At 68.3% G+C, this 57,120-nt stretch carries 53 protein-coding genes and 1 pseudogene (2 of these 54 only partly in view); 11 read left to right on the plus strand and 43 right to left on the minus strand.

Features of this window, described 5'->3' with window-relative positions; genetic code table 11:
* On the plus strand, positions 1 to 721 hold the 3' portion of the coding sequence (locus QCD70_RS08385) for an aldo/keto reductase family protein (protein WP_301215015.1). The gene continues 284 nt to the left of window position 1, outside the view; 721 of the gene's 1,005 nt are visible here — the last part of the coding sequence; the start codon falls outside the window, past its left edge; the stop codon is at positions 719 to 721.
* Between the two features lie 24 nt (positions 722 to 745).
* Here QCD70_RS08385 and QCD70_RS08390 read toward each other — a convergent pair whose 3' ends face one another.
* The 6 genes from QCD70_RS08390 to QCD70_RS08415 form a co-directional block, all read right to left on the minus strand.
* Entirely contained in the window at positions 746 to 1,675 is a 930-nt protein-coding gene (locus QCD70_RS08390; RefSeq protein WP_301215017.1) for an oxygenase MpaB family protein, read from the minus strand.
* A gap of 62 nt (positions 1,676 to 1,737) precedes the next feature.
* On the minus strand, positions 1,738 to 2,139 hold the full coding sequence (locus QCD70_RS08395) for a VOC family protein (protein ID WP_301215019.1): 402 nt from the start codon (positions 2,137 to 2,139) through the stop codon (positions 1,738 to 1,740).
* A 10-nt stretch (positions 2,140 to 2,149) separates the two neighbouring features.
* The gene (locus QCD70_RS08400) at positions 2,150 to 2,605 is read right to left on the minus strand and encodes a helix-turn-helix transcriptional regulator (RefSeq protein WP_301215021.1); all 456 of its coding nucleotides are present in this window, start codon (positions 2,603 to 2,605) and stop codon (positions 2,150 to 2,152) included.
* Between the two features lie 46 nt (positions 2,606 to 2,651).
* Positions 2,652 to 3,698 (minus strand): NAD(P)/FAD-dependent oxidoreductase, encoded by a 1,047-nt coding sequence (locus QCD70_RS08405; RefSeq protein ID WP_301215023.1) that lies wholly within the window; start codon positions 3,696 to 3,698, stop codon positions 2,652 to 2,654.
* Positions 3,695 to 4,243, minus strand: a complete 549-nt coding sequence (locus QCD70_RS08410; protein WP_301215025.1) for an isoprenylcysteine carboxyl methyltransferase family protein — start codon at positions 4,241 to 4,243, stop codon at positions 3,695 to 3,697. The genes QCD70_RS08405 and QCD70_RS08410 overlap by 4 nt, the downstream gene beginning before the upstream one ends.
* Entirely contained in the window at positions 4,240 to 5,319 is a 1,080-nt protein-coding gene (locus QCD70_RS08415; RefSeq protein WP_301215027.1) for a type III polyketide synthase, read from the minus strand. The genes QCD70_RS08410 and QCD70_RS08415 overlap by 4 nt, the downstream gene beginning before the upstream one ends.
* 97 nt (positions 5,320 to 5,416) lie before the next feature.
* Between QCD70_RS08415 and QCD70_RS08420 the strand changes: the two genes are divergently transcribed.
* Positions 5,417 to 7,108, plus strand: a complete 1,692-nt coding sequence (locus tag QCD70_RS08420; RefSeq protein WP_301215029.1) for a long-chain-fatty-acid--CoA ligase — start codon at positions 5,417 to 5,419, stop codon at positions 7,106 to 7,108.
* A 10-nt stretch (positions 7,109 to 7,118) separates the two neighbouring features.
* Here the strand turns inward: QCD70_RS08420 and QCD70_RS08425 are convergent, their stop codons facing one another.
* Entirely contained in the window at positions 7,119 to 7,649 is a 531-nt protein-coding gene (locus QCD70_RS08425) for a GNAT family N-acetyltransferase (RefSeq protein WP_055931645.1), read from the minus strand.
* Between the two features lie 67 nt (positions 7,650 to 7,716).
* On the opposite strand from QCD70_RS08425, the gene QCD70_RS08430 reads away from it, so the two are divergent.
* Together QCD70_RS08430 and QCD70_RS08435 are read left to right on the plus strand one after the other, a co-directional pair.
* Positions 7,717 to 8,319: a TIGR03086 family metal-binding protein gene (locus QCD70_RS08430; RefSeq protein WP_301215033.1), complete on the plus strand. Its 603-nt coding sequence runs from the start codon at positions 7,717 to 7,719 to the stop codon at positions 8,317 to 8,319.
* Positions 8,320 to 8,406: 87 nt separating this feature from the next.
* Complete coding sequence (locus QCD70_RS08435) at positions 8,407 to 9,336, plus strand: SDR family oxidoreductase (RefSeq protein ID WP_301215036.1); 930 nt, start codon at positions 8,407 to 8,409, stop codon at positions 9,334 to 9,336.
* Between the two features lie 74 nt (positions 9,337 to 9,410).
* Here the strand turns inward: QCD70_RS08435 and gatB are convergent, their stop codons facing one another.
* The 8 genes from gatB to QCD70_RS08475 all read right to left on the minus strand — a co-directional run bounded on the left by gatB (position 9,411) and on the right by QCD70_RS08475 (position 18,865).
* Entirely contained in the window at positions 9,411 to 10,928 is a 1,518-nt protein-coding gene (gene gatB, locus QCD70_RS08440; RefSeq protein ID WP_301215037.1) for an Asp-tRNA(Asn)/Glu-tRNA(Gln) amidotransferase subunit GatB, read from the minus strand.
* Positions 10,928 to 12,463, minus strand: coding sequence for an Asp-tRNA(Asn)/Glu-tRNA(Gln) amidotransferase subunit GatA (gene gatA / locus QCD70_RS08445; RefSeq protein WP_301215039.1), 1,536 nt, complete (start codon positions 12,461 to 12,463; stop codon positions 10,928 to 10,930). Before gatA ends, gatB begins: the two co-directional genes overlap by 1 nt.
* The gene (gene gatC, locus QCD70_RS08450; protein ID WP_055931632.1) at positions 12,463 to 12,762 is read right to left on the minus strand and encodes an Asp-tRNA(Asn)/Glu-tRNA(Gln) amidotransferase subunit GatC; all 300 of its coding nucleotides are present in this window, start codon (positions 12,760 to 12,762) and stop codon (positions 12,463 to 12,465) included. Before gatC ends, gatA begins: the two co-directional genes overlap by 1 nt.
* A 60-nt stretch (positions 12,763 to 12,822) precedes the next feature.
* A complete protein-coding gene (gene ligA / locus QCD70_RS08455; RefSeq protein WP_301215042.1) occupies positions 12,823 to 15,114 on the minus strand; it encodes an NAD-dependent DNA ligase LigA in 2,292 nt (763 codons plus the stop codon).
* Positions 15,114 to 16,286, minus strand: a complete 1,173-nt coding sequence (gene mnmA / locus QCD70_RS08460) for a tRNA 2-thiouridine(34) synthase MnmA (RefSeq protein WP_301215044.1) — start codon at positions 16,284 to 16,286, stop codon at positions 15,114 to 15,116. The genes ligA and mnmA overlap by 1 nt, the downstream gene beginning before the upstream one ends.
* A gap of 64 nt (positions 16,287 to 16,350) precedes the next feature.
* On the minus strand, positions 16,351 to 16,743 hold the full coding sequence (gene trxA / locus QCD70_RS08465; RefSeq protein WP_301215046.1) for a thioredoxin: 393 nt from the start codon (positions 16,741 to 16,743) through the stop codon (positions 16,351 to 16,353).
* A gap of 136 nt (positions 16,744 to 16,879) precedes the next feature.
* Entirely contained in the window at positions 16,880 to 18,379 is a 1,500-nt protein-coding gene (locus QCD70_RS08470) for a catalase (RefSeq protein ID WP_301215048.1), read from the minus strand.
* Between the two features lie 42 nt (positions 18,380 to 18,421).
* The gene (locus QCD70_RS08475; protein WP_301215051.1) at positions 18,422 to 18,865 is read right to left on the minus strand and encodes a Fur family transcriptional regulator; all 444 of its coding nucleotides are present in this window, start codon (positions 18,863 to 18,865) and stop codon (positions 18,422 to 18,424) included.
* Positions 18,866 to 18,999: 134 nt separating this feature from the next.
* Here QCD70_RS08475 and QCD70_RS08480 point away from each other — a divergent pair, with 134 nt between their 5' ends.
* Complete coding sequence (locus QCD70_RS08480; RefSeq protein WP_301215053.1) at positions 19,000 to 19,977, plus strand: endonuclease/exonuclease/phosphatase family protein; 978 nt, start codon at positions 19,000 to 19,002, stop codon at positions 19,975 to 19,977.
* Positions 19,978 to 19,983: 6 nt separating this feature from the next.
* Here QCD70_RS08480 and QCD70_RS08485 read toward each other — a convergent pair whose 3' ends face one another.
* On the minus strand, positions 19,984 to 21,180 hold the full coding sequence (locus QCD70_RS08485; RefSeq protein WP_301215055.1) for a cysteine desulfurase family protein: 1,197 nt from the start codon (positions 21,178 to 21,180) through the stop codon (positions 19,984 to 19,986).
* A 53-nt stretch (positions 21,181 to 21,233) separates the two neighbouring features.
* On the opposite strand from QCD70_RS08485, the gene glgX reads away from it, so the two are divergent.
* The gene (gene glgX, locus QCD70_RS08490) at positions 21,234 to 23,282 is read left to right on the plus strand and encodes a glycogen debranching protein GlgX (protein WP_301215057.1); all 2,049 of its coding nucleotides are present in this window, start codon (positions 21,234 to 21,236) and stop codon (positions 23,280 to 23,282) included.
* A gap of 61 nt (positions 23,283 to 23,343) precedes the next feature.
* Here the strand turns inward: glgX and glgP are convergent, their stop codons facing one another.
* Positions 23,344 to 25,911: an alpha-glucan family phosphorylase gene (gene glgP / locus QCD70_RS08495; RefSeq protein WP_301215059.1), complete on the minus strand. Its 2,568-nt coding sequence runs from the start codon at positions 25,909 to 25,911 to the stop codon at positions 23,344 to 23,346.
* Between the two features lie 170 nt (positions 25,912 to 26,081).
* On the opposite strand from glgP, the gene QCD70_RS08500 reads away from it, so the two are divergent.
* Both QCD70_RS08500 and glgB read left to right on the plus strand, forming a co-directional pair.
* Positions 26,082 to 28,163, plus strand: coding sequence for a maltotransferase domain-containing protein (locus tag QCD70_RS08500; RefSeq protein WP_441004929.1), 2,082 nt, complete (start codon positions 26,082 to 26,084; stop codon positions 28,161 to 28,163).
* The gene (glgB, locus tag QCD70_RS08505; RefSeq protein ID WP_301215061.1) at positions 28,163 to 30,376 is read left to right on the plus strand and encodes a 1,4-alpha-glucan branching protein GlgB; all 2,214 of its coding nucleotides are present in this window, start codon (positions 28,163 to 28,165) and stop codon (positions 30,374 to 30,376) included. The genes QCD70_RS08500 and glgB overlap by 1 nt, the downstream gene beginning before the upstream one ends.
* A 72-nt stretch (positions 30,377 to 30,448) precedes the next feature.
* Here glgB and QCD70_RS08510 read toward each other — a convergent pair whose 3' ends face one another.
* Together QCD70_RS08510 and QCD70_RS08515 are read right to left on the minus strand one after the other, a co-directional pair.
* The gene (locus QCD70_RS08510; protein ID WP_301215063.1) at positions 30,449 to 31,411 is read right to left on the minus strand and encodes a tetratricopeptide repeat protein; all 963 of its coding nucleotides are present in this window, start codon (positions 31,409 to 31,411) and stop codon (positions 30,449 to 30,451) included.
* Positions 31,408 to 33,246: a hypothetical protein gene (locus QCD70_RS08515; protein ID WP_301215065.1), complete on the minus strand. Its 1,839-nt coding sequence runs from the start codon at positions 33,244 to 33,246 to the stop codon at positions 31,408 to 31,410. Before QCD70_RS08515 ends, QCD70_RS08510 begins: the two co-directional genes overlap by 4 nt.
* 163 nt (positions 33,247 to 33,409) lie before the next feature.
* On the opposite strand from QCD70_RS08515, the gene QCD70_RS08520 reads away from it, so the two are divergent.
* Positions 33,410 to 34,462, plus strand: coding sequence for an AI-2E family transporter (locus tag QCD70_RS08520; RefSeq protein WP_301215067.1), 1,053 nt, complete (start codon positions 33,410 to 33,412; stop codon positions 34,460 to 34,462).
* 10 nt (positions 34,463 to 34,472) lie between these two features.
* On the opposite strand, the gene QCD70_RS08525 is transcribed toward QCD70_RS08520, so the two are convergent.
* The 13 genes from QCD70_RS08525 to QCD70_RS08585 form a co-directional block, all read right to left on the minus strand.
* Complete coding sequence (locus QCD70_RS08525; RefSeq protein WP_301215295.1) at positions 34,473 to 35,183, minus strand: alpha/beta hydrolase; 711 nt, start codon at positions 35,181 to 35,183, stop codon at positions 34,473 to 34,475.
* Between the two features lie 10 nt (positions 35,184 to 35,193).
* Positions 35,194 to 35,493 carry a hypothetical protein gene (locus tag QCD70_RS08530; RefSeq protein WP_301215069.1) on the minus strand — a complete coding sequence of 100 codons (300 nt, stop codon included), beginning with the start codon at positions 35,491 to 35,493 and terminating at the stop codon, positions 35,194 to 35,196.
* A 14-nt stretch (positions 35,494 to 35,507) separates the two neighbouring features.
* Positions 35,508 to 37,109 carry a cation:proton antiporter gene (locus tag QCD70_RS08535; RefSeq protein ID WP_301215071.1) on the minus strand — a complete coding sequence of 534 codons (1,602 nt, stop codon included), beginning with the start codon at positions 37,107 to 37,109 and terminating at the stop codon, positions 35,508 to 35,510.
* 45 nt (positions 37,110 to 37,154) lie between these two features.
* The gene (locus tag QCD70_RS08540; RefSeq protein WP_301215073.1) at positions 37,155 to 37,868 is read right to left on the minus strand and encodes a lytic transglycosylase domain-containing protein; all 714 of its coding nucleotides are present in this window, start codon (positions 37,866 to 37,868) and stop codon (positions 37,155 to 37,157) included.
* Between the two features lie 107 nt (positions 37,869 to 37,975).
* Complete coding sequence (locus QCD70_RS08545; RefSeq protein ID WP_301215075.1) at positions 37,976 to 38,530, minus strand: DivIVA domain-containing protein; 555 nt, start codon at positions 38,528 to 38,530, stop codon at positions 37,976 to 37,978.
* 34 nt (positions 38,531 to 38,564) lie between these two features.
* A complete protein-coding gene (locus tag QCD70_RS08550) occupies positions 38,565 to 39,524 on the minus strand; it encodes a phosphatidate cytidylyltransferase (protein ID WP_301215077.1) in 960 nt (319 codons plus the stop codon).
* A 10-nt stretch (positions 39,525 to 39,534) separates the two neighbouring features.
* Positions 39,535 to 40,089, minus strand: coding sequence for a ribosome recycling factor (frr, locus tag QCD70_RS08555; RefSeq protein WP_301215078.1), 555 nt, complete (start codon positions 40,087 to 40,089; stop codon positions 39,535 to 39,537).
* A 49-nt stretch (positions 40,090 to 40,138) separates the two neighbouring features.
* Entirely contained in the window at positions 40,139 to 40,864 is a 726-nt protein-coding gene (gene pyrH, locus QCD70_RS08560) for a UMP kinase (protein ID WP_055931576.1), read from the minus strand.
* A 51-nt stretch (positions 40,865 to 40,915) separates the two neighbouring features.
* Positions 40,916 to 42,187, minus strand: a complete 1,272-nt coding sequence (locus QCD70_RS08565; protein WP_301215082.1) for an LCP family protein — start codon at positions 42,185 to 42,187, stop codon at positions 40,916 to 40,918.
* 117 nt (positions 42,188 to 42,304) lie between these two features.
* Entirely contained in the window at positions 42,305 to 43,132 is an 828-nt protein-coding gene (gene tsf / locus QCD70_RS08570) for a translation elongation factor Ts (RefSeq protein WP_055931570.1), read from the minus strand.
* Between the two features lie 51 nt (positions 43,133 to 43,183).
* Entirely contained in the window at positions 43,184 to 44,218 is a 1,035-nt protein-coding gene (gene rpsB, locus QCD70_RS08575; protein WP_301215085.1) for a 30S ribosomal protein S2, read from the minus strand.
* Between the two features lie 254 nt (positions 44,219 to 44,472).
* Entirely contained in the window at positions 44,473 to 45,396 is a 924-nt protein-coding gene (locus QCD70_RS08580; RefSeq protein ID WP_301215087.1) for a phosphodiesterase, read from the minus strand.
* A gap of 9 nt (positions 45,397 to 45,405) precedes the next feature.
* Positions 45,406 to 46,896 (minus strand): sugar porter family MFS transporter, encoded by a 1,491-nt coding sequence (locus QCD70_RS08585; RefSeq protein WP_301215089.1) that lies wholly within the window; start codon positions 46,894 to 46,896, stop codon positions 45,406 to 45,408.
* Between the two features lie 222 nt (positions 46,897 to 47,118).
* On the opposite strand from QCD70_RS08585, the pseudogene QCD70_RS19210 reads away from it, so the two are divergent.
* Positions 47,119 to 47,490: pseudogene (locus QCD70_RS19210) on the plus strand (M23 family metallopeptidase); the annotation flags it as partial.
* Between the two features lie 106 nt (positions 47,491 to 47,596).
* Here the strand turns inward: QCD70_RS19210 and QCD70_RS08590 are convergent.
* The 10 genes from QCD70_RS08590 to QCD70_RS08635 all read right to left on the minus strand — a co-directional run bounded on the left by QCD70_RS08590 (position 47,597) and on the right by QCD70_RS08635 (position 55,529).
* Positions 47,597 to 48,514: a tyrosine recombinase XerC gene (locus QCD70_RS08590; protein WP_301215091.1), complete on the minus strand. Its 918-nt coding sequence runs from the start codon at positions 48,512 to 48,514 to the stop codon at positions 47,597 to 47,599.
* A 22-nt stretch (positions 48,515 to 48,536) separates the two neighbouring features.
* Positions 48,537 to 49,409, minus strand: coding sequence for an SDR family oxidoreductase (locus QCD70_RS08595; protein WP_301215093.1), 873 nt, complete (start codon positions 49,407 to 49,409; stop codon positions 48,537 to 48,539).
* The gene (locus QCD70_RS08600; protein WP_301215095.1) at positions 49,406 to 50,683 is read right to left on the minus strand and encodes a DNA-processing protein DprA; all 1,278 of its coding nucleotides are present in this window, start codon (positions 50,681 to 50,683) and stop codon (positions 49,406 to 49,408) included. The genes QCD70_RS08595 and QCD70_RS08600 overlap by 4 nt, the downstream gene beginning before the upstream one ends.
* The gene (locus tag QCD70_RS08605) at positions 50,680 to 52,212 is read right to left on the minus strand and encodes a YifB family Mg chelatase-like AAA ATPase (RefSeq protein ID WP_301215097.1); all 1,533 of its coding nucleotides are present in this window, start codon (positions 52,210 to 52,212) and stop codon (positions 50,680 to 50,682) included. Before QCD70_RS08605 ends, QCD70_RS08600 begins: the two co-directional genes overlap by 4 nt.
* Positions 52,209 to 52,571 carry a YraN family protein gene (locus QCD70_RS08610; RefSeq protein ID WP_301215100.1) on the minus strand — a complete coding sequence of 121 codons (363 nt, stop codon included), beginning with the start codon at positions 52,569 to 52,571 and terminating at the stop codon, positions 52,209 to 52,211. The genes QCD70_RS08605 and QCD70_RS08610 overlap by 4 nt, the downstream gene beginning before the upstream one ends.
* A gap of 108 nt (positions 52,572 to 52,679) precedes the next feature.
* Positions 52,680 to 53,003, minus strand: coding sequence for a DUF2469 family protein (locus QCD70_RS08615; RefSeq protein WP_044442048.1), 324 nt, complete (start codon positions 53,001 to 53,003; stop codon positions 52,680 to 52,682).
* Positions 53,004 to 53,015: 12 nt separating this feature from the next.
* A complete protein-coding gene (locus QCD70_RS08620) occupies positions 53,016 to 53,738 on the minus strand; it encodes a ribonuclease HII (protein ID WP_367316707.1) in 723 nt (240 codons plus the stop codon).
* The gene (gene lepB, locus QCD70_RS08625) at positions 53,675 to 54,421 is read right to left on the minus strand and encodes a signal peptidase I (protein ID WP_301215105.1); all 747 of its coding nucleotides are present in this window, start codon (positions 54,419 to 54,421) and stop codon (positions 53,675 to 53,677) included. The genes QCD70_RS08620 and lepB overlap by 64 nt, the downstream gene beginning before the upstream one ends.
* 101 nt (positions 54,422 to 54,522) lie before the next feature.
* On the minus strand, positions 54,523 to 54,873 hold the full coding sequence (gene rplS / locus QCD70_RS08630) for a 50S ribosomal protein L19 (RefSeq protein WP_202566514.1): 351 nt from the start codon (positions 54,871 to 54,873) through the stop codon (positions 54,523 to 54,525).
* Between the two features lie 152 nt (positions 54,874 to 55,025).
* Entirely contained in the window at positions 55,026 to 55,529 is a 504-nt protein-coding gene (locus tag QCD70_RS08635) for a hypothetical protein (protein WP_301215109.1), read from the minus strand.
* An 84-nt stretch (positions 55,530 to 55,613) separates the two neighbouring features.
* Here QCD70_RS08635 and map point away from each other — a divergent pair, with 84 nt between their 5' ends.
* On the plus strand, positions 55,614 to 56,387 hold the full coding sequence (map, locus tag QCD70_RS08640) for a type I methionyl aminopeptidase (RefSeq protein WP_301215111.1): 774 nt from the start codon (positions 55,614 to 55,616) through the stop codon (positions 56,385 to 56,387).
* A gap of 12 nt (positions 56,388 to 56,399) precedes the next feature.
* On the opposite strand, the gene QCD70_RS08645 is transcribed toward map, so the two are convergent.
* Positions 56,400 to 57,120, minus strand: the 3' portion of a protein-coding gene (locus tag QCD70_RS08645; protein WP_301215113.1) for an aspartate/glutamate racemase family protein. 20 nt of this gene lie beyond the right edge of the window; 721 of the gene's 741 nt are visible here — the last part of the coding sequence; the start codon falls outside the window, past its right edge — the gene reads right to left on this strand; the stop codon is at positions 56,400 to 56,402.

A 57,120-nucleotide genomic window follows, 5' to 3' on the forward strand; every position in this document is an offset into this window, starting at 1 on the left:
GTCGCGCAAGCACATCATGGAGTCGATCGACGGCTCGCTCCGCCGGTTGAAGACCGATTACGTCGACCTCTACCAGGCACACCGCTACGACGTGGAGACACCGCTCGAGGAGACGATGCAGGCCTTCGCCGACATCGTGCGCCAGGGCAAGGCGCTCTACATCGGCGTCAGCGAGTGGAACGCGGAGCAGATCCGCGCGGGCCACGCCCTCTCGAAGGAGCTCGGCTTCCAGCTCATCTCGAACCAGCCCCAGTACTCGATGCTCTGGCGAGTCATCGAAGATAAGGTCGTGCCCGTCTCGGAGGAGCTCGGACTGTCGCAGATCGTCTGGTCGCCGGTGGCCCAGGGCGTGCTCACGGGCAAGTACAAGCCCGGCGCGGAGCTGCCCCCGGGCAGCCGGGCCACCGATGAGAAGGGCGGGGCCGACATGGTCAAGCGCTTCCTCAACGACGACGTGCTGACCCGCGTGCAGCTGCTGCAGCCCATCGCCCACGACCTCGGGCTCACCATGGCCCAGCTCGCGATCGCGTGGGTCCTGCAGAACCCGAACGTCGCATCCGCCCTGATGGGAGCGTCGCGCCCCGAGCAGGTGGAGTCGAACGTCAAGGCCGCCGGAGTGACCCTCGACGAAGGAATCCTCGCGCGCATCGACGAGGCCCTGGGCTCCGTCGTGGTGCGCGACGCGAAGCACACGGTCTCGCCCGAGACGCGCCCCGTCTGATCGATGGGCCCCGCGTGATCCGCGCTACCGGCGGGTGATCGCGGGGCCGTCGATGCCCAGCCGGGCGAGCCTGCGGCGAGCGGCGAGCTCGCTCGGCGGATCTTTCTCCAACGTGCCCGCGATCACCCGCAGCGTGAGCCGGGTCACGGCTGCGACCGGCATCCGGATGGGCCCGAGCGACGGAATGCGCAGCCGGAGCATGCCGCGATACGGCTCCGGGATGGATGCGACGGCGCCCGCGAACAGCAGGGCGTAGCCGGGCATCAGCGAGCGGCCGATCGGGGGCCGGCGGATGAACGACACGGCCTCGGCGACGCGGTCGGTGAAGACGAGGTCGCCGGCATCGAGGTAGCCCCGCAATTGGGCCGCGAGTTCGGCCTCCGAGCGCGGCGGGTCCTGCACGCCCATCAGCTCGCCCGCGATCGCCCACTCGCGCACGTACGCGTCGGGCCCACCCGGAATCGGCTTTCCGTAGAGTTTGGCCGTGGCGAGGAACGAGTCGGTGAACGCGAGGTGCACCCAGCGCAGGAGCTTCGGGTCGTTGGCCGCGTAGGGGCGGGACACGCCCCGCGCATCGAGATAGCTGCCGACGACGCGCTCGTGCATCTTCAGTACCCAGTTCGAGGTGCCGATCGCCGTTCGCGTATCGCCGTAGCTGACGGTGAAGATCCAGCGGATGGTGCCCGCCAGGCGGCCGAGGGGATCCTCCTTGTACCGGGAGTGGTCGTGCACCCCGGCCATCGCCCCGGGGTGCAGCGCCTGGATCAGCAGCGCACGGATGCCCGCGACGATCGTCGACATGCCCCCGTGCACACTCCAGGTGGCAGAGCCCGGCGCGAAGAATCCGCCGTCGTCGCCTTCGTCGAGACGCACAGACCACTCGGGCGGCTCGTCGCTGGAGCCGCTCAGGACGAGGCGGATGCGATCGCGCAGGGCGGGGGGAACGAGTTTCACTCCCCCAGTCTGCGCGCGGCCGGCTGTGGGCCGCCCGGCATTGACGACGCGCCTCGCCGCGCCTACGCCTCGGAGATGCGCACCGTGTTGCCCGAGGGGTCGCGGAACGCGCAGTCGCGCGGTCCCCACGGCTGCTCGATAGGCTCCTGCAGCACCTCGGCCCCGGATGCGCGGACCTGCTCGAAGCTCGCGTCGAGATCGTCGCTGCGGAACACGAGCGTCTGCAGCACGCCCTTGACGAGCAACTCCTGCAGCGCGTCGCCGTCTGCCTGCGAGCGGCCGGCGTGCGGCTCCGAGAGCACGATCGACAGGTCGGGCTGGCCCGGACTGCCGAGCGTCACCCAGCGGAAGCCTCCGTTGGCGACGTCGTTCTGCACCTCGAAGCCGAGCGCGTCGCGATAGAACCCGAGCGCTTCGTCGACGTCGGTGACGGTGATTCCTGCGTACTGAAGTGAGATGGTCATGGATGCCACGCTAGGCCGAGAGGGCCATCGCGGCTTCTCGAATCCTGCTCGATTCGGCGGTAGCCGAGTCGGCGGTGCGCGGCCGCGTGTACCCGCTGGCCACGCACGACGGCATCAGCTGCACGGCTTCGTGCTCCCGTCTGCGGTACTGGCTGGGCGTCTCCCCGACGAGCAGGCTGAACCGGGAGCTGAAGGAGCCCAGCGAGGTGCAGCCGACCGCCATGCAGGCGTCGGTGACCGAGACTCCCGCCCGAAGCAGGGCCATGGCACGCTCGATGCGCCGGGTCATCAGGTAGCCGTACGGGGTCTCGCCGTACGCATCCTTGAACTGGCGGGAGAAGTGCGCGGGAGACATCAGCGCGTGCCTCGCCATCGTCGGCACGTCGAGCGGCCGGGCGAATTCCCTGTCGATCAGGTCGCGCGCGCGACGCAGCTGCACCAGCGCGGCGAGTCGTTCCGGGGACATGTCTCGACCGTAGCAGCGCGTCCGCTCGAGGTCACGCCCTGTCGGCTCACCGGGCGAGGCGCTCCACCGCCGCACCGAAGAGCGCGGGCATCGCCCGCGCGGCCGGCACGATGAAAGGCCGGAGAGGAGACTGCGCCGCGGCGAGCAGGCTCGAGGTGATCACACGGAAGTCCCGACTGACGCGCGCCCACTCCCTGTCGTAGGTCGCCGCGGGCCGCGGGCTCTCTCCGACGATCGCCTCGATGGCGGCCCGCGCATGGGCCAGGCCCACCCGGATGCCCTCTCCCGTCAGAGCGTCGACGTAGCCCGAGGCGTCGCCCAGAAGCAGCACTCGCCCGGCGCTGCGGGCGGCGGTGCGCTGCCTGAGCGGTCCTGCCCCGCGGAGGCTGTCAACCGGGCGAGATCGGCTCAGCCGGTCGGAGAGCTCCGGCAGCTGCGCCAGCACCTCGTCGAAATCGGTGCGCGGACGTCCGAGAACCGCTACACCCACGAGGCCGCCGGCCAGCGGCGTGACGTAGGCCTCGGCATCCGCGACCCAGTGCACCTCGACGAGGTCCGTCCACGGCTCGACCGCGTAGTGCCGACGCAGGCCGAAGCGGCGCCGGTCGACGCGGCCCGGCGCCGGCCGTTCGAGTCCGACCAGCCGTCGCACCGTGGAGTGCAGCCCGTCGCAGGCGAGCAGCCACGACGCCCGCACGTCGCCGACCGTCACGCCCTCAGCGGTCTGCACCAGATCGGAGACCCGGGCATCCCGTCGCGTCACGCCCAGCTCGTGTGCCCGCTCGGAGAGCGCACCGTGCAGCGCCGTGCGGCGCACGCCGAGTCCGGAGTCGGCTGTGAATCTGTGCTCGACGAGGGTACGCGCGTTCGAGTAGCGGAAGCCGGCGATCGCGGCTCCCTCAGGATGCACGCCGAGTCGCGCGAGGGCGGCGACGGCCCCGGGCATCAAGCCTTCGCCGCAGGCCTTGTCGATGGGAAACGATCGCGGCTCGATGACCACGGCCGACAGCCCGCCGAGCCGCGCCTCGATCGCGGCGGCGAGGCCGATGGGACCTCCCCCCACGACGGCGACATCGACGTCGATCGCGCTCATCGGGGTGCGACGGGCTTCTCGCCGAGCGCCGCCTCGAGCGCCCGCTCCTCGACCGGAATGCGGAACCCGAACAGCAGCACCGCGTTGAGCACGGTGAACACGAGGGCGGTCACCCAGTTGCTGTGCACCAGGGGCAGGGCGATGCCCTCGGCGATGACGACGATGTAGTTGGGGTGCCGAAGCCACCGATACGGTCCGCGCAGCACGAGCGGCAGACCGGGAACCACGATGACCCGCGTGTTCCAGCGATGGCCGAGCGACGCGATGCACCACCAGCGCAGCACCTGGCTGGCGAGCGCGATCACGAGCATGGGCCAGCCCAGCCATGGGATGAAGGGGCGGTCGGCGAGGACCGTCTCGAGCAGGCAGGCGAGCAGCAGCCCCGTGTGCAGCGCCACCATCGGCCCGAAGTGGCGACGACCGAACTCGAGGCCGCCGCGCGCGAACGCCCACGCCGCGTTGCGAGTCGACACCACCAGTTCGACGATGCGTTCGCCGCCGGTCAGCAGGATCAGGATCGTGTACAGCACCACGGAGAGGGTCATTCCGTCGCTCCCGACCAGCGCAGAAGCACCAGCTCGGCGCACACGCCCGGGCCGAGGGCGAACAGCGCGCACAACTCTCCGCCCGTCGGCGGCGCGTCCCGGATGCTGTCGGCCAGCACGTGAAGCACGGATGCCGACGACAGGTTGCCGACACGGGCGAGCGAATCCCAGCTCACGGCGAGCGCGCCCGGCGGCAGGTCGAGCGCGTCGCTGAACGCGTCGAGCACCCGCGGGCCGCCCGGATGCGCGATCCAGCGCGGGATGTCGTCGATCGTCGCGTCGTGGTCGGCGAGGAACCGGGTCATGTCGTCACCGAAATGCTCGTCGATCACATCGGCGACCCCGGCTGTCAACACGATACGGAAGCCCGTCTCGCCCGGATTGAAGCCGAGCACGTGACGGGTTTCGGGGTAGAGGGCGCTTCTCGAGCCGACGACATCGAATCCGTCGTCCGAGCGCGCGATCGCACGCTCGGCGCCCACCATCACGACGGCCGCCGCACCGTCGCCGAAGAGCCCGGATGCGACGAGGTTCGCCATCGAGTCGTCGTCGCGCTGCACCGTGAGCGAGCACAGCTCGACGGAGACGAGCACGGCGACGCCGGTCGGATGGCCCGCCAGGTAGTCGTCGAGCCGGGCGATGCCGGCGGCACCGGCCACGCAGCCCAGGCCGAACATCGGCACCCGCTTCACGTCGGGTCGGAGCCCGAGTCGCGGCACGAGGAGAGCGTCGATCGACGGCGCCGAGACACCGGTCACCGAGGTGAACAGCACGAAGTCGACCTCGTCGGGGCGCACGCCCGCCTGCAGCAGCGCCGCATCGAGCGCCTCCTCCGCCAGGTCGGTGGCCGCTTCGATGAAGAGGCCGTTCGTCTCGGTGAAGGTCTGCTCCTCGAGGTAGCGCTCGAGGGGAAGCACCAGGTGGCGACGCTCCACCCGGCTTCCCTCGTGCAGCCGTCGCAGGACCGCCTGCTTCGAGGGGTCAGCGGTGATCATCGGGGCGATCGTGTCGGTGATCGCCGTCTGGGCATACGAGAGGGCGGGCAGTGCGGCGGATACCCCGACGATTCTCGACACGTTCGCACGCTAGCACGGCCGCTCACGCCTATCGATGCCCATGGAAAGCCGAAACGACTGCGCCATAATGTCTCGACGACAACGCGAAGGGCACCGTATGAGCATCGAGACCGACCGGCCATGGGTTTCCCAGTACGCAGACGGCGTGCCCGCGACGATCGCACTGCCCACCGGCTCGCTGGTCGACATGTTCGACGCCTCGGTGCGTGCGTACAAGTCCAACGTCGCCCTCGACTTCTTCGGCTCGACGACGACGTATGCCGAACTGGGCATGCTGGTGGCACGCGCCGCCGAGGGCCTGAGACGCGTCGGCGTCGGCCCCGGTGACCGGGTGGCCCTCGTGCTGCCGAACTGCCCGCAGCACGTCATCGCCTTCTACGCCGTCCTTCGTCTCGGCGCGATCGTCGTCGAGCACAACCCGCTCTACACCGACCGCGAGATGCGCCACCAATTCGAAGACCATGGCGCGAAGGTCGCGATCGTGTGGGACAAGGTGGGCGATCGCATCCATTCGATGCCCGCCGATGTGGCGTTCGACACCGTTGTCGCGGTCGACATCACCCGCGCGATGCCGTTGTCGAAGCGACTGGCGCTGCGGCTGCCCGTGCCCAAGGCCCGCGATGCCCGCAAGGCCCTCACAGCCGACTCGAAGCGCAGCATGCCGTGGGAGAAGCTCGTCAATCACCGACCCGTGCGCCGCTCGGTGCCCCGCCCCTCCGTCGACGATCTCGCCGTCATCCAGTACACGAGCGGCACGACCGGAACGCCCAAAGGTGCCAAACTCACACACTTCAACCTGCACGCCAACGCCCTGCAGGGCCGCGCGTGGGTGCCGGGAATGGTGGCGGGCAAAGAGGTCATCTACGCCGTGCTTCCGATGTTCCACGCCTACGGGCTCACGCTCTGCCTCACGTTCGCGATGAACAGCGGCGCCCGGCTCGTGCTGCTGCCCAAGTTCGACGTCGATCTCGTGCTCGACGCGGCGAAGTCGCATCCGCCCACCTTCCTGCCCGCCGTTCCGCCCATCTACGAGCGCCTCGCGCTGGGCGCACAGAAGCGCAAGGTCGACCTCACCGGAATCCGCTTCGCTATCTCCGGCGCCATGAACCTGCCCGTCTCGACCGTCGAGCTCTGGGAGAAGGCCACGGGCGGCTACCTCGTCGAGGGCTACGGACTCACGGAGACCTCGCCGGTGGCGTTGGGCAACCCCATCGGTCCGAGCCGCCGGCCCGGCACCGTCGGTGTCCCCTTCCCCAGCACGGACATCCGGGTCGTCGATCCCGAGGACACCTCGGTCGACCGGGCGCCGGGCGAGGAGGGCGAGCTTCTGATCCGGGGGCCGCAGGTGTTCCAGGGCTACTGGCAGAAGCCCGACGAGACCGACGCGGTGCTGCTCGACGGCGGATGGTTCCGCACCGGAGACATCTGCACGCAGGACGCCGACGGCTTCGTCACCATCGTCGACCGCATCAAGGAACTCATCATCACGGGCGGATTCAACGTGGCGCCGTCCGAGGTCGAAGACGCGCTGCGCCAGCATCCCGGAGTCGCCGACGTCGCCGTCGTCGGCATGCCGAGCGGTGGTGGCGGGGAAGACGTGGTCGCGGCCGTCGTGCTCGCGCCCAAGACCGACTTCGACGAGAGGGAGTTCCGCGACTGGTGCCGCGGCCAGCTCACGGCCTACAAGGTGCCGAAGCGAATCGTCGTCATCGACGAACTCCCGAAGTCGCTCATCGGCAAGGTTCTGCGCCGCGCCGTGCGGGAGCAGCTGCTGGCCGACAAGGGCTGACCCGATCCGATCAGGAGGGCTCGGGCAGCGATGAGGCGGGGAAGACGGGCGCGGAGAGAAGTGCGACCGTCACCGAGCCGCCTTTTGTGACCTGCTCGCCCAGCTGAACGAAGCCGAGGCGGTCGTGGAACGCCAGCGAGCCCGGGTTCGGCGGGTCGAGGTTGACCTCGCACGTGACCTCGGTGAGGCCGGCGAGCTCTGCCTCGGCGAAGACGCGCTCGTAGAGCAGCTGCCCCAGGCCACGACCCCTCATGCCCTCGGCGACGACGATGCGGTCGACGTAGAGGAAGTCGCCGCCCCGTTCCTCGAACCAGCGGTAGTTCTCGCTCTCATAGTCGTTGCCGGCGGCCAGGGTGACGACGAGGCCGAGCGGTTCCTCGGGAGCCTCGTCGTCGACCACGATCACGGCGGCGTGCGCCATCGACACGAGGTCGAGGAGCTCCGCCTCGTCGAGCAGGTTCACCGCGGGGATGGCCCTGTTGTTCATGGCCAGCAGCGGGGTCAGGTCGGTGGCGTCGATGTCTCTGGTCGTCAAGGTCACCCCGCGAGCCTACCCAAGAGACGATCGGCGGAATGCGCGCGAGCGTGATGGACTTACACCTAGAACCATGACGAGCATCGCCGACAGGAGCCCCATCGTGACCATCGACTGGCTGACATTGCAGAACACCGCACACGCCGAGTTCGCCACGCGCCTCGAGGCGGTGACCGACTGGAACGCCCCCACCCCCGACACCGACTGGAACACCCGCCAGCTCGTCACCCACGTGATCGAGGAGCAGCAGTGGGTCCCCCTGCTGCTCGAGGGGCGCAGCCTGCGCCAGGCGCAGGCGCTCAAACGCCCGCTGTCGAGCGACCTCGCGGCCGAGTGGGCCCTGTACTCCAAGGCCGCAACCGACGCCTGGCGATCGGCGGCACCGGATGCCCGTGTGCAGCTGTCGTACGACACCGTGACGGTCACCGAGTACCTGCGCGAGCAGGTGTCCGACGTCACGATCCACACCTGGGACCTGGCGCGCGCCACCCGCACCTCCGAGACACTCGACGACCAGCTCATCGCCGCGGTCTGGACCGTCTTCGAACCGCAGAAGGAGACGCTGGAGGCATCCGGTCTGTTCAGCTCCCCCGTCCCCGTTCCCGAGCACGCGCCGCTGCAGTCTCGGCTGCTGGCTCTGACCGGGCGGGACGACAGGCTTCCGCTCTCCGCGTAGCCCGAATTCTATGCACACTCATGAATGAGGATTAGCCTGAACGCCTAGGCGGCGAACCCGAGACTCCGCCTGAGCGCGAGGAGCTTCATGTCGGCCGCACCCCAGTTGTCCATCCCCGACCAGTACGGCAAGCGCGTCATCGTGACGGGGGCCAACAGCGGACTCGGTCTCGAGACGGCTCGACGCCTCTCGGCGGCCGGCGCCCATGTGGTCATGGCGGCCCGCACCCAGGAGAAGAACCAGGCCGCTGCCGACGCCATCCGGCAGAGCGTGCCCGACGCGTCGCTGCAGCTCGAGAGCCTCGACCTCGCCTCGCTGGAGAGCGTGCGGGCGTTCTCCGATCGCATCCTCGCCGATCAGCTCCCCGTCGATGTGCTCATCAACAACGCCGGGGTCATGGCCGTGCCCACGAAGCACACGACCGAAGACGGCTTCGAGCTGCAGTTCGGCACGAACCACCTGGGGCACTTCGCCCTCACGGCGCGTCTCCTGCCCTCGCTCATGGCTGCGGATGCGCCGAGGGTCGTCACTCTGTCGAGCGTGATGCACTGGATCGGCCGCATCCGATTCGGCGACCTCAACGCCGACAAGAAGTACAACGCCTGGCTCGCCTACGGCCAGTCGAAGCTCGCGAACCTGCTCTTCGCCCATGAACTGCAGCGCCGCAGCGACGGCGCCGGCTGGGGTCTGCTCAGCGCGGCGGCCCATCCCGGGTCGAGCCGCACGAACCTCCAGAGCGCGGGCCCGCAGCTCGGCCGCGACAAACCGGCGAGCGCGCTCGTCGAGAGGTTCATGAACATGCCCGGCCTCTCGCAGGAGGCCGAGCAGGGCGCGGAACCCGAGATCTTCGCGGCCACGTGGGCGAGCGTCTCCGGCGGAGACTACGTCGGACCGACGGGGGCGTTCGGACTCACCGGCCCTCCCGGACGGGCGAAGCAGAGCCGACGAGCCCTCGACGAGAGGGTGGCCTCGCGTCTCTGGACCGTGTCGGAGGACCTGACGGGCATCGACTTCTAGGAAGCCCCTCGACGATTACGAGGAACGGAGGCCCGTTCCCTGAGCCTGTCGAGGGGCCCCTCCGCGACCCTCGACTACTCGGGAAGCGCCGTGGCCCTCTCGAGCACGAGTTCGCGAACGCGCGCCGCGTCGGCCTGACCCTTCATCGCCTTCATCACGGCACCGATCACTGCGCCCGCGGCCTGCACCTTGCCGTCACGGATCTTGGCCAGGACGTCGGGCTGGCTCTGCAGCGCCTCGTCGATGGCGGCGATCAGCGCGCCGTCATCCGACACGACGGCCAGGCCACGTGCATCCACGACCTGCTGGGGCGTGCCCTCACCGGCGATGACGCCCTCGAGGACCTGCCGCGCGAGGCGATCGGTGAGGGTGCCGGCGTCGACGAGCGCCACGAGCTGAGCGACCTGCAGCGGCGTGACGAGTGTGGTCGCGTCGACGCCCTGCGCGTTGGCGGTGCGCGCGATCTCGCCCGTCCACCACTTGCGGGCCGCCGCGGGGGCGGCACCTGCCGCGACGGTCTCGACGACCTCGTTCACGAGGCCGGAGTTGGTGAGGTCCTGGAACTCGAGGTCGGTGAAGTTCCACTCGGCCTTCAATCGACGGCGACGGATGGCCGGGGCCTCGGGAAGGGCCGCGCGCAGTTCTTCGATGAGCTCGGGCGACGGAACGACGGGCAGCAGGTCGGGCTCCGGGAAGTAGCGGTAGTCGTCGGCGTCGGACTTGGGACGACCGGCGGAGGTCTGCCCCGTGTCCTCGTGCCAGTGGCGGGTCTCCTGCGTGATCGTTCCGCCGTCGTCGAGGATGGCTGCCTGGCGCTGGATCTCGTAACGGATGGCCCGCTCGACACTGCGCAGGGAGTTGACGTTCTTCGTCTCGGTGCGCGTTCCGAGCGGCGCGGGCGGCTCCCCCTCGGGGGTGCGTCGGCGAAGCGAGATGTTGGCATCGCAGCGCAGGTTTCCGCGCTCCATGCGCGCCTCGGAGATGCCGAGTCCCACGACGATGTCGCGGATGGTCGACACGTACGCCTTGGCGAGCTCCGGGGCATCGGCCTCGGCGCCGTAGATGATGTCGGTGACGATCTCGACCAGGGGAACACCCGCACGGTTGTAGTCGACGAGCGAGTACTCGGCACCCTGGATGCGGCCGGTCGCGCCGCCCACGTGGGTGAGCTTGCCGGCGTCCTCCTCCATGTGCGCACGCTCGATCGGCACCGTGAACAGGCGGCCGTTCGGCAGCTCGACCTCGACAGAGCCCGCGAATGCGATGGGCTCGTCGCTCTGCGAGATCTGGTAGTTCTTCGCCAGGTCGGGATAGAAGTAGTTCTTGCGCGCGAAGCGGCTCGTGGGCGCGATCGAGCAGCCGAGCGCGAGGCCCAGGCTGATGGCGTAGCGCACCGCCTGGCCGTTCACCACGGGAAGCGACCCCGGCAGGCCGAGGTCGACGGGCGTGATGTTCGTGTTGGGCTCGCCGCCGAAGTAGTTCGGCGCGTCGGAGAACATCTTGGTCTTGGTGCTGAGCTCGATGTGCACCTCGAAGCCGAGCACCGGCTCGAAGAGCTCGAGCGCGCGGTCGTAGTCCATCAGTTTCGCCATCAGACGGCTCCCTCGTCGGTCGCGTTCATTTCACTGGGAGACAGGTCGGGCGCCTGGCTCAGGAGCGTGTGCCCCCACTTCTGCTCGAGGAGCGCCTCGAGCGCCGCGGCCACCCCGTACAGGCGGGCGTCTTCGCGCGCCGGCGCCAAGAACTGGATGCCGACGGGCAGCCCGTCTTCGGCGGCCAGTCCCACGGGCACCGAGATTCCGGGGATGCCCGCGAGGTTCGCCGGGATCGTGGCGATGTCGTTGAGGTACATCGACAGCGGGTCTCCGGTCTTCTCTCCCAGCTTGAACGCCGTGGTGGGCGCCGTGGGTGACACGAGCACGTCGGCGTTCGCGAAGGCGGCCGCGAAGTCGCGCTGCACGAGCGTGCGCACCTTCTGGGCGCTGCCGTAGTAGGCGTCGTAGTAGCCGGCCGAGAGCGCGTAGGTGCCGAGAATGATGCGGCGCTTCGCCTCGGCGCCGAACCCCTGCTCGCGGGTGGCGCTCATCACGTCTTCGACGGTGCCGCCGCCCTTCGGGTTGACCCGCAGGCCGAAGCGAACAGAGTCGAACTTGGCCAGGTTGCTGGAGGCCTCGGCTGGCATGATCAGGTAGTAGGCGGCGATCGCGTGCTCGACGCTCGGCAGGCCGACCTCGGTGATGATCGCTCCGGCACCCTCGAGCAGGGCGAGGGCCTCACGGAAGCGCTCCATGACGCCGGGCTGGAACCCGTCGCCCTGGAGCTCTGTGATGACACCGATGCGCAGGCCTGCGACGTCGGCGTTGCGAACCGCCTCGGCGAACGACGGCCAGGCGTCGGTGAGCGACGTGGAGTCGCGCGGGTCGTGCCCACCGATCACGTCGTGCAGCAGTGCGGAGTCGAGCACCGTGCGCGACACCGGACCGATCTGGTCGAGGCTGGAGGCGAGGGCGATGGCGCCGTAGCGGCTGACTCCGCCGTAGGTGGGCTTGAGGCCGACCGTGCCGGTGACGTGCGCGGGCTGGCGGATGGACCCGCCGGTGTCGCTGCCCAGGGCGAACGGCGCCTCGAAGGCGGCGACCGCGGCGGCGGAGCCACCACCGGAGCCTCCGGGGATGCGCTCGAGGTCCCACGGGTTGTGCGTGGGGCCGTAGGCGGAGTGCTCCGTCGACGAGCCCATGGCGAACTCGTCCATGTTGGTCTTGCCGATGGAGACGAGTCCTGCGGCGCGCAGCTTGGTCATGACCGTGGCGTCGTAGGGCGGAACCCAGCCCTCGAGGATCTTGGAACCGCTCGTGGTGGGCATGCCCTTGGTGACGATGACGTCTTTGATGGCGATGGGAACGCCGGCGAGCGGGTGCAGCTCTTCTCCGGCCGCGCGGCGGCGGTCGATGTCGGCCGCCTCGGCGAGGGCGCTGTCGGATGCGACGTGCAGGAAGGCGTGAACGGACCCGTCGACCGCGGCGATGCGGTCGAGGTGCGCCTGCGTGGCCTCGACCGAGCTGACCTCGCCCGTGCTGAGCTTGGTGGCGAGTGCGTCGGCGGTGAGCCTCGTGAGATCGGTCGTCATTACTGCTCCTCCCCCAGGATGGCGGTGACGCGGAACCGCGAGCCGTCGTGGTCGGGCGCCCCGGCCAGCGCCTCTTCGGCGGTGAGGGTCTGGCCCACCACGTCGTCTCTGAACACGTTCTGCAGCGGGATCGGGTGGCTCGTGGCCGGAACATCGGGCGTCGCGACCTCGGTGACCGTGGCCACGTGGTCCATGATCGACCCGAGCTCGCTCGTGAGCGACACGATCTCCTCGGGTGTCAGCGCGATGCGGGCGAGGCTGGCCAGGTGGGTGACCTGCTCCTGCGTGATTTCGGACATGCTGCTCCGTGTCTTCATTCGGGGGGAGTTCGGACGAACCCACCGATTCTACCGGAGGAGCTACTCGCCGTTCTCTGCCTCGGGTGCCGGGCCCAGCGCATCCGGGCCCTCGGTTACGAGGACGGCGAACTGCTCGGCGTCGATGATGCGCAGGCCGAGGGCCTCGGCCTTGGTGAGCTTGGAGCCGGCACCGGGACCCGCGGCCACGAAGTCGGTCTTCTTGCTCACGCTCGACGCGGCCTTGCCTCCCGCGTTGATGATCGCCTCGAGCGCGCCCTCGCGGGTGAACCCCTCGAGCGATCCTGTGGCCACGACGGTGACGCCCGAAAGCACCCCGCCCTCGACGACGGCTGCGCCGGGGCCCGGATGCCCGGGGGTCGCGAACTGCACGCCGGCGGCGGCCCAGGAATCGACGATGTCGACGTGCCAGTCGACGGAGAACCAGTCGATCAGGGCGTCGGCGATGATCGGACCGACCCCGTCGACGGCCGCGAGCTCGTCGCGGCTCGCCGCACGGATCGCATCGAGCGAGCCGAAGTAGTCGGCGAGGGCGCGCGCGGCCACCGGACCGACGTGTCGGATCGACAGCGACACGAGCATGCGCCACAGCGGCTTGGTCTTGGCCTTCTCGATCTCGGCGAGAAGCTTGACGGCGTTCGTCGAGGGCACCGAGAATTCGTCGCCGGCGAAGTCGACGGCGTCAGGATCGAACTGACCGTCGCGCTTCTGGCGTCGGCGCTGGAAGGGCTGAACCCGCTTGGGTTCGCCGTCGTCGGTGAGCTTGACCATGCCCGTCTCGTTGTCGCGCACGACCACCGTGATCGGGAAGATGTCCTGCATGCGCAGGGCGAAGAGACCCGCCTCTGTCTCGAGCGGAGGATCGGACGGCTCGAGGGGCTGGGTGAGAGCCGCGGCCGACACCTCTCCCAGTACCTCGATGTCGAGGCCGCCACGGGAGCCCACGTGCTCGACGCGGCCGCGCACCTGGGCGGGGCAGCTGCGCGCGTTCGGGCAGCGCAGGTCGATATCGCCCTCCTTGGCCGGGGCGAGCTTCGTGCCGCACTCCGGGCAGTTCTCGGGCATCACGAATGCGCGCTCGTCGCCCGTGCGCAGCTCGACCACCGGACCGAGCACCTCGGGAATGACATCGCCCGCCTTGCGCAGCACCACGATGTCGCCGATGAGCACACCCTTGGCTTTGACCACGTCCTGGTTGTGCAGTGTGGCCTGGCGCACCTCGGAGCCGGCGACCTCGACCTTCTCCATGACCGCGAACGGCGTGGCGCGGCCTGTGCGCCCGACGCTCACGACGATATCGAGCAGACGGGTGTTGACCTCTTCGGGCGGGTACTTGTAGGCGGTGGCCCAGCGCGGAGCGCGGCTCGTGGCTCCGAGCTCGGCGTGCAGGGCGAGGTCGTCGACCTTGATGACGATGCCGTCGATCTGGTGCTCGACGCTCGCGCGATGGATGCCGTTGTACCGGATGAACTCGACGACGTCGTCGACCGAGTCGAAGACCTTGAAGTGGGTCGAGATGGGAAGACCCCACTGCTCGAGCAGGCCGTAGACCTCGCTCTGCGCCGCGACCGGAGGGTTCGGCCACGCACCGATGCCATGCACCAGCATGCGAAGGCGAGACAGGCGGTTCTCGACGAGGGCGAGCTGTTTGGCGTTCTTGCCCTCGGTCTTCTGGCGCAGGGAGCCGGCCGCCGCGTTGCGCGGGTTGGCGAACACGCGCTCCCCGGCTGCTTCCTGCGCGGCGTTCAGCTCATCGAACGATGCGACGGGAAAGAAGATCTCGCCGCGCACCTCGACCAGTGGCGGATGACCGGTGCCCTTCAATCGCGCCGGAATCTGCTTGATCTGAAGCACGTTGTCGGTGACGTCTTCTCCGACCACACCGTCGCCGCGGGTGGCCGCCGTGACGAGAACACCGTTCTCGTAGCGCAGGTTGATGGCGAGCCCGTCGATCTTGAGCTCGGACAGGTAGCGCACGGCACTGCGCCCGGCGTCGCGTTCGATCTTGGCGGCCCACTCGCGCAGCTCGTCTTCGCTGAAGACGTTGTCCAGGCTGAGCATGCGCTCCGCATGCGTGACCGGCGTGAACATCGTGGTCTCGGCGCGCCCGCCCACCGTCTGGGTGGGACTGTCGGCGCTCTGCAGTTCGGGGTGCGCGCGTTCGATGGCGTCGAGTCGTCGGACGAGGGCGTCGTACTCGGCGTCGGAGGCGGTGGACGCGTTCTTCTCGTAGTACTGGTCGCGCAGTTCGAGGATGCGCGTCGTGAGCTCGTCGGCCTCGACCTTGGCCTCTGCGAGGTCGGGAGTCACCTCGTCGGGCAGGACCTCGGCCATCAGGCCACGGCTCCTGCCGGGCCGGACACCGCGGGGACCGCGCTGACCGTGCGGTCGATGGTGCACTGGCCGAGCACGCGAGTGCCGATGTAGACGACGGCCGTCTGGCCGGGAGCGACCCCGTTGAGCGGCGTGTGCGGCGTGATGACCAGTTCGTGATCGGATGCCGGTCGCTGGCCCTCGACGGGAACGGGCACATCGAGCGCGCGCACGACGGCGGTGGCAGGAACCGGGTCGGCGTGGGCGCGGATCTGCACCTCGCACTCGAAGGCGATCTGCGGGTTCTCGGGGGCGAGCCCGGCCCAGGTGAAACGGGCACCGGCGATCTCGGAGATGTCGAGCGCCTCTTTCGGGCCGACGACGACCTGATTGCTCACGGGTCGAACCTCGAGCACGAATCGGGGCTTGCCGTCGGGCGCTGGCATGCCGAGGTGGAGACCCCGGCGCTGGCCGACGGTGAACGAGTGGGCCCCGTCGTGGCTGCCCACGACGCTGCCGTCGCGCTCGACGACCTGCCCGGTCTCGGCACCGACGCGCTCGGCCAGCCAGCCCTTCGTGTCGCCGTCGGGGATGAAGCAGATGTCGTGGCTGTCGGGCTTCGACGCCACCGAGAAACCGCGTTCTGCGGCTTCTGCACGCACCTCGGCCTTGGAGGGCGTCGCGCCCAGGGGGAACATGCTGTGCGCCAGCTGCTCGCTGGTGAGCACACCCAGAACGTAGCTCTGGTCTTTGGCCCACGTGGCGGCCCGGTGCAGCTCGCGGTTGCCCTCGGCGTCGGTGACGATGTTGGCGTAGTGGCCCGTGGCGACCGCGTCGAAGCCCAGGTCGACCGCCTTCTCGAGGAGGGCGGCGAACTTGATGCGCTCGTTGCAGCGCATGCACGGGTTCGGGGTGCGCCCGGCCGTGTATTCGGCCACGAAGTCGTCGACGACGTCGGCTTTGAACCGCTCGGAGAAATCCCATACGTAGTAGGGGATGCCGATCTTGTTGGCGACACGCTGCGCGTCCATCGAGTCTTCGATGGTGCAGCAGCCGCGAGCACCGGTTCGCAGGGTGCCGGGCATGCGTGACAGAGCGAGATGCACACCCACCACGTCGTGCCCCGCTTCGACCGCGCGTGCGGCCGCCACCGCGGAGTCGACCCCGCCACTCATTGCTGCTAAAACCTTCACAGTACGAGCTTACGTGAGGGGTGCGACACCGCGGCCGGAAGGCCTCGATACGGCCGCAGGCGGCCTACTCGACCGGCGCAGAAGGAGCGGACTCTGCGGCGTCTGCTTCGGCCTGAGCCTTCATCGCGGCCTCGACGTCGAGCGCCTTGAGCTGCGCGACGAGGTCGGCGAGGGCGGGCGCCGGAAGCGACCCGGCCTGACGGAACACGGGCACGCCGTTCTTGAACGCCATCAGGGTGGGGATCGAGGTGATCTGCGCGGCGGCGGCGAGCTGCTGCTGGTCTTCGGTGTCGATCTTTCCGTAGACCACGTCGGTGTTGTCTTCGCTGGACTTCTCGAAGACGGGCGCGAACTGCTTGCACGGCCCGCACCAGTCGGCCCAGAAGTCGAGAAGGACGATCTCGTTGTCGGTGATGGTCTTGTCGAGCGATTCGGCGGTGACGGTAACGGTAGGCAAAAGGGGCCTCCTCGTGAAGATTGTCGGTTGATGGTCGTGCGGTGGGCGAAACGCTACCCGCACGGTCTGTACAACAGAACGGGCTTGCGCATCATTCCCCGGGCCCGCAGAGGTGCGGGCCCGGGGAACAGGTGCGCTAGGCGCCGATGCCCACGACCTCGGGCTGCTCGTTCGAGCCGGGGGCGCTGGGCTCGACCGCTGCGGCCACGCGGGCGCCGAGGGTCGCATCGACGTTCGTCCAGTACTGGTACACGCGCTGGCGGAGGCCGGCGTCGGTCACCTTCGAGACGTGACCCGCGATGTTCGCGACGAGCCGGTCGCGAGCCGCGTCATCCAGAACCTCGCGCACCAGCGCGCCGGCCTGGCCGAAGTCGTCGTCGTCGGCGTGCAGAGCGGCCGCAGCGCGCACGAGCTCGCCGTCGGACTCCCAGCCCGCGTCGGCACCCGCCCGCGCGGGGTCCGCGTGCGGGCCTCCGTGCGAGTTCGGCGCGTAGACCGGCGTCTCGGGAGACGTGAAGCCGTGGCGCATCGCCCCGTCCTTCGAGTAGCTGTGCAGTGGCGCGGTCGGCGCGTTCACCGGCAGCTCCGCGTGGTTGGTTCCCACGCGGTAGCGGTGCGCGTCGGCGTAGCTGAAGATGCGGGCGAGCAGCATCTTGTCGGGGCTGGCCGCGATTCCGGGAACGAAGTTCGACGGCGCGAACGTGGCCTGCTCGATCTGCGCGAAGTAGTTCTCGGGGTTGCGCGTCAGCGTCATGGTTCCGACCTCGTGCAGCGGGTAGTCGGCGTGCGGCCAGACCTTCGTGAGGTCGAACGGGTTGAAGCGGTACGTCGCCGCGTCGGCATAGGGCATGATCTGCACGCTCAAAGTCCAGCTCGGGTAGTCGCCGCGCTTGATCGCCTCGGACAGGTCGCGGATGTGGAAGTCGGCGTCCTCTCCGGCGATGCGGTCCGCGTCGGTCTGGCTCAGGATCTCGATGCCCTGGTGGGTCTTGAAGTGGTACTTGACCCAGAACCGCTCGCCGGCGGCGTTGATCCACTGGTAGGTGTGCGATCCGAAGCCGTCCATGTGCCGCCACGAGGCCGGCAGACCACGGTCTCCCATGAGCCAGGTCACCTGGTGGGCGGTCTCGGGCGACAGCGTCCAGAAGTCCCACTGCATGTCGTGGTCGCGCAGGTGGGTGCCCGGCAGGCGCTTCTGCGAGTGGATGAAGTCGGGGAACTTGATGCCGTCACGGATGAAGAAGACGGGCGTGTTGTTGCCGACGAGGTCGTAGTTGCCCTCGTCGGTGTAGAACTTCAGGGCGAAGCCGCGCGGGTCGCGCCAGGTGTCGGGGCTGCCCTGCTCCCCCGCGACGGTCGAGAAGCGCGCGAGCATGTCGACGGATGCGCCGGGCTGGAAGAGACTGGCGCGCGTGTAGGCGGAGACGTCGTGGGTGGTGACGAAGGTTCCGAACGCGCCGCCGCCCTTGGCGTGCACGATGCGCTCCGGCACCTTCTCACGGTTGAACTGGGCGAGCTTCTCGACCAGGTAGTGGTCGTGCAGCGTGATCGGGCCGTCGGTTCCTACGGTCTGCGAATGCTCATCGCTGGCGACCGGGGCGCCGGAGTTGGTGGTGGTGAAGGCATCGGTGGACATTGTTCTCCTTGTGAATCGGGCGGTCGGGAGGATGTACGAGATCTAGGCTGGCACGGCTGCCTGGCAGGCAGGACAGAGACCCCAGAAGGTGACCTCTGCGGTCTGGATCTGGAATCCGCCGGATGACGACGGGGTCAGGCATGGGCTGTGGCCGACGGTGCAGTCGACGTCTTCGACCGCTCCGCATCCGGTGCACACGACGTGGTGGTGGTTGTCGCCCACACGGCGTTCGTACAGCGCGGGCGAATGCGCGGGCTCGATGCGTCGCACGAGGCCGGCCTGGGTGAACGCGGCCAGGATTCCGTGCACGGCCTGCACGCTCGTGCCGGGCACCAGCGGCAGCACCGCGCGGAACACCCGCTCGGCCTCGATGTGGGACTCGTTCTCGAGCACGCCGAGGACGGCGACCCGGGGCTCGGTGACCCGCAGGCCTGCGTGACGGATGCTGTCGGCCAGCGCCGTCGCATCCGTTCGCTCTGTCGTCATACGTCAACCCTAGGGGCTTGTTTTGAATAACTCAAAATAACTGCATCCCTCGGCGTGTCACGTCATCGTCGTCACGCGCTGTTCATCGGCGCGGCTGGGCGTTCGTCCAGCCAGCTCGTGCACACTGGAGCGCGATGTCTCTCCTGGCCGAGACGCCCCGGGCGTCACCCTCACGGAAGCGTCGGCCGCCTGCAGGTCGACGCGCGCTGAACGCCGTCGTCGTGGCCTCCTCCCTGCTTCTCGCGGCTCTCATCGTGCTGCACAACTGGGTTCCCGACGTGGGCGGCCTCGGGCTGCTGGTCGACTCCGCCGCGCCGTGGCTGGGAGTGTTCATTCCCGTGCTGATCGTGCTCGCCGTATTCGCCCGGCGCGGCCGGCCGTGGGTCGCTGTGCTCGTGCCGATCGCCGCCTGGGGCCTCGTCTTCGGAGCGGCGATCGTTCCTCTGAAGTGGACCGCACCGGCCGCGAGCGCGAACACGCTCACCGTCGCCAGCCAGAACATCGAGGCGAGTTCGGGAACGGGGGCGGCCTCGGCGGCGGACCTCGTGGCCACCGGCGCCCAGGTCGTGGCCATCCAGGAGATGGACGCCTCCTCGAGCGCCGAGGTCTCGTCGGTGCTCGACGCCACCTACGAATACTCCTACCAGGTGGGCACGGTCGGCCTCTGGAGCAGCTACCCGATCCTGAACGCCCAGCCGTGGGACCTCGGACTCGGCTGGCAGCGCGCCCTCGCCGCCGACCTGGAGACTCCCGAGGGCCTCGTCAGCATCTACGTCATCCACGCCGCGTCGGCCCGCATCGGCGACCACGCCGATCGCGACGAGATGCTGAAGAACCTGGCCGACGTCCTGCCGAACGATGAGAACGATCGCGTGATCGCCGTGGGCGACTTCAATGCAGCCTCGACCGACAGGGCGTTCAAGCCGATCCTGTCGCAGCTCGACGAGCCCAACCAGAGCGACGGGTTGTTCGGCTTCACATGGCCGGCGACGCCGTTCCCCCTGGCCAGGCTCGACCACTTCCTGCAGCGCGGACTCGACGTCACGTCGAACACGGTCGTCCCCGCCGGTGGCAGCGATCACCTCGCGATCGTGGCCACCGTCAACCTGTAGGGGCGCTCAGCGCGCGTGGCCCAGCGGCACGAGGCGGTCGCTGAGACCCGCCTTGGATGCGTGCGCGAAGGCCGTGGGCAAGGCCGCCACGAGCGCGTCGACGTCGGCCTCGGTCGTTCCGTGCCCCAGCGTCATGCGCAGCGCTCCGCGCGCGTCGGCCTCGCTGAGGCCCATGGCCGTGAGCACGTGCGACGCCTCGGGGACGCCGGCCTGGCACGCGGATCCCGTGGAGACCGACAGCCCCGCCACGTCGAGCAGGAAGAGGAGCGAGTCGCCCTCGCAGCCGGGGAAGGTGAAGTGGGCGTTGCCGGGAAGCCGGCCCGCCGCATCCGGATCGCCCCGCAGCACCGCATCGGGAACCGCCAGCCGAACCTTCTCGACGAGCCGGTCGCGCAAGACGGCGAGCGCGGCCGCGTGGCCGTGCACCTCGTCGGATGCGCGGCGAGCCGCGACCCCGAACGCTACGGCGCCGGCGACGTCCTGCGTTCCGCTGCGGCCACGCTGCTGGCTGCCGCCGTGGAAGAGGGGCACGATCTCGGCGGAGCGCGAGAGCAGGAGCGCGCCCACGCCGACCGGACCGCCGATCTTGTGTGCCGAGATGCTCAGGGCGGCGGCGCCCGACGCGTGGAAGTCGAGCGGCAGGTACCCGAACGCCGATACGGCGTCGACGTGGGTGGGAACGCCGAACTCGGCAGCGACGGCGCTGAGCTCGGCGACCGGCTGGATCGTGCCGACCTCGTTGTTCGCCCAGAGGACCGAGACGAGGGCCACCGATTCGGGATCGCGTTCGATCGCCTCGCGCAGGGTCTGCGGATGCAACCGGCCGAGTTCGTCGATCGGCAGCCAGTCGATCTCGGCCCCGTCGTGGGCCGCAAGCCACTCGACCGCGTCGATGGTGGCGTGGTGCTCGCCGCCGGGAACGAGGATGCGAGGGCGGGGACGCGCCTCCTGCCGTTTCCAGAAAAGACCCTTGATGCCGAGGTTCACCGCCTCTGTGCCGCCCGAGGTGAAGACGACCTCGACGGGCTCGGCGGACACGCTCGCCGCGACGAGTTCGCGGGCCTCCTCGAGCATGCGTTTCGCCTGCTGACCCTGGCTGTGGATCGACGCGGGGTTGCCGACGACCCCGAGCGCCTCGATGTACGCGTCTCGCGCATCGGGGAGCATCGGCGTGGTGGCCGCATGGTCGAGGTAGACGGGCACGACGACTCTTTCCGTGATCTGTTGGAAACCTGACAATCACTACTCTAAGACGCATGACTGTCGCCGATCCCCTCGCCAACTTGGGCGTTCGCCTCACGGCCCACGGAGGCGAGATCCGGGTCTGGTCGGAGCACGCCGAGAGGGTGGAGCTGTGCCTGTTCGACGACAAGGACGCGAACTGGATCTACAAGACCGTCGAGCTGACCCGCGACCGGCACGGCGTGTGGTTCGGCCGCACCCGTGAGCTCGTTCCCGGTCGCAGGTACACCCTGCGCGTCGCGGGCCCCCAGGGGCCGACCCACCGCTTCGACCCCACCCGGCTGCTGCTCGACCCGTACGGCAAGGGAATCCAGCGGCTCAGCTCGGGGTCGCAGCGCTCCGTCGTGGTCGACGAGTCGTTCGACTGGGCCGGCGTCACGAAGCCGAACACCCCGCTCGACCACTCGGTCATCTACGAGGCGCACCTCAAGGGCCTCTCCGAACTCAATCCCCGCATCCCCGAGGAGCTGCGCGGAACATACGCCGGCCTCGCCCACGAGACCACCATCGGCTACCTGAAGAACCTCGGCGTCACGGCGGTGCAGCTGCTTCCCGTGCAGTCGTTCGTGTCGGAGCAGCGGCTCATCAAGCAGGGGCTGCGCAACTACTGGGGGTACAACACGCTCGGGTTCTTCAGCCCGCACGCGCTCTACGCCTCGAAGTCGGCACAGGCCCAGGGACCCAGCGCCAACCTCCGCGAGTTCAAGGGCATGGTCAAGCTGCTGCACGAGGCCGGCATCGAGGTTCTGATGGACGTGGTCTACAACCACACGGCGGAGGAGGGTCCCGGCGGTCCGACCACGAGCTTCCGCGGCATCGACAACGCCAGCTACTACCGGCAGACCGCCGGCGGCACGTACATCGACGTCACCGGATGCGGCAACAGCATCAACACCGCCACCCCGGCCGTCTCACGCATGATCCTCGACTCCCTGCGGTTCTGGGCCAACGAGGTGCAGGTCGACGGATTCCGATTCGACCTCGCGGCCACCCTGGGACGCAACGCCGACCACTACTACGACCCGCAGCATCCGCTTCTCACCGACATCGTCTCCGACCCGGCCCTCGCGAACGTGAAGATGATCGCCGAGCCGTGGGATGTCGGCATGGGCGGATGGCAGACCGGCAACTTTCCCGACGGCTGGTCGGAGTGGAACGACCGCTACCGCGACCGCATGCGCAAGTTCTGGCTGCGCGACATCCGCTCGATCCGAGAGCACGGCGACCCGGGCGATGGCGTGGGCATGCTGGCGACTCGCCTCGCCGGCTCGTCGAACACTTTCGCCCAGCACCGGGGGCCCCTGTCCTCGATCAACTTCATCACGGCCCACGACGGGTTCACGATGGCCGACCTCACTGCCTACGACACGAAGCACAACGTGGGCAACGGCGAGTCGAACCGCGACGGCACCGACAACAACATGTCGTTCAACCACGGGGTGGAGGGCCCCACCTCGTCGAGGCCGATCGAGGCCGCTCGGCGCCAGGCCATGCGCAACCTCATGGGCACCCTCCTGCTCTCGGCGGGTGTGCCCCTCATCACCGCCGGCGACGAGTTCGGTCGCAGCCAGAAGGGGAACAACAACGCCTACTGCCACGACAGCGAGTTGACCTGGCTGAGCTGGGACAGGCGGCGCTGGCAGAAGGACCACTGGAAGACGACGCAGCACCTGCTGAAGCTGCGGCGCGAGAACCCCGCCCTGCGGCCGGTCCGGTTCGGCATCTTCGGCGAGACGACCCCGAGCGCCAGCCAGATGGACTGGTACGACGCCACCGGATCGTCGATGTCGGTCTACGACTGGAACTCGGCGGAGAACCGCACGCTGCAGTACATGGCGGCGTCCACGCCCGAGCACGAGGACTTCAACCGCATCCTGCTCGTGATCCACGGCATCGAGGCTCCGGTCACCGTGACCCTGCCCATGCACCGGGGTGTGGCCTCGTACACCGAACTCTGGAACTCGGCCGACGACGCCCCGAACCCCGAAGAGGGGCCCACCTACGAGCCCGGCACACAGATCGAGATGTCGCCCTCGAGCCTGCGCCTGTTCCGAGCGAACTGACACCCTTCGACAGGCTCAGGCGGCGGTCGCCGTTGCCTGATCCTGTCGAAGGGGCACAGCGTCAGTGCGCGGTCGCGATGAGGCCCAGCTCGGCGGCCGACGCCAAGTGCGCGTGCTTGGGCACGACGCGCACCGTGTAGCCGAACGCTCCGGCCCTCGACAGGGGAAGGGTGCCCTCGAAGAGGACGACGCCCGAGGCATCCGCCCCCACCGACGCCGACGGCGACAACGAGAACGTGGCTGTGTCGCGTAATTCGTCGCCCGATCCGGCCTGCCCGTAGACGACCTCGACCGCCACGTCGTCGGCGCTGATTCCGTCGAGCTGCACCTGGGCGCGCAGGTGCAGCGAGTCGCCGACCTGCGGGGTGTCGTCGAGGCCGCCCGACTCGACGTGCACGACCTGCACCTTCGGCCAGTGCGCTCTCATGCGCTCGGCGAACGCCGACAGCTCGCGAGCCGCCTCGTGGTCTCTGACCGACATGACCCTCTCGGCGGCGGCGGCCTTCGTGTAGAGGCGCTCGGTGTACTCACGCACCATGCGCTCGGCCGAGAGGCTGGGGCTCAGTGTCGAGAGCGTGTGCCGCACCGAGGCGAGCCAGCGCTCGGGGATTCCGTCGGCGTTGCGCTCGTAGAAGCGGGTCGCGACCTGGTGCTCCATCAGGTCGTAGAGGGCGCCGGCCTCGATGGCGTCGCGTTCCTCGGGCGTGCTGGCACCGTCTGCTGTCGGAATCGCCCAGCCGTTCTCGCCGTCGTAGTACTCGTTCCACCATCCGTCGAGGATCGACAGGTTGAGTCCGCCGTTGAGCGCGGCCTTCATTCCGGATGTGCCACACGCCTCGAGCGGGCGCAGCGGGTTGTTCAGCCACACGTCGGTGCCCGGGTAGAGCAGCTGCGCCATGCCGATGTCGTAGTTGGGCAGGAAGACGATACGGTGACGCACCTCGGGGTCTGACGCGAACTGCACGAGCTTCTGGATGAGCCGCTTGCCCTCCTCGTCGGCCGGATGCGACTTGCCCGCGATGACCAGCTGGATGGGGCGCTGCGGGTTGAGAAGGATCGACTTGAGCCGCGCGGGGTCGTGCAGCATCAGCGTGAGGCGCTTGTAGGTCGGCACCCGCCTGGCGAACCCGATGGTGAGCACCGTGGGATCGAGCAGGGTCTGGTACCAGGCCGGAGCGATGGAACCCGGGTTTTGCTGCTCGAACGCCTCGGTCACACGGCGGCGCGCGTCGTGCACGAGCTGGCGACGCATGTCGCCGCGCACGGCCCAGAGGTCGCTGTCGCTGACGTCGGCGCTGTTCCAGTCGGCGTGGGTCGTGTCGGAGGTGCCGAGCTTCGAGCTCGCCAGCTCCTGCAGCAGGGGGTCCGTCCACGTCGCGGCGTGCACGCCGTTCGTCACCGAGGTGATCGGCACGTCGTCGACGTCGAAGCCCTTCCAGAGTCCCTGGAACATGCCGCGGCTCACGGCGCCGTGCAGCTCGGACACGCCGTTCGCCCGCTGCGCGAGCCGCAGGCCCATGACGGCCATATTGAAGACGTCGGGCGATCCACCCTCGTAGTCCTCGGCTCCCAGGTGCAGGATGTCGTCGACGCTGAGGCCCGGAAGCAGGTCGCCGCCGAAGTACCGCTCGATGAGCGTGCGCTCGAACCGGTCGATGCCCGCGGGAACGGGGGTGTGCGTCGTGAAGACCGTACCGGCGCGCACGACCTGCAGCGCGGCGTCGAAAGAGAGGCCGTCTCCGATGAGGCGTGAGATGCGCTCGAGGCCCTGGAAGCCGGCGTGCCCCTCGTTGGCGTGGAAGACCTCGGGCTCCGGCACATCCCGAAGCTCGGCCGCCAGCTTGAGCGCCCGCACGCCGCCGATGCCGAGGAGCAGCTCCTGCAGCAGGCGGTGCTCGCCGCCGCCGCCGTAGAGGCGGTCGGTGATGCCGCGCAGGTCCTCCGCGTTCTCGGGGATGTCGGTGTCGAGAAGCAGCAGGCGCACACGACCGACCTGGGCCTGCCAGATGCGGGCGAAGAGGGCACGACCGTCGGGAAGGGCGAGCGCGATGTGGGCGGCCGACCCGTCGGCGAGCCTGAGCACGGTGAGCGGCAGACCGTCGGGGTCGAGCACCGGGTAGCTCTCCTGCTGCCAGCCGTCGCGCGAGATGGCCTGGCTGAAGTAGCCGGCACGATAGAAGAGCCCGACTCCCGTGAGGGGCACGCCCAGGTCGCTCGCGGCCTTCAGGTGGTCGCCGGCCAGGATGCCGAGTCCGCCGGAGTACTGAGGGAGGGCGGCGGCGATGCCGAACTCTGCGGAGAAGTAGGCGATGCTGTTCGGCTTCTCGCCCTCGAGCTGCTGGTACCAGCGGGGCTCGGAGAGATAGCGGTTGAGGTCGTCGCGCAGGCTGTTCGCCCAGGCGACGAATCCTTCGTCGTGCGACAGCTCCTCGAGCCGCTCGGGGCTGACGGCGCCGAGCAGGGCGATCGGGTCGCATCCGGTCTGCTGCCAGTCGTCGGGCGAGATGCGGGAGAACAGCTGGCGGGTCGGCTCGTGCCATGACCAGCGAAGATTGGATGCCAGCTCACCGACGGCACCGAGACGCTCGGGCAGCACGGAACGGACGGTGAATCTCCTGATCGCCTTCACGAAAAAACTCCACACCGGCGCGCCACCGCCACTCGTCTCGCGCCCCGCGGTGGACACCGTGGGCCAGGCGTTGCCCAGCCTAGGACAGCGGCGCTCGGCCCGCATAAACGACCGGGAACCGTTTCCATAATCCCCCGCGAACGTTTGGCCTTTCTTGGTACGGTCGAACCGTGGCAAAGACGCAAGCATCCAAGCAGCCGACCCTCTCCGACTCCGGACTCGGGCGCATCCCGATCCTCGACATCTTCCCCAGCGTTCCCGGCCAACGATGGCTCCCCAAGGCCTTCGCCGGCGAGGTCGTGCCCTTCGGTGCCGTCGTGTTCCGCGAGGGCCACGACGCCGTCGGAGCACGGGTCGAGGTGGCCGGCCCTTCCGGTCAGCGCAGCGAAAGACTGCTCCTGCCCCTCGAGCCTGGCACCGACCGCTACGGCGCCGTCGAGCAGCTCGGCGAGGAGGGCCTGTGGCGGTTCCGCATCCGGGCCTACTCCGACGACTTCGCCACCTGGCAGCACACGGCGTCTATCAAGCTGCCCGCAGGCCTCGACGTCGACGTGACCCTCGCGATCGGCCGCGAGCTCTTCGAGGCGGGCAGGGTGGATGCGACGCGCCCCGACGCGCAGCGCGTGCTCTTCGGCAAGGTGGCCAACACCCTGGGCGACTCCTCCATCGACCCGGTCGAGCGTCTCGCCGCGGCCACGAGCCCGGCCGTGCTCGACGCCATCGCGGAGCGACCCTTCGAGAGCCTCACGACCTTCTCCGAGTGGCGGGAGATCACCGTCGAGCGCGAGCGCGCCGGCTCGGGCTCCTGGTACGAGTTCTTCCCCCGGTCGATCGGGGCGAAGAAGAACGCCGACGGAAGCTGGACGAGCGGCACGTTCCGCACGGCGGCGAAGCGCCTGCCCGAGGTGGCGGCCATGGGGTTCGACGTGCTCTACATGCCGCCCATCCACCCGATCGGCCGCTCGTTCCGCAAGGGCCCCAACAACTCGCTGGATGCCGGTCCGCACGACCCCGGGTCGCCCTGGGCCATCGGCGGCCCGGCCGGCGGACACGACGCCATCCACCCCGACCTCGGAACCGTGGCCGATTTCGGCTACTTCCTGAAGCAGGCGGCCAAGGCCGGCCTCGAGGTCGCGCTCGACTTCGCCCTCCAGGCCTCCCCCGACCACCCGTGGGTCACCGAGCATCCCGAGTGGTTCACCACCCTGCCCGACGGATCGATCGCCTACGCCGAGAACCCGCCGAAGAAGTATCAGGACATCTACCCGATCAACTTCGACAACGATCCGAAGGGCATCCGGCGCGAGACGCTGCGACTGCTGCGCTACTGGATCAAGCTCGGCGTGCGCATCTTCCGTGTCGACAACCCGCACACCAAGCCGCTCGACTTCTGGGAGTTCGTGATCCACACGATCAACGCCGAGTTCCCCGAGGTCGTCTTCCTCGCCGAGGCGTTCACCCGGCCGGCCATCATGCAGGGCCTGGCGAAGGTGGGATACCAGCAGTCGTACACCTACTTCACGTGGCGCAACACGAAGGAGGAGCTCGAGGAGTTCCTGCACTCCCTCGCGCACGAGACCGACGCGTTCTTCCGGCCCAACCTCTGGGTCAACACGCCCGACATCCTCACGCAGTACCTGCAGTTCGGCGGGCGGGCGGCCTACAAGATCCGTGCCGCGATCGCCGCGACGGCCGCGCCCACGTGGGCCATGTACTCCGGCTACGAGCTGATCGAGAACGTCGCCCGACCGGGCGCCGAAGAGAACCTCGACAACGAGAAGTACGAGTACCGCCCCCGCGACTTCGCCCTGGCCGAGCAGACCGGGCAGTCGATCGCGCCGTACATCACGAGACTCAACGAGATCCGGCGCGAGCACCCCTCTCTGCGGCAGCTGCGCAACCTCGAGCTGCACTGGAGCGACGACGACGCGATCCTCGTGTACTCGAAGTACATCGCCGCCGAGTTCAGCAGTACCGGCGAACCCGACGCCATCATCGTCGTCGCCAACGTCGATCCTCACTCGGTGCGCGAGACCAGCGTACACTTCGATGTCTCGAAATTCGGCCTGCCGGGTGTGGAGCAGTTCCGGGTCACCGACCTCATCACCGGGGCATCCTGGATCTGGGGCGTGAGCCACAACTTCGTTCGGCTCGACGCGTTCACCGAGCCTGTGCACATTCTTCACGTGGAGCCGGTCGATGGGACCTGGCCCGAAACGCACCCGAGCGGTGCAGACAAGGCGGCTCACTGATGTCCACTCTCGACGGAGCCGGTGTGCTCTCCATTCCCGACGTGGCCGGCGACATTCTCGACAAGGTCGCGGCCGGTTCGTACTACGACCCGCACAGCGTGCTCGGACAGCACCCCATCGAGGGCGCGGGCGCCGACGGCGTCACCGTCATCCGCACCCTGCGGCCCCTCGCCAAATCTGTGGTCGCGGTGCTGGCATCCGGCGCACGAACCGAGCTCACCCACCTGCACGGAGGCATCTGGCAGGGGTACACCCTCACCGGCCTCAGCGACTACACGATCGAGGCGCGCTACGACGACGACACGGTCTGGGCCAGCGATGACCCTTATCGCTTCTCCCCCACCCTCGGCGACGTCGACATCCACCTCATCGGCGAAGGCCGGCACGAGCGCCTGTGGGACGTGCTGGGAGCCCACTACCGCTCGTGGCACGGCGTCGACGAGCAGGTCGCGGGCACCTCGTTCGCCGTCTGGGCGCCGCACGCCCAGGCCGTTCGCGTGATCGGCGACTTCAACTCGTGGGACGGCCTGAAGCACTCCCTGCGCAGTCTCGGCAGCTCGGGTGTCTGGGAACTCTTCGTACCCGCCCTCGAGCCCGGCAGCACCTACAAGTTCGAGATCCTGTCGCAGTCCGGCGAGTGGGTGAGGCGCGCAGACCCGATGGCCCGCTACACCGAGATCCCGCCTCTCACCGCGTCGGTCATCGGCCAGTCGGCCCACGCGTGGGGCGACGACGAATGGATGTCGCGGCGCGCGTCGAGCGATCCGCACTCCGGTCCCATGAGCGTCTACGAGATGCATGTCGGATCCTGGCGCCCCGGGCTCTCCTATCGCGAGCTCGCCGACCAGCTGATCGACTACATGAAGGAACTCGGCTTCACGCACGTGGAGTTCATGCCCCTCGCGGAGCACCCCTTCGGCGGCTCGTGGGGCTACCAGGTCACGTCGTATTACGCGCCCACCTCGCGGTTCGGCCACCCCGACGACCTGCGCTATCTCATCGACCGCCTGCACCAGGCCGGCATCGGAGTGCTCGTCGACTGGGTTCCCGGACACTTCCCGAAAGACGAGTTCGCGCTGGCCAACTTCGATGGGCAGCCGCTGTACGAGCATCCGGACCCGCGTCGGGGCGAGCAGCCCGACTGGGGCACCCTCGTATTCAACTTCGGCGACTCGCAGGTGCGCAACTTCCTCGTTGCGAACGCTCTCTACTGGCTCGAGCAGTTCCACGTCGACGGCCTGAGGGTCGACGCCGTGGCGAGCATGCTCTATCTCGACTACTCCCGCAAGGAGGGCGAGTGGCTGCCCAACCAGTACGGCGGGCGCGAGAACCTCGAGGCCATCAGCTTTCTGCAGGAGGCGACGGCGACGGCCTACAAGCTGTATCCCGGCATCATCATGATCGCCGAGGAGTCCACCAGCTGGCCGGGCGTCACCCACGCCACGAACCAGGGCGGGCTCGGCTTCGGGCTCAAATGGAACATGGGCTGGATGCACGACTCCCTGCAGTACATGGAGACCGATCCGCTGTACCGCTCCTACCACCACGGCGAGATCACGTTCTCGTTCGTCTACGCCTTCAGCGAGAACTTCATCCTTCCGATCAGCCACGACGAGGTCGTGCACGGCAAGGGCTCGCTGCTGCACAAGATGCCCGGCGACCACTGGCAGAAGCTCGCGAACCTGCGCGCCTACCTCGCCTTCATGTGGGCTCACCCCGGCAAGCAGCTGCTGTTCATGGGCCAGGAGTTCGGCCAGCCCTCGGAGTGGTCGGAGGAGCGCGGACTCGACTGGTGGATCCTCGACCAGCCTGTGCACCGCGCCCTGCTGGGGCTCGTGGCACAGCTCAACCGGGTCTACGCCGACAACCCCGCGCTCTGGCAGCGCGACCACGACGCGTCGGGCTTCGAGTTCATCGACGGCGGCTCGTCGAACCAGAACCTCGTATCGTTCCTGCGCTGGGACGACGAGGGCAACCCGATCGCTGTTCTCATGAACTTCTCGGGCGCGCCGGTCGGCCCGTACCGGGTGGGGCTGCCGTTCGCGGGCACCTGGGACGAGCTGATCAACACCGACGCCGTGGAGTACGGCGGCTCTGGCGTCGGCAACTTCGGATCGGTCGAGGCGGAGGACGTGCCCTGGTCGGGACGCCCGGCGTCTGTCGAGCTGACCCTGCCTCCCCTGGCCGCGCTGTACCTCAAGCCGCGCAGGTAGAACGCGCCGTTCCCTGAGCTTGTCGAAGGGAGCCTGTCGAAGGGAGCCTTCGACAGGCTCAGGGATCGCGATCTAGTAGAGCAGCCCCGTGAGGCGGGCGCGGGCCTTCACCACGCGGGGGTCGTCGATCCCGACGACCTCGAACAGCTCGATCAGGCGTGCACGAACCGTGTTCTTGCCGGTCTGGTCGAGCGTGGGGAACAGGGTGAGCAGCCGGTCGAACGCGTCCTCCACGTGGCCACCCGACAGGTCGAGGTCGGCCACGAGCAGCTGCGGCTCGAGTTCGCCGGGTCGCGCGGCCGCGTCGTTGCGGATCTCCGCCTGGGTCTTGTCCTTCAGGCGAGCCAGCAGGCTCACCTGCGCGAGTCCGGCGACGGCCAGGCTGTCGCGGGGGTCCTGCTTGATGGCCGTCTCGTATTCGCGGATGGCTTCGTCGAAGTCTCCGCGCGCGATGGCGTCGTAGGCCTCGGCGTGGTGCGGCGGCAACGGGGCCTCCACGGGCTCCGCAGCGGCACTGTCGGATGCGTCGTCGGCGACGGCGACGCCCGTGACGCCCTGCTGCACGGCGAGCTCGAGCACCTGCTCGATGACGTCGCGCACCTGATCGGCCGGGTGCACCCCCGCGAAGAGGCCGATCGGCCTGCCTCCGACGACGGCGGCGACCGTGGGCAGCGTCTGTGCCTGGAAGGCCTGCGACAGCTGGGGGTTGGCGTCGGCCTCGACCGTGACGAGCACGAACCGGCCCGCGTACTCGGCGGTGAGCGCCCTCAGGATCGTGTCGAGCTGGGTGCTCGGCTCGTTGTACGAGGCGCCGACGACCACGATCACGGGAACGGTGTTCGACAGCTCGATGAAGGCGCTGAAGGCGGCGTCGGTGCCCTCGATGACGAGGCTCGGCAGCGAGACGGGTGCACCCGGCGCTGCGGGGGCGCCTGCGGCCTGCGGGGCCGGTGCGCCCGGTGCCGGGCGATTGACGAGCGAGGAGAGGTCGACGGCGCCGCGCAGACTGGCCGCGGACGGGGGAACTGAACTCATGGAAGCTCCTTGGCTTGAACGAGGCCCTGGGTGAATCCGAGCAGTGTCGGCTTGCCCGTCTCACCCGCGGACGGAATGTAGAACAGCAACTGATAGTCGTAGGTGGACTCGACGCCCTTGCCTGTGGCATCGAGACCCGACAGCGCCTTGACCGCGCCCTCGGGGGTGATGGTCGCGCCCGTCTGCGTGGGTTTCACGACCTCGGACTCCCTCAGGTTGAACGAGAGGATCGCGCCCGAGTCGTTCGTCGCCAGCGCGATGCCATCGGAGATCGCCGGCACCTTCGAGAACTCGATCGTGGCGGTTCCGGTCTCTTCGATCTTGGCCTTCTTGGCCGCCTTGTAGTCGGAGCCGACGCTCGTGAGCAGCGTGTCGCCCTCGGTGTCGATGAGGTCGTATGACGGGCTCGCGGAGCCCTGCGCGAGGATATCGGCGTAGGCCTCCTCGACGGCGTCGGGGGTCATCGACAGCAGCTTCGAGTCCGGCGCGAGGCGCGAGGCGCCGACGCTCGCCGCCGAGACGGGCGGGAGGGTCGTGTCGGGCTCGAGCGAGATCGCGTATTCGACCTTGTAGTTGGCCCGTGCCGACTCCTGCACCAGGGTGACCGCCAGGGGGGCGACGGTCTTGTCCTCGTTCTCGACGATGGTGAAGACCGTCTTCGGCCACACCGTGGTCGCCTGCGGAAGCACCACCGAGGCCGCTCCCGACGGGATGGCCGTGGGAAGCACGTACTCGGGCAGTGCAGCGTGGATGGCGTAGGAGGCCTTGCGGAGTTCGAGCGCGGGACCCGTGAAGCGCGCGTCGAGGGCGGTGCCGTCGAAGGCGGCATTCGCCGCGCTCTCGACCGCGATGACCCGCTCGATGATGGTCTTCACCTGCTGTTCGGTGACGGCCGGAAGGACGGCCTCCGCGGCGGGCGCCGTCGACGTGGGTGTGGGCGTCGGCGTCTCGGTCTGCATGTTCGAGGGTTCGCTCGTCGGATCCGTATCCGAATCGACCGTGGGGGTCGGACGGGGCGTGGGAGTGACCGTGCTGGCCGACGCCGTCAGCGGCGTTCCGGCCCCGAGGGCCGCGATGAGCAGCACGGGCACGACCGCGGTCATCGACCGGGTGATGGCTTTGCGTCGTTTCGACATTCCGGACTCGATCGCGTTGGTTCGGGCGGGAGAGAAGCGCCGGCGCGGCGTTCCGGTGGGCGGCTTGCGCCGTGGGCCCTGCTGACGGCGCATGTGCCACAGGCCCCAGAGAAGGAGGGCGAGACCGATGAGGAGCACGAAGGCGCCGGCCAGCAGAAGCGGAACGGCCCACGGAGTGGAATTGTCGATCGGCCAGGACACGGTGATGTCGGACGGTGCGGCATCGGTGCCGTTGGAGGCGATGATCGCGGAGTACCCGGCGGGAACGTTGATGGTGCGCGTCAGTGACTTGTCGCCGGTGTACTGCTCGAGCCAGAGGTCACTGCCTGCCGGATCGGCCGAGCCGCTCGCCACGTTCTCGGCTCCCGCCGGATCGGCGGCGACGATCGCCTCCGTCAGTTCGCCGGAGTCAGCGTCGACCTCGAGCTGGGCGTAGCTGGAACCGTTGAGCCAGGCCTCGACATCGGCGTCGCGGCCGTAGGCGATGAAGACGGAGGAGTCACCGGAGAGCGAGACGGTCTGCGAGCCGGGGTTCGCACGAAGAGTGTCGGAGTCGAGCAGCACGTAGGGCTCGTCGGTCGCACCCGCACTCGCCGCACTCACGCTCCCCGGGGGCAGGAGGAAGGTGCGTTGGGCAACACCGACACCGATGAGGGCCGTCGCAACGACGAAGGCGATGATCGCGAATACAAAGCGCACAGATTACTCCAGACAAAGACATTAAAAGATAGCCGATGAACCCTGACGCCGCACTCAGGGTACGCCCAGTGCGGGCGCGGCGGCATTCGTCGGTGCCGGGCAGTCGATAGAATTCGGGGCAGTTCCACCGGCGACATCCGACAGCTCTGGGCAGGCAGGTTCCGTGAAGATCCACAACGCGTTCACCCTGGGGCTCGTCGGCACGCTGGGGGTGGGTGTCGGCATCCTCATCCTCACGTCGATCGCGTCGCTGGCCACGATCCTCACCTACATCGGTGCAGCGATCTTCATCGCCCTGGGCCTCGACCCGGTCGTCTCCTGGTTCGAGAAGAGAAGACTCCCCCGCTGGCTCGCCATCATCGTCGTCTTCGTCGCGGTGGCGGGTATCGTCGCCGGACTCGTCTTCGCCGTGGTTCCGATCATCGTCGACCAGCTCGGCCAGCTGTTCGACATCGTTCCCGTGCTGGTCGACCGGGCGCAGCAGGGCACCTGGGTGGCCGATCTGTCGAATCAGCTCGGCGGCTTCGACGTTCAGGCCGTGATCGACCAGGTCACCAAGTACCTCACCGACGTCGGCAACTACTCGATCATCGCCAGCGGAGCGCTGGCGGTCGGCGCCAGCATCGCCAACGGCGTGTTCGGCACGATCATCGTGCTCATCCTCACCCTGTACTTCACGGCGTCGCTCAATTCGATCAAGCGCTCGCTCTACCGGCTCGTGCCCGCGTCGAGGCGAGCGCGTTTCGCCGATCTCAGCGAGCAGGTGACCGACGCAGTCGGTCGATACGTCGTGGGCCAGCTGTCACTGGGGGCGATCAACTTCCTCCTGAGCTACATCTTCCTGTCGATCATCCAGGCGCCGTTCCCCGCCGTGCTCGCCTTCCTCGCCGGCATGCTCTCCCTCATCCCGCTCGTCGGAACGCTCTCGGGGTCGATCATCATCGCGCTGGTCTGCCTCATCCCCGGGCTGGGCTCGCTGCCGACCTTCATCGCCGCGGCGATCTACTACCTGATCTACATGCAGGTGGAGGCCTACCTGCTGAGCCCGAACATCATGAACCGGGCCGTCTCCGTTCCCGGAGCTGTCGTGGTCATCGCGGCCCTCGCCGGCGGCACGCTGCTCGGGATCCTGGGGGCGCTCATCGCCATCCCCGTCGCGGCATCACTGCTGCTCATCATCAAACAGGTGGTCATACCCATTCAGAACGAGCGCTGAACGGCCCCGCTCAGGCTTCGTAGCTGTCGGGCAACGGCAGCACGGCGGGGTTGACCCTGGCGACGATCTCGCTGAGGACACGCCGCGTCTGAGACTCGCCGACCCACAGGTGCTTGCCTCCCTCGACGGTGACGAGTTCGATCTTCGGCATCGGCGCGAATCGGGTCTCGGCCTCGGCGGGACGCAGGTAGTCGTCGAACTCCGGAATGAGCGCGGTCACGGGAACATCGAGATCGTTCCACGCCGACAGCTCCTCCTCCGAGGTGCGATGGAGCGGCGGCGAGAGCAGGATCACGCCGTCGACCGTGTGCTCGACGCCGTACTTGAGTGCGAGCTCGGTGCCGAACGACCACCCGACCAGCCAGGGATGAGGAAGCCCGCGCTCCGTCACGAAGGCCATCGCGGCCTTCACGTCCCACCGCTCGGCCACGCCGTGGTCGTAGGCTCCCCCGCTCGTGCCGCGCGGCGACGACGTGCCCCGGGTGTTGAAGCGCAGCACCGCCAGATCGGCGAGGGCAGGAAGTCGATTGGCGGCCTTGCGCAGGATGTGGGAATCCATGAACCCGCCCCCCGGCGGCAGCGGATGAAGCGTGACCAGTGTCGCCACGGGGTCGCCGGATTCCGGAAGCGCGAGCTCTCCGACGAGGTCGAACCCGTCATCGGTGTGCAGCACGATGTCCTCGCGGATCGCGGGAAGCACGGTCGTGCTCCGGATGTCGATGGTGCCCACGTCAGTTTCCGATCTTCCAGCAGTGACTGTGCCAGTGACGGCGGGCGGCGAGGTCGCTCGCCTCCCCCATGAGGCCGTCTGCGCGCCACGCGACGATGTGGCCCGTGCCTGCGACGACCGGCAACGAGCATCCTGGGCAGATGTAGTCTTTGACCGCCTGAGCCGGCGAGACCGACTGCACGTTCCACGATCCGCTGCGGCGGTGCTCCACCCGGCGCCCACCCGTGAGGATGCGGTCGAGGTCGAGCTCCGGCTCGTCGTCTGCCGGCCCGCGGCGACGAGGTCGGTTGCTGCGGGGCATGAATCAATCCTAGGTCAGTGGCCCGCGCCGCTGCCGTCGCGGAAATGATCGAGGCTCGCCTCCTCGAGGTCGAGCATCTCCTGTGCCCGAGCGAGGGCGGTCGACGAATAGCTTCCCCTGTTGCGCGCCGCGACGAGGGCCGCCCGCTCGTGCAGCAGAACATCGCGCCTCACGAGCGCGTACTGCTCGTTCACGGCGGGCGTGTCACCGCCCGACGCCGAGTACTGCTCCCACGCGTATTCGCTGCGCCGGGCGGCCTCGAGGCGCACGCGATCGATCACACTCGGATCGGGCACTCCCCCGCCCGCCACCGTGAACCCGGGGTCGTCCAGGCGCTCCGTGCCCTTCAGCCTGATGTGGTCGATGAGCTCGGCGAACTCCTCGAGCTGGCGATCCCGCGGAGTTCCCCGCACCCCGGTGAGCCGGATGACGGCGGGCAGTGTCGCGCCCTGCAGAACGAGAGTGGTGATCGCCACCGTGTACGCGATGAGCACGAGCTGCTCCCGATACGGGATGCTCTCCGGCAGCGATTGCGCGGCAGCCACGGTCACGACCCCGCGCATGCCGCTCCACGACAGCACGACGCCCTCCCGCCCTCCCAGGGCCTCGGGATCGGGTCGCCTTCTCGGGAGGCGGCCGATCGCCGTCATGACCGCGACCACGGCGAACCGGATGCCGATCAGCACGGCCGTGGCGAGGAGGCCGAACAGGATCGCCTGGGGAACGTCGAGCCGATCGTGGCGCACTCCCTCCACGATCGTCTTGAGCTCCAGGCCCATCAGGAGGAACACGCCGTTCTCGAGCAGGAACTGGAAGGTCCGCCAGTTGAGGCGTTCGCTCAGTCGTGCAGGGGCCGAGAAGCTGGTCGCCCCCAGATGGCCCGTGATGAGGCCTGCGGCCACGACGCTCAGAACACCGGATGCTCCGATCGTCTCGGCGGGAAGGTACGCGGCGAAGGGCACGACGAACGAGATCGCCGTGGCGAGCACGGGGTCGGGGACGCGCGCCCGCACGAACACGGTGAGGTATCCGATCGCCACACCCAGGCCGACGCCGAGAATCACCGAGTACGCGAAGTCGCCCAGCACCTGCCACGCGCTGACCACACCCGCCGTCGCCGCGATGGCGGTTCGGAGCAGCACGAGCGCAGAGGCGTCGTTGACGAGACTCTCTCCCTCGAGAACGGCGAGCAGTCGCGGGGGAAGCCCGAGCCTCTTTCCGATCGAAGTGGCCGCCACGGCATCCGTCGGGCTGATGACCGCGCCGAGGGCGATCGCCGCCGCGAGGTCGAGATCGGGGAAGAGCGTGTAGAGCAGGAAGCCCGTGCCGAACGCGCTGGCGACGACGAGCACGACGGCGAGGGCCGAGATGCTGCCGACGTTCGACCGCAGGTCGACGAGCGGCAGACTGATCGATGAGGCGTAGAGCAGCGGCGGCAGTACGCCGGACAGGATGATCGCACTCGCGACATGCACGGGCGGCATGCCCGGCAGGAGAGAGATACCGATACCGATGACGGCGAGGATCAGCGGCGCGGCGAGCTTCACCTTGGGCGCGAGGAGCGACACCGCCACGATGACGACGACGCCGAGAACTGCGATCAGAGCCAACCCCATGGGGCCAGCATATTGGGCGCGATCATCGCGCCCAATGCGTGGCGGCTAGTACCAGCCCGCGCTCTCGGAGTGCGCCCAGGCGCCGCACGGCGTCTCGTAGCGGCCGGTGATGTAGCCGAGCCCCCAGATGATCTGCGTGGCCGGGTTCGTCTCCCAGTCGGCGCCGGCCGATGCCATCTTGCTGCCGGGAAGCGATTGGGGAATGCCGTAGGCGCCACTGCTGGCGTTGTACGCGTTGTAGCGCCATCCGGATTCGCGCGACCACAGCGAGTAGAGGCAGTCGTATTCGGTTTCCGGCCAGCCGCGGTCTGCGACCATCTGGGCGGCAATGGCCTGCGCGCTGCCGGGATCGGGCGCGCCGGCGGGGGGCGCGTACCCTCCCGAGGACTCCTTCTCCTTGCTCGCACTGCTCGCCGACTCTGTGGCGGTGGGAGTGGGCGTAGGAGTCGGCGTGGGCTTCGGCGGCTCTGTGACCGTGAAGCCGTCGCGAACGATGGATGCCGCCTGGCTCGAGGACGTGACGGTCTGCGAGGGCAGGGTGGAGCCGGGCTCGAGTGCCACGGTGAAGTATTCGGATGCGGCGACACCGGAATACGGATCGACGACATTCACGAGAACGGATGCGCCGACGGCCGCGACGCCCAGCAGCTGCAGGGCGACTCGCCCCGGTCGCGAGACGATCTTGGCCCGACGCGGGGCTACAGGATCGAGCACTCGGATCGGCCCGGCGCTTCTCGACGAGGCGGGAGCGGAACTCACGCGAGGTTTGAGAGAGACTCCCGCGGCTGCGTCACGTTCGAAATTTCTACCCACGATTCCTCGACTTTAGCGAACTTCTGGCGGAAATGCAGGCGGAGGGGAAGATCTCAGCGCACCGACAGCATCACGTCGATAACGGCGTCGAGCACGAGATCGACCTGAGCCTCGGAGTATCCGCCGGTTCGGGAACGGAACGAGACCTGCCGCACATCGTCGACCGACACCGCCGTGCCCTCCCTGAAATAGGAGATGAGCTGCTCGGCGAACTCGTCGACATCGCGCTTGTCGTACCCCAGCTTGAATGGTCCGCTGCCTCGGAATCGGTGCTTCGCGGGTCGCTCGAGCCGGGCGAGAATCTCTCGTGCCCGATCTCTCGCGTCGGCGAACCAGGCTTCGTCGCCCACCGACGACGATGCCTTCTCCCGCTCTCGCGCAGCGAAGGCCTCCTCCAGCCTCTCGAGCGCCGCGTCGACCGCGAGGGTGGAGTAACCGCCCTTCTCGAGACCGAACGCCATGTGCCGGATCGCCTCCGCCGTGATGATCGTGCCGGTGTCGCCGGGTTCCGCGCTGTAGGCGATGCGAGCGGCGGCCAGGAACTTCTCGACCTCGTCGACCTTGTAACCGGGTCGCGAGGATCGTGATCTGGGGAAGGTTTGGCTCACGGGGACTATTCTGCCAAGACTTGTCGGTCGACGCCTAAGCGAAGACGATGAAGAGCACGTACGCCGCGGCGGCGGACGGCAGGATCGAGTCGAGCCGGTCGAGGAATCCGCCGTGGCCCGGCAGCCAGGTACTCATGTCCTTGATGCCGAGGTCGCGCTTGAGCAGCGATTCCGAGAGGTCGCCGGCGGTCGCGCTCAGAACGAGGACGGTTCCGAGGATCAGTCCGAACCACCAGGGCATGTCGAGCAGGAAGATCGAGAGCAGCACGCTCGATGCCATGCCGAAGATCCACGAGCCCGCGAATCCCTCCCAGGTCTTCTTGGGGCTGATGGTGGGGGCCATCGGGTGTTTGCCGAAATTCAGCCCCGTCGCGTAGGCGCCCACGTCGACCGACACCACCACGATGAGGAACGACATGACCCACCATTGGCCGTTGTCGTTGCGCAGCAGGAGAGCCGCGATGCTTCCGAGGAAGGTGACGTAGACCTGGATGAACACCCCGCCCGACATGTCGAGCGCGACACTGCGCATCGACGCCCGGTGGCGAGGGATCGACAGCTCGGCGAGCCTCCACAGTACGACGAGCAGCACTCCGCCGATCGTGCAGATCCACTGCCACTCCGCGCCGAAATAGAACGACACGGGCACGACGACGACGGTCGCCAGCACGCTGGGGATGCGGGGCACGTCGCGACCCGCGTGGCGCAGCGCCGTCGCGAGCTCGAAGGTGGTGAACGCCAGGAGCACCGTGGCGAACACCACGAAGATGTCCTTGATGAACACCAGGCTGAACACCATCACGAGACCGAGCGCCAGACCGATGCCGATCGCACTCACGAGGTTGCGACCCGAACGGGCGGTGATCTTGTCGTTGGCCCGGTCGAACTGGTCTCGACGCTCGCGCACCTTGGCCTCGAACTCGGCGCGCGTCATGCCTGGATGACGGCGCGCCGGATCGGCCTCGGACGCGGGTGTGTCGGGATCGTTCGTCATAGGTGTGGGCCTAGATCTCGAGGAGTTCGACTTCCTTGCGCTTCAGGGCGTCGTCGATGCCGTCGACGTGCGACTTGGTGAGCTGCTCCAGCTCTTTCTCGGCGCGGCTCACCTCGTCGTCTCCGACCTCGCTCTTGAGGGCGTCGAGCTCGTCCTTCGCCTTGCGACGGATGTTGCGAAGCGAGACCTTGCCGTCTTCCGCCTTCGTGCGCACGATCTTCACGTACTCCTTGCGACGCTCCTCGGTGAGCTCGGGAAGAGTCACGCGGATGACGTTGCCGTCGTTCGACGGGTTCGCTCCGAGGTTCGGGGTGTCGCGGATGGCCTGCTCGATGTCGCGCAGGGCGCCCTTGTCGTAGGGCGTGATGAGCATGGTGCGAGCCTCGGGGTTCTGCAGGCCCGCGAGCTGGCTGAGCGGCGTCGGGGTGCCGTAGTAGTCGACCAGGATCTTCTGGAAGAGGCCCGGGTTCGCGCGCCCGGTGCGAATGCTCGAGAAGTCTTCCTTCGTGTTGTCGACGGCCTTCTTCATGCGCTCTGTTGCGCCGGCCAGTACATCCGCGATCACGGCAACTCCTTCTTTTGGTTCTTGAGTAGTTTAGGGCGACGGGCCCGGGTCAATCGTGCGACGTGCTGACCAGGGTGCCGATGCGCTCACCCAGGATGGCCTTCGTGACGTTGCCCTGGGGCTCCATGCCGAAGACCATCATCGGCATTCCGTTGTCCATGCAGAGGCTGAAGGCGGTCGAGTCGACGACCTTGAGCTCGCGCTGCAGGGCGTCGAGGTAGGTGAGCCTGTCGATCTTCTTGGCGTCGGGGTTCGAGCGGGGGTCGGAGTCGTACACGCCGTCGACTCCGTTCTTCGCCACGAGCACGACGTTCGCCCCGATCTCGAGCGCGCGCTGCGCCGCGACGGTGTCGGTCGAGAAGTAGGGAAGACCGGCTCCAGCGCCGAAGATGACGACGCGACCCTTCTCGAGGTGGCGCTCGGCCCGGCGGGGAATGTACGGCTCGGCGACCTGGGTCATCGAGATGGCCGACTGCACGCGCGTGGCGGCCCCGGCCTGCTCGAGGAAGTCCTGCAGCGCGAGGGCGTTCATGACGGTTCCGAGCATGCCCATGTAGTCGGCACGTCCTCGATCCATTCCGCGCTGCGAGAGCTCGGCTCCGCGGAAGAAGTTGCCTCCTCCGACGACGATCGCGATCTCCACCTGCTTCGCCGCCGCCGCGATCTCGCGGGCCAGCTCGCTGACCACGTCGGGGTTGACCCCGAGTGAGCCGGCTCCGAACGCCTCACCAGACAGTTTCAGGAGTACTCGGCGTCGGGGTTCTGGTGAAGTCATGTGTGTGGATCCCTTCGATCTCGTCCTCCCAATTTTAGGGGGCTGCCGAAGCTAGTCCTCGAACGGTACCGCGCACGTCTCCTGCTGAGCCGTCGACCCGGTGACTCCGTCGAGCACCGGGGCAGCCCCGGCATCCGGTGCCGCCGGTTCGGCGGGAACCGACGGGTCGGCCGGAGCCTCGGGAACGGTCGGGTCGGTCGGTGCCGTCGGTTCGGTCGTGCTGCCGACGGGCTGCGAGTCGGCGCCCAGAGTGAACGGCTGATCGGCCGCGATGAGAGCGAAGAGCTGGTCCGCTGCATCCACCGTCGGAACCACCTTGCCCGGATAGTCCGGATCGTTGGTCGTTCCCGGGTACTGCACGAAGGTGATGTTGTTGAGGTCGATCGTGCGCAGCGCCTGCGCCATGGAGACCATGGTGTCGACTTTCGTGAGCGACGTCGAGAGCGTGAAGTACTGCGGATCGGCGACGACGTTGGCCAGCGAGTAGAGCTTGCCGAAGTCGCCCAGCGTGTCGTTGCTCTTCATCTTGCGCACCAGCGACGACAGGTACTGCTGCTGCGAGGAGATGCGGCTGAGGTCGCCCCCGTCGCCCACACCGTGCCTCGATCGCAGGAAGCCGGCCGCGAGACCGCCCTTGACCTCGGTGATGCCGGCCGGCATGTCGAGGTGCTGCAGCACGCCGTTCTCGTCGGGGTAGACGACGTTGTCGTCCGTCACCCGCCCGGTGAGGCAGATCGGAACGCCGCCGATCGCATCGGTGAGCGCGATCACGGCGTCGAACGTCATCGACACGGCGTATTGGATGTCGAGGCCCGTGAGTTCGCTGACAGTCGCCACGACACACGGCAGGCCGCCTCTGCCCCAGGCCTCGTTGATGGGCGCGGCGCTCATGGCGTCGCCCTTCTCGCACTCCGGATGCGCGATGATCAGGTCTCGCGGGAAGCTCACGGCGACCGCGGTCTTGTGGTCCTGCGACACGTGCAGCAGCATGTTCACGTCGTTGAGCGTGGCTCCGTCACGCTCTCCGTACAGATCCTGGGACTGGTTCGCGTCGTTGTCGGCGGCGACCACGAGCACGTTGAAGCCGCCCTCGAGGGCGCCGATCGCCGGAGGGGCCTGCTCCTCGCCCTGCTCCGGGTGGATGTCGACCGCGTTCTCCTCCACCTTCGAGGTGAAGGTCCATGCGCCGACGGCGGCAATGCTCACGGTGCTGACCAGGGCGACGGCGGCGACGATGCCGACGAGCGACAGCACTCGCGACCATGCCCGAGCGTTCGGATTGCGGGCGTGCCTGGTGGGCTGCGGGCTCGTCTTCACAGGCATGTCCTCCGGAACTCTTCGGCCGCCGGGCGGGCGCGGTCTCAGTCGATCATACTTAACGGCCGAAGGCCCATCCCGCGAACGGAATGGGCCTTCGGCGTGATGCTGTCGATCGGGGAGTTACGCGCCGACCTTGAAGCGTGCGAAGCCGGAGACGGTGATGCCGGCGTCGGCGAGCACCTTCTTGACCTGCTGCTTGTTGTCTTTCGCGTAGTCCTGCTCGAGCAGGGCGACCTGCTTGTAGTAGGCACCGAGGCGACCCTCGATGATCTTGGGCAGGGCGGCCTCGGGCTTGCCCTCGCCGCGCGAGATCTCCTCGACGATGCGTCGCTCGTTCTCGACGGCCTCTGCCGGCACGTCCTCGCGGGCGAGGAACTCGGGGTTGGCGAACGAGATGTGCTGAGCGATCGAGCGGGCCGTGTCTGCGTCGGCACCCGTGTAGCCCACGACCACACCGACCTGCGGGGGCAGGTCTTTGGAGGTCTTGTGCAGGTAGATGGCGAACGCGTCGCCGGTGACGACCGCGAGACGACGCAGCTCGAGCTTCTCGCCCAGGATCGCCGCCTCGTTGCTGATCAGGTCGGCGACGGTGCCACCGGCCGCGGGGGCCGCGAGGGCCTCCTCGACCGAGGTGGCGCCGGCTGCGACGGCCGCGTCGAGCACGGCGTCGGCGAGGGCGACGAACTTATCGTTCTTCGCGACGAAGTCGGTCTCGCTTGCGAGCTCGATCAGGGTCGCGGTGTTGCCGCTCTCCTTGGCGGCGACGAGGCCCTCACTGGTGGAACGGTCGGCGCGCTTCGCGTTCGACTTGGCACCCTTGAGGCGCAGGATCTCCGTCGCCTTCTCGAGGTCGCCGCCGGCTTCGACGAGCGCGTTCTTGCTGTCGACCATGCCGGTGCCGAGGCGCTCGCGCAGGGTCTTGAGGTCGGCCAGGCTGAAATCTGCCATGGTTTTCTTCCTTACTTGGCTAAAGAGTTGTGTGTCGAAAGAAGGCGCGAACTACTTCGCGGGGGTCTTCTCGGCGTCGGTGGCCTCGGCCTCGAGGCGGGCCTCGGTCGCGGCGTCGGACTCGACGGCGTGCTCGGGAACGATGGTCGCGTCGGCGGCGGCCTCGTGCTCGGCGACGACGGCGTCTGCGTCGTTCTCCCCGGTGGGCGTCTCGGCGGCGACGACGTCGGCGACGGCGGCCTTCGCGGAGTCGGACTCGACGGCGTTCTCGACGAGACCGTCGACGGCCTCGATCTTCTCGGCCTCGGTCGACGGGTTCTCCGACGCCTGGAGGAGCTCGCGCTCCCACTCGGCGAGGGGCTCGACGGCCGACACGTTGCCGGTCTCCTCGGGCTTCTGGTGACGCTGGATCAGGCCCTCGGCGGCAGCGTCGGCGATGATGCGCGTGAGCAGACCAACGGAGCGGATCGCGTCGTCGTTGCCCGGGATCGGGTACTGAACGTCGTCCGGGTCGCAGTTGGTGTCGAGGATCGCGATGACGGGAATGCCGAGCTTGTGCGCCTCGTCGATGGCGAGGTGCTCCTTCTTGGTGTCGACGATCCAGATGGCGGACGGCGTCTTCGTGAGGTTGCGGATACCGCCGAGGCTCTTCTGCAGCTTGACCAGTTCGCGCTTCTGGATCAGAAGCTCCTTCTTGGTGTAGCCACGGGTGGTGTCGTCGAAGTCGACCTCTTCGAGCTCCTTCATGCGCGCGAGGCGCTTGGAGACGGTCTGGAAGTTGGTGAGGAGGCCACCGAGCCACCGCTGGTTGACGTAGGGCTGGCCGACGCGCTGGGCCTGCTCGGCGATGGAGCCCTGAGCCTGCTTCTTCGTTCCGACGAAGAGAACCGTTCCGCCGTGGGCGACGGTCTCCTTGACGTAGTCGTACGTCTTGTCGATGTGCACCAGCGACTGCTGGAGGTCGATGATGTGGCTGCCCGAACGCTCGGTGAGGATGAATCGCTTCATCTTCGGGTTCCAACGACGGGTCTGGTGTCCAAAGTGAACGCCGCTGTCGAGCAGCTGGCGAATGGTGACGACGGCCATGAGCCGTTCTCCTGTTCTTCGACGTGGGCTGAGCACGCCGCAGTCCATCGGAACTGCCCGCACCGCAGGCACACGTCAATCGGTTTCTTACCACCGGCCTGTTGGCGGCGGTTCCTGGTGCCCAGCACGCCTCCGACCACCGATCACGCACTCCTGCAGAACAGGAGGGAGAAGGGAGGACCGAGTGGAGTCGTGACGAAAGTCAGCGGGCACGCGTAGTCACCCCGACGGATCGAGGTGCTCCGGAAACTATATCACCCCTGTTGCTTGGCGTAGTACTCGCGCAGTTCGACCGGATCGGCGGCTTCGAGACGGCGCGTGAAGTCGGTGTCGAATCGGGCGACGACGGGAAAGTCGCCGAGGGGCACGATCGAGTGGACAACCTGATCGGCGTACACGTGCACGAGCGTGATCGACTGGCCGCCGTCGCGGCCGACCAGCGTCGACTCCGGCGCCGAGACATCCATCGTGTAACAGGTCGCTGCGGCGACCGCCACGGGAATGCCAGCGAACAAACCGTGGGTGGAGTAGTGGAGATGCCCGCCGAGGATGGTGCGGATGTCGCTGCCGCGGATCACCTCGGCGAGGTCGTGCTGCCGCTGCAGTTCGAGAACATGCATGTAGGCCACCGGGCTCGGCACCGGCGGGTGGTGCAGCGCCAGGATCGTGCCGTGCGGGGCGCGGATCGACAGCTGCCGGCGCAACCAGTCGAGCTGTTCGTCGGTCAGTTCGCCGTGGTGGTAGCCGGGAACCGAGGTGTCGAGGGCGATCACTCTCAGGCCGCCGAGGTCGAACACCCGGTCTATGGGCGAGTCGTCGTGGAGCCGGCCATCGGCCGACTGACCGACCTCGGCCGCGTCGAGGAGCTCCGCCCGGAAGGCGGACCGGTCGTCGTGGTTTCCCATGACCCACACGACCTCGGCGCCCATGCGGGCGGCCGCCGGCTCGACGAGCGCGCGAACCCGGCCATAGGCATCCGGTTCGCCCAGGTCTGCGATGTCGCCCGTGAAGACGAGGGCGTCTATGTCGATCTTCGATGCCTCGAGCGCGCTCAGGGCCGAGGCGAGGTTGGCGTCGGTGTCGATGCTGCCGTAGAGCGGTCTGCCGCCGCCGAGGAAGTGCGTGTCGCTGATGTGCGCGATCACGTGGTCGGCGGGAGGGTATTGACCGAGCTGCATGACTGCAGCCTATTTGGCGCCGCCGACTCCGTCTTTCTCGCGCCTGCGTCCGCGCACGACGCTCAGGCTTCCCGTCTCCTCGAGGGCGACGCCCTTGGTCTCGGGGATCTTAAAGAAGACGAAGAAGAACGACAGTGCTGCGAAGGCCGCGTACAGACCGTACGCCAGGGTGAGCGACACATCCTGCGAGATGATCGGGAAGGTCATGGTGACGGCGAAGTTGGTCAGCCACTGCGCGGCCGCGGCCACTCCGAGTGCGCGACCGCGGATGCGCGTCGGGAAGATCTCGCCGAGCAGGACCCAGACCAGCGGCCCCCACGAGGCGCCGAAGGCGACGACGAAGAGGTTGGCTCCGACCAGCGCGATGATTCCCCACGCGCCCTCGAGGCTCGGCTTTCCGTCGACGATCTGGGCCTGGCTGAACGCCAGCGTCATCGATCCAAGTGCCACCGCCATGCCGACGGAGCCGAACAGCAGGATGGGACGGCGACCGACCTTGTCGACGAGGAAGATCGCCACGAAGGTGACGGCCACGTTCGTGACAGACGTGATCACGGAGATCGTGAGGGAGTCGCTCTCCTTGAACCCGACGCTCGACCAGAGGGTCGTCGAGTAGTAGAAGATCACGTTGATGCCCACGAGCTGCTGCAGCATCGACAGGATGATGCCGACCCAGACGATGGGCAGGAGGCCGAAGCGCTTGCCCCGGAGCGAGCTCTTGTCGGCATTGGCCGCGTCTTCGCGAATACCCGCCTCGATGTCGGCGACAGCCTTGTCGAGCTGGTTCTGCGGGGTGATCGAGGCCAGCACCTTCGTGGCCTTGTCTTTCTTGTCGGTCATCAGCAGGTAGCGCGGCGACTCGGGCAGCCGGAGGGCCACGAGGCCGTAGACGATCGCAGGAACGGCGCACACGAGGAACATCCAGCGCCAGGCGTCGAGGCCGAGGAAGAAGACCTCGTTCGCCCCGCCGGCCACGTTGGCCAGGATCGCGTCGGAGAGCAGGGCCGTGAAGATACCGACCGTGATGGCGAGCTGCTGCAGCGAGGCGAGGCTGCCTCGGATGGCCTTGGGGGCGATCTCCGAGATGTACGCCGGAGCGATGACGGAGGCGATGCCGATTCCGAGTCCGCCGACGAGACGCCAGACGGTGAGGTCCCAGGCCGCGAAGGCCAGGCCGGAACCGATCGAGCTCACCAGGAACAGCACGGCGCCGATGAGCATGACCGGGATGCGTCCGAGTCGGTCGGCGAGACGGCCGGCCAGGTACGCGCCGACGGCGCAGCCGAGAAGAGCGGATGCGACGGCGAAGCCGGTGAACGCGGCGGTGAGACTGAAATCGTCTTGAATCGCGTCGACGGCGCCATTGACGACCGAGGAATCGAATCCGAAGAGGAAGCCGCCGATCGCGCCCGCCGCTGCAAGCGCGATGACCTTGCGCCTCAGCTTCTTGTCGGTCTTCACATCGGTGTCGGCCTGCGCCGCGCCCCCACTGGTTGCCATGATCCGCTCCCTCATTGTGACCGACAGTGCGCATCACGACGCTGTCCCTAACACCTCGATCTTGGCACGAAGTGTCCCCCACCCGGGGCATTGCCCCCGTAACGGGTGCTCCCCCTTGACAGGGTGGACACCATGCGCCGCGCCCCGTTCTTCGTCTTCGCCCGCCGAGCGCTGAGGGCGCTCGGCCCGATCATCCTGGCCTCCCCCGCGCTCGTCGGCCCGATGGCCGTGCCCACCGTCGGAACCGACTGGGCCTGGCCGATACCCGATCCCCACCTCGTCGTCGGCGAGTGGCAGGCCCCGGCCGACGACTACTCCGCCGGCCACCGAGGAATCGACATCGCCGCCCCGACAGGCGCCTCCGTCACCGCGCCCGAGTCGGGAACGGTGCGCTTCGCCGGCCGTGTTGTCGATAGGCCCGTTCTGTCGATCGAGCATCCGGGCGGGCTGGTCTCGAGTTACGAGCCGGTCGAGACCACGCTGAAGAAGGGCGATCAGGTGGCCCGCGGCCAGCGGATCGGCACGGTGGCCTCTGCGTCGGCGTCGCACTGCGCAGAATCGTGCCTTCATCTCGGCGTCCGACGTGACGGCCGCTACCTCTCGCCGATGCTCGTGCTCGAGCCGCCCGCGAGGGCGATCCTGCTGCCGGTGACTGCCGCCGGCCGTCTCCTCGAGAGGCCCAACGACCGGATGCCTCGGGTCACGCCCGCGGGTGCGCCTGGCGGTAGGTCTCCCGCAGCCTCTCGGTCGTCACGTGAGTGTAGATCTGGGTCGTGCCGAGACTCGCGTGCCCGAGCATCTCCTGCACGGCACGCAGATCGGCGCCGCCATCGAGCAGATGCGTGGCGGCCGTGTGTCTGAAGGCGTGCGGCCCCTCGGGGCCCGAGCCCGGAACATCCATCAGCAGCCGCGAGACGATGCCGTAGACCGATCTGGTTCCGACCCTGGCGCCGCGCGCGCCCAGGAAGACGGCCCTCGTGCCCGAGCTCTCGTCGGATCGCGCCGCGAGCGCCGGGCGGCCACGGTGCAGGTAGTCCACGAGCGCGAGGTGCGCGGGCTGGCCGAAGGGCACCACCCGCTCCTTGCTGCCCTTTCCGAGCACACGCACGGTGCGCCGGTCGAGGTCGAGGTCGGCCGTGTCGATGCCCACGAGTTCCGAGACCCGCAGTGCCGACGCGTAGAGCAGCTCGACGACCGCCAGGTCGCGCAGGGCGAGGGGCTCTCCATCGTGAGTGCGAGCAACCAGGGAGTCGAGCACGGAGTCCATCGCGTCTCTCGAGAGCACGCGTGGAAGGCTGCGGTCGGGCTTGGGCGCCCGCAGCCTCGACGCGGCGTCGATCGCCTGACCGTTCGCGCGGGTGAACCAGGTCGAGAAGCTCTTGGCCGTGGCCGACCTCCTCGCCAGGGTCGCCTTGGAGAGCCCGGCCTGCGAGGCGGTCCACAGCCAGTCACGGTACGCGTCGAGGGTGAGCTGCGCCGCATCGTGGATGCCGCGCGACTGCGCGAACCGGCTCAGCGCGGCGAGGTCGGATCTGTAGGCGCGAACGGTGTGGGGCGAGTAGCCGCGCTCTGCTGTGAGGTACGACACGAAGTCGTCGATCTCACGTTCGAGCTGCATGGTGTCAAGAATGCATCGGGGCTCACCCGACGCCGTGCTCCGTGGTGCGCGAGTCGAGATACTCGGACAGGGTCATGGGGTGGCGGCCGGTCAGCCGGTGCACGTCGGAGGTGATGCGCTGCTGCTCGCCGGCGGCGAATGCGGTGTAGGTGGACACCCAGGCGTCGACCTGCCAGGAGGGCGCGTCGTAGACCGCCCGCGAGGCGTAGGCCTGCTCGATGGTCTCGTTCTCGAACACGACAGGGCGACCTGTCTTGCGGCTCACCGTGGCGGCGACCTCGTCGAGGTTCGGCGTCTCCCTGCCGGTGAGCTCGTAGGTGGCGCCTCGGTGCGACTCCGGGTTCAGAAGCACCTCGATGGCGCAGGCGGCGATGTCGTCGCGCGTCACGGCAGATACGCGTCCGTCGCCGGCCGGCCCGCGGATGACCCCGTCGTCGCCCGCCAGTTCGGGCAAAAAGTCGAGGTAGAAGTTGTCGCGCAGGAAGGTGAACTGCATGCCGGAGTCACGGATGTGCTGCTCCGTGGCGTAGTGGTCGCGGCCCAGGGTGAAGACGGAGTCGGGAGCGGCGCCGAAGAACGACGTGTAGACGATGTGCTCGACGCCCGCTGCTGCCGCCGCATCGACGAAGGCCCGATGCTCGTCGACTCGGTCGACCGACTCCGAGGCGGACACCATGAACAGGGTGCGCACGCCGCGGAGAGCGGCCTCGGAGGCTGCCCGATCCCGGTACTGCGCCTCGACGATCTCTGCGCCCACCAAAGCCGGCGCCCGCTTCGCCGAGCGGAGGATCAGCCTCAACGGCAAGGTGTGAGCGGCGAGTCCGCGTGCCACGGCACCACCGAGATGTCCTGACGATCCTGTGATGGCGAGCGGTGCGAGCGGTGAAGAGGTCATGGATTCACGGTACCCGGCGCACCCCCCTTCTGCTTCCTCCATCCCGCCTCCGTCTCGATGGCGGCGCCCTCGAGGGCGAGCAGACCCAGCACCCCCTCGGTCGCCGACACAGCCAGTCCCGTGCGCCTGGCGATGTCGGTGGTCGGTCGTGCAGACCGAACACTGAGCGCATCGAGAACGCGCACCTGCTCGGGTGGTCGGCGATCGGATGCCGGATCCAGACCCAGATCGAGTTCGGGTTGACCGGCACCGTCGGCCATAAGACCTGAAGCGAGTTCGAGAACCTCGTCGACACTCGTGACGCATGCCGCATCGAACTCCCGGATCAGGCGATGACAGCCCGCCGATGACGGCGACGTGACCGGACCGGGAACTGCTCCGAGCGGCCGCCCCACCGAGGCCGCGTGTGCGGCCGTGTTGAGCGACCCCGATCGGTGCCCCGCCTCCACCACGACCGTCGCGACGCTCGAGGCCGCAATCAGGCGATTGCGTTGCAGGAATCTCCACTTCGTCGGAGGCGATCCGCACGGCAGCTCGGAGATGACCGCTCCGACCGTGGCGATGCGGCCGAGCAGGGCGTCGTGACCGCTGGGATAGAACCTGTCGACGCCTCCGGCCAAATACGCGACGGTGAGTCCTCCGCTCGCGAGAACGGCCCGATGCACCATGCCGTCGATTCCGTAGGCGGCCCCCGAGACGACGGCGACTCCACGGTCGCTCAGACCCGCTCCGAGCTCCATGGCCATGTGCTCGCCGTAGCCCGTGGCCGCACGAGCGCCCACCAGCGCGATCGACGACCCGAGCGATTCGATCGCATCGTTGATTCCCCGCGCCCAGAGCGCGATGGGCCCGTGAACGCCGAGATCGTCGACGCCCGCCGGCCAGAGCCGGTCTGTCGGGCGGATCAGACGTGCCGACACCCGGGCGGCCTGACGAAGAGAGGTGATGACGGCATTCGAGACGAGGCGCGGCCTCCACCGGTCGAAGGCGAGGGTGAGATCGCGCGTCGTCAGGGAGTCGGAGACCGCGTCACCCACGGCTCCGGCCACTCGTTCCATGGCCCAGCCATCGACGAGGGCGGTGAGCGCCTGAGCCGGCCCCAGAGCCGTGACGAGCGCTCCGGCGACGGAGTCGCCGGGCTCCGCGATGCCGCTCCACGATGCCCGGGCGAAGACCTCGGCCGCGCCGGCTTCATCGATCTCCGTCTCGCCATCGGCCAGCACAGCCGACGCGAGACGTATGACCTGGTTCGAGTCCAGTCCGAAGGTGGTCATGACTGCAGCGACTTTCTCAGGTAGAGGGCTCGTCCGACGTGCTCCGCGGTCGGCGACTCCGCGGCGTCGAGGTCGGCGACCGTCCACGCCAGGCGCAGTACCCGGTCGTAGCCGCGCATCGTGAGACCTCCCCGCTCGAGCGCCCTGTCGAGAGACGCCGTCGTCGACCGTGCCAGGCGACGAGGGCCGGTGCGGAGCCATGAGCCCGGAACCTGCGAGTTCAGCTTCCACGGGGTGCCGTCGAGCCGTTGCGCGGACCGCGACCGTGCCGCCACGACGGTGCTGCGGGCCGTTGCCGTGTCGAGCCGCTCCTCGCCGTCTGCCATTCGCAGCTCAGCTGCGGTGATCCTCTGCACGCGCAGTTGGATGTCGATGCGATCCATGAGCGGACCGGAGATGCGCGCGAGGTACCGGCGACGCGAGTGCGGTGTGCAGGTGCACTCCGAATCGCGCGCGCCGTACTGCCCGCACGGGCAGGGATTCGCGGCCAGGACGAGCTGGAACGAGGCCGGAAATGAGGCGACGGCGTTTGCCCGGTGGATGCTGATGACCCCGGTCTCGATCGGCTGCCGCAGCGCGTCGAGCACCGAGGAGTTGAATTCCGGCGCCTCGTCGATGAACAGCACCCCGTGAGATGCGCGTGCCGCGGCGCCGGGCCGGATCTGCCGGGAGCCGCCTCCGACCAGCGCGGCAGCGGTCGCCGTGTGATGCGGGCTCTCGAGCGGCGGCCGGGTGATGAGCTGCGACCCGACGATGTCTCCGCTGAGCGAACGCAATGAGCTGACCTCCAGCGATTCGAGGGGGCCGAGGTCGGGAAGGAGCCCGGGCAGCCGGGCCGCGAGCATGGTCTTGCCCGCTCCGGGCGGACCGAGCATGAAGAGGTGGTGGCCGCCCGCGGCTGCGACAACCATCGCCTGCGTGGCATCGCGATTGCCGACCACGTCGGCCAGCTCGAGAACAGGCGTCTCGCTGGCGCTCTCCCGTGCCAGCAGAATCGGCTCGACGGGCTGAGGCTGCAGGGTACTGCCGTGGAAGATCGCGGCGTCTCTCACCGAGGCGACGGGAATGACCTCGATACCCGGCACGAGGGCGGCCTCGTCGGCGTTGCCGGCAGGCACCATGAACCGCGTGTGGCCGAGGCGCGCGGCGGCGGCCACTGCGGGCAGGATGCCGCTGGTGGGTCGGAGCCTGCCGTCGAGCCCCAGCTCGCCGAGGTGCACGACCCGCCCGATGGATTCGGCGCTGATGCTGCGCGACGCGGCGAGCAGGGCCATGGCGATCGCCAGGTCGAAGACGGGACCGAACTTCGGCAGTGCCGCGGGCGACAGATTGACCGTGATGCGCCGGGCCGGAAGCGGACAGCCGGCATTGCTCGTGGCGTGCCGCACCCGCTCGCGGGCATTCGACAGGGCCGTGTCGGGCAGGCCGATGATGGTGAACGAGGGCAGGCCCGGCGTGATGTCGGCCTCGACCTCGACCATCTGGCCGGTAAGACCGAGCAGGGCGACGGCGGTGGTCATGCCGATCATCGGAAGACCCCGCGCAGGTGCTCGACGAAGGGTAGTGCGCCGTCGCGGATCAGCACCGAGACGACATCGATGCGGATCACCTGGGGCCGAGCGCCCCTCTGCGCCTCGCACCAGGCGGCGGCAAGTCGTCGCAGCCTGGCCAGTTTCGCGTCGGTGATCGCCTCGAACGGATGCCCGAATGCCGTCGACGACCTCGTCTTGACCTCGACGAATACCGTGTCTCGACCGTCGACCCCGACGAGATCTATCTCACCGTGCTCGCATCGCCAGTTTCGCTCGACCACGGCGAAGCCCTGATCTGCGAGATAACTCGCCGCCACGTCTTCACCCTGGCGACCCAGGGCATCTTTCGCTCTCATTCGCGCCTCCGCCACCGAGGATGGCAGCGCGCGAAACGCAGCTCCCGACGAACGACGAGAACGGGGATGAACCGCTCTCCACAGGCTCAGCCGAGGAGAGGACGAGGGCTACTCGTCGAGCGCGAGTTCCTTCGGAAGCTCGAAGTCCTTCGTCGACAGCTCTTCGACGTTCACGTCTTTGAAGGTCAGCACGCGCACGCTCTTGACGAAGCGGTCGGAGCGGTAGACGTCCCACACCCACACGTCGTTCATCACGAGCTCGAAGTAGAAGTCGTGCTCGGTGTCGCGGCGAACCAGTTCGACGTCGTTCGCCAGGTAGAACCGGCGCTCGGTCTCGATCACGTACTTGAACTGCGAGACCACATCGCGGTATTCGCGGTAGAGGGCCAGTTCGACTTCGCGGTCGTAGTCCTCGATCTCATCATCTTCCATGGTTCGCCCAGTCTACGGCGTCGAAACGAGGGCGGGTTCCTTGAGCCAGCTTCGACGGTGGAAGTCGCTTGCTCCATGGCTGGCGATGGCCTCCATGTGAAGGGTGCTGCCGTAGCCCTTGTTGCTGTCCCAGCCGTAGTGGGGCGTATCGGCATGACGGTCGATCATCAGTCGGTCGCGGTGCACCTTGGCCATAACGGATGCCGCGGCCACAGACGCGCAGTCACGGTCGGCTTTGACGCGGGTCACCACGTTCAGAGGAGTGGACAGCGCCGGGGCCAGCCAATTGTGGGAGCCGTCGAGCAGGATCACCGAACCCGCGACATCCACCCCGCGGCCGTAGAGCAGGCCGAGCCCGCGCTTGGCGGCGAGGCCGAGGCAGGCGATGATTCCGAGCTCGTCGACCTCCTGCGGGCTGGCGAGCCCCACGGCGCTGTCGAGCGCCCACGCGGCAGCGAGCGGTGCGATGCGCTCGCGCGCAACCTCGGAGAGCATCTTGGAATCGCGCAGGCCCGCCGGAATGGGCGCCCGCCTGCTGGCGCGGATCACGCAGAGACCCACGGCGACAGGGCCGGCGAGCGCTCCCCTGCCGACCTCGTCGATTCCGATGACGAGGCTCGCGCCCCGGCGTTCCAGGCCGCGCTCGACGGTGAGGGTGGGATCGGAGACGGCTATTTCGATCCCTCGCTCTCGACGCCGGCGAACACGTCGGAGTAGTTGTCGAGGAACGTCCATCGGTCGGTGGGCCAGGTGATCCACAGCGCGCGCCCGACGACGTTCTTGACGGGAACGAAGCCGTTGCCGGGCTGGTCCTGGTTGAACCGCGAGTCTTTCGAGTTGTAGCGGTTGTCGCCCATGACCCAGAGCGATCCCTCGGGCACCGTGACGTCGAAGGCGACGCCGGATGCCGCGGTCTGGCCGTCGGGCAGCTTGATGTAGGGCTCGTCGAGCGGAACGCCGTTGACCGACATCTGGCCGAGCGCGTTGCAGCACGTGACGTGGTCGCCGGGCAGACCGATGACCCGCTTGATGAGGTGGTCGTTGGCGTCGCTGGCCGTGAGCCCCACCGTCTCGAGAACCCAGTCGAGGGCGGCCTGAACCGGCGGCTTCTCCGGTTCGATCGTGGCGGGAAGCCAGCCGCCCGGATCGGCGAAGACAACGACGTCGCCGCGCTCGATCGGCATGATGTTCGGCTCGAGCTGGTTGACCAGGATGCGGTCGTTGATCTGGAGCGTGTTCTCCATCGACCCCGAGGGAATGTAGAAGGACCTCACCAGGAAGGTCTTGATCAGCACCGACGCCAGCACGGCGACGAGGAAGATGATGAGGATGTCGCGCAGGAACAGCAATGCGCTGCGCGACGTGCGCGAATTCTTCTGCCGGCGTGACGTACGCGATGGCATGGTCGTTTCTGTCATTTAACCGCCTGAGCTCCCTGCCATTTTATGGGCAGGGAGCTCAGGGATGTGAATCGGGAAGCCGACGGCGTTTCGGCTGTCAGGCGATTCGGAGGCGGACGTTACGCGTCGCGCTTCTCCTTGATCTTGGCCTTCTTGCCGCGGAGGGCACGGAGGTAGTAGAGCTTCGCGCGACGCACGTCGCCGCGGGTGACGACCTCGATGTGGTCGATGACCGGGGAGTGCACGGGGAAGGTGCGCTCGACGCCGACCTGGAAGCTGACCTTGCGCACGCAGAACGTCTCGCGAACGCCCTCGCCCGAGCGGCCGATGACGACGCCCTGGAAGACCTGGATACGCGAACGCGTACCTTCAACGATGTTGACGTGCACCTTGACGTTGTCGCCGGCGCGGAACTCGGGGATGTCGCTACGCAGCGATGCCGCGTCGACGTGATCGAGAATGTGGCTCATGATGGTGATTCGCTCTCTGCAACCGCCACAGGTCGACTACGGGGTAAAAGAAGTGTGAGTTTCGGTGCCATCGTTTATCGCAGACTCCCCTGTGGCAGAGTCGGGCCGAGGCACAATCGTTTATTCTGCCACACGCGGGCGCCGACCCACAATCAGTGAGTGTCGCGACTCGTCTCGATCACGATGTATTCGCCGTCGTTCCGGATGCCCGCGGGCACCTGGGCGGGCCCGAATCCCGCCCCGGGGGCGGCCGGGGGAACCTCGAACGAGGCGAAGACATCCTGCACGCGCCTGCGGGCCTCGGTGAAGAACTGCCAGACGGCCGCCCAGAAACCACCGATGACGGCGACGATGAGCACGACGGTGGCCGCCGTCGATGCCACGGAATCGAAGCCCAGCGTGATCGCCGAGGCTGCGATGACCGTCAGGATTCCGACGTCGAGCCACGACACGGCCTTGGCCGCGCGAACGCCCGGACGGGCGAAGACGATGCCTGAGATCGCGGCCAGCGCGATGAACAGCACGATGCTGCTGAGGAGTGCGCCCAGCGTCTGCCATCCGCCGCCGCCGAAGACGGCGCTGCCGATGAGCATCCACGCCGGCAGCACGACCGCTGCAGGAAAGAGGATGGAGTAGAAGGCCCGACGAATGATCACGTATTCAGGGTATGCGCGGCAGGTCGGGAATTGGCTGGGATGCTGTGCGCCCCGGGCGAACAGGAGTGCGGGCAGAATAGACACATGATCGAGTTGCGCACCCCCACTGAAATCGACGAGATGCGGGCTGCGGGGCGTTTCGTCGCCGACGTGCTCACCGAGCTGAAGTCGAGGGCCGCCGTCGGCGTCAACCTGCTGAAGCTCGACGCGATCGCCCACGAGATGATCAGAGCACGGGGCGCCGAGTCCTGCTACATCGACTACCACCCGTCGTTCGGCGCCAGCCCCTTCGGCAAGGTGCTGTGCACCTCGGTCAACGACGCCGTGCTGCACGGGCTCCCCCACGACTACGTCCTGCGCGACGGCGACCTGGTGAGTCTCGACTTCGCCGCATCCGTCGACGGCTGGGTGGCCGACTCCGCCGTGTCCGTCATCGTCGGCACTCCCCGCCCCGAAGACCTGCGGGTCATCGAGACCACCGAACGGGCTCTGGATGCCGGAATCGCGGCCGCCCGGGTCGGCTCGCGCGTCGGAGACATCTCGGCCGCCATCGGCCAGGTGGCCGCCGAGGCCGGATACAGCGTGAACACCGACTTCGGTGGACACGGCGTCGGGCGCACGATGCACGGGGATCCCCATGTCGCCAACAACGGCCGGCCGAATCGGGGTCTCCCCCTTCGCGCCGGCCTGGTGATCGCGATCGAGCCGTGGTTCCTCGAGTCGACCGACAAGATCGTCACCGACCCGGATGGCTGGACCCTGCGCAGCGCCGACGGCTCGCGGGGCGCGCACTCCGAGCACACGGTCGCCATCACCGAGGACGGCCCGATCGTGCTGACGGCCCGCGCCCGGGGCTGATCCGGCACTCGTCTACGACGCGGCGAGCTCGAACGCGGCAAGCTCGCCGATGTACGCCTTCGGCAGGGGCCGGGCGAACTCGTCGCGCCTCGACGTGGTGTAGCCCAAGGTGACGAGCGACTCCACGAGCTTGGTGGCGGCGCTCACCCCGTCGATGACGGGAACGCCGATCTCCGCCGAGATGTAGCTGCACAGGTCGGCCATCCCCGCGCATCCCAGGACGATCGAGTCGCACTTGTCGCGCTCGATCGTCTCTCTGCAGAGGTCGATGATCACCTGGGCCGCCTCGCTCGACGGGTCGTCGAGCGCGAGCACGGGGATGTCGCAGGCGTACACCCCGACGCACCGATCGGCGAATCCGTAGTGCCTCACCAGATCCTGCGCACGGCCGACCGTGCGCGAGAGCGATGTGACGATACTGAAGCTGCGGCCCACCAGTGTGGCCGCGTGCATCGCCGCCTCCGCGACGCCCACGACCGGGCCGCCCGCGAGCTCGCGAGCGGCATCCAGCCCCGGATCGCCGAAACAGGCGATGACGTAGCCGTCGGAACCCGCGCGCTCGGCGGCCGCGATCTCGTGGAGCAGGCCGGGCACCGAGAGCGCCTCGTCGTAGTGGCTTTCGATGGACGCCGGCCCCATGGGCGGGTTCACGGCGGCGATCCGGGTTCCGGGCCCGGCCACCCCCCGGGCGCATGATCCGATCATGTCGGTCATGGCCCGGGTGGTGTTCGGG

Origin of the sequence: Agreia sp. PsM10 (assembly GCF_030433855.1) — a bacterium.
In the GTDB taxonomy this organism is placed as follows: Bacteria; Actinomycetota; Actinomycetes; order Actinomycetales; family Microbacteriaceae; genus Agreia.

Coding starts and splice junctions, on each gene's coding strand:
- QCD70_RS08395 (WP_301215019.1), bottom strand. CDS start 2,139: ATGACCATCTCACTTCAGTACGCAGGAATCACCGTCACCGACGTCGAC.
- QCD70_RS08400 (WP_301215021.1), bottom strand. CDS start 2,605: ATGTCCCCGGAACGACTCGCCGCGCTGGTGCAGCTGCGTCGCGCGCGC.
- QCD70_RS08405 (WP_301215023.1), bottom strand. CDS start 3,698: ATGAGCGCGATCGACGTCGATGTCGCCGTCGTGGGGGGAGGTCCCATC.
- QCD70_RS08410 (WP_301215025.1), bottom strand. CDS start 4,243: ATGACCCTCTCCGTGGTGCTGTACACGATCCTGATCCTGCTGACCGGC.
- QCD70_RS08420 (WP_301215029.1), top strand. CDS start 5,417: ATGAGCATCGAGACCGACCGGCCATGGGTTTCCCAGTACGCAGACGGC.
- QCD70_RS08430 (WP_301215033.1), top strand. CDS start 7,717: ATGACGAGCATCGCCGACAGGAGCCCCATCGTGACCATCGACTGGCTG.
- QCD70_RS08435 (WP_301215036.1), top strand. CDS start 8,407: ATGTCGGCCGCACCCCAGTTGTCCATCCCCGACCAGTACGGCAAGCGC.
- gatB (WP_301215037.1), bottom strand. CDS start 10,928: ATGGCGAAACTGATGGACTACGACCGCGCGCTCGAGCTCTTCGAGCCG.
- gatA (WP_301215039.1), bottom strand. CDS start 12,463: ATGACGACCGATCTCACGAGGCTCACCGCCGACGCACTCGCCACCAAG.
- gatC (WP_055931632.1), bottom strand. CDS start 12,762: ATGTCCGAAATCACGCAGGAGCAGGTCACCCACCTGGCCAGCCTCGCC.
- ligA (WP_301215042.1), bottom strand. CDS start 15,114: ATGGCCGAGGTCCTGCCCGACGAGGTGACTCCCGACCTCGCAGAGGCC.
- QCD70_RS08470 (WP_301215048.1), bottom strand. CDS start 18,379: ATGTCCACCGATGCCTTCACCACCACCAACTCCGGCGCCCCGGTCGCC.
- QCD70_RS08475 (WP_301215051.1), bottom strand. CDS start 18,865: ATGACGACAGAGCGAACGGATGCGACGGCGCTGGCCGACAGCATCCGT.
- QCD70_RS08480 (WP_301215053.1), top strand. CDS start 19,000: ATGTCTCTCCTGGCCGAGACGCCCCGGGCGTCACCCTCACGGAAGCGT.
- glgX (WP_301215057.1), top strand. CDS start 21,234: ATGACTGTCGCCGATCCCCTCGCCAACTTGGGCGTTCGCCTCACGGCC.
- glgB (WP_301215061.1), top strand. CDS start 28,163: ATGTCCACTCTCGACGGAGCCGGTGTGCTCTCCATTCCCGACGTGGCC.
- QCD70_RS08510 (WP_301215063.1), bottom strand. CDS start 31,411: ATGAGTTCAGTTCCCCCGTCCGCGGCCAGTCTGCGCGGCGCCGTCGAC.
- QCD70_RS08530 (WP_301215069.1), bottom strand. CDS start 35,493: ATGCCCCGCAGCAACCGACCTCGTCGCCGCGGGCCGGCAGACGACGAG.
- QCD70_RS08535 (WP_301215071.1), bottom strand. CDS start 37,109: ATGGGGTTGGCTCTGATCGCAGTTCTCGGCGTCGTCGTCATCGTGGCG.
- QCD70_RS08550 (WP_301215077.1), bottom strand. CDS start 39,524: ATGACGAACGATCCCGACACACCCGCGTCCGAGGCCGATCCGGCGCGC.
- pyrH (WP_055931576.1), bottom strand. CDS start 40,864: ATGACTTCACCAGAACCCCGACGCCGAGTACTCCTGAAACTGTCTGGT.
- QCD70_RS08565 (WP_301215082.1), bottom strand. CDS start 42,187: ATGCCTGTGAAGACGAGCCCGCAGCCCACCAGGCACGCCCGCAATCCG.
- tsf (WP_055931570.1), bottom strand. CDS start 43,132: ATGGCAGATTTCAGCCTGGCCGACCTCAAGACCCTGCGCGAGCGCCTC.
- rpsB (WP_301215085.1), bottom strand. CDS start 44,218: ATGGCCGTCGTCACCATTCGCCAGCTGCTCGACAGCGGCGTTCACTTT.
- QCD70_RS08580 (WP_301215087.1), bottom strand. CDS start 45,396: ATGCAGCTCGGTCAATACCCTCCCGCCGACCACGTGATCGCGCACATC.
- QCD70_RS08585 (WP_301215089.1), bottom strand. CDS start 46,896: ATGGCAACCAGTGGGGGCGCGGCGCAGGCCGACACCGATGTGAAGACC.
- QCD70_RS08590 (WP_301215091.1), bottom strand. CDS start 48,514: ATGCAGCTCGAACGTGAGATCGACGACTTCGTGTCGTACCTCACAGCA.
- QCD70_RS08595 (WP_301215093.1), bottom strand. CDS start 49,409: ATGACCTCTTCACCGCTCGCACCGCTCGCCATCACAGGATCGTCAGGA.
- QCD70_RS08600 (WP_301215095.1), bottom strand. CDS start 50,683: ATGACCACCTTCGGACTGGACTCGAACCAGGTCATACGTCTCGCGTCG.
- QCD70_RS08605 (WP_301215097.1), bottom strand. CDS start 52,212: ATGATCGGCATGACCACCGCCGTCGCCCTGCTCGGTCTTACCGGCCAG.
- QCD70_RS08610 (WP_301215100.1), bottom strand. CDS start 52,571: ATGAGAGCGAAAGATGCCCTGGGTCGCCAGGGTGAAGACGTGGCGGCG.
- QCD70_RS08615 (WP_044442048.1), bottom strand. CDS start 53,003: ATGGAAGATGATGAGATCGAGGACTACGACCGCGAAGTCGAACTGGCC.
- QCD70_RS08620 (WP_367316707.1), bottom strand. CDS start 53,738: ATGGACGTTCCTCGACAACTACTCCGACGTGTTCGCCGGCGTCGAGAG.
- lepB (WP_301215105.1), bottom strand. CDS start 54,421: ATGACAGAAACGACCATGCCATCGCGTACGTCACGCCGGCAGAAGAAT.
- rplS (WP_202566514.1), bottom strand. CDS start 54,873: ATGAGCCACATTCTCGATCACGTCGACGCGGCATCGCTGCGTAGCGAC.
- map (WP_301215111.1), top strand. CDS start 55,614: ATGATCGAGTTGCGCACCCCCACTGAAATCGACGAGATGCGGGCTGCG.